Raw genomic sequence first — 57,671 nt, forward strand, 5'->3', positions numbered from 1 at the left:
CTTGACATTAAAAGACAAGTTTTCATGGTTTATTGTCAAGTCAACAAAATTCAATCTCGCATACGCTGTATGAAAATGATGGATTGCGTTCACTTGCATCCAAAGCAGATGACTGGTGATATACGAGGTAAGCGTATGATTGATGTTGAACAAAATGAATTTTTAGATATTTCCACATTACAGACCCTAGCTGAACAGGCGATGGCTCAATATCCTAAAAATTATCAGGGACAAATCAAACTGCTCTGCCAGTCTGAAAATGCAACTTTTGTGGTGCGCACTGAATATGCTCGCTATGCGCTGCGCCTGCATCGTCCTAACTATCACAATAAACAAAATATCGAAAGCGAATTGCAGTGGCTCGATGCACTGACGCAAAGTGGTATCGCTGTTCCACAAGCGATTTTGAGTGAACAAGGTGAACGTGTTCTCACCCTTCGTTTAACGGATGATACCACCCGCTATGCTGTTTTATTTAACTGGGTTGAAGGCGATATGCCAACCACAGACGTAAACCCAACAGCATTCCAACAGTTGGGACAAATTACTGCAAAATTACATCGTCATAGTAAAACATGGCAAATGCCACAGCATTTTGACCGTATTATCTGGAACTTTGAAACCATGCTAGGTGCAGATGGTCATTGGGGGGACTGGCGCAATGCTCCCCACCTGCATGCCAAAGATCATGGCATTGTTAAAGAAGCCATTCACTGTATCGGACAAAACCTTGCCAATTTTGGTAAAACACCTGACCGCTATGGTCTAATTCATGCCGACTTACGCCTCACCAACTTACTCCTACAAAATAACCAAATTGGTGTCATTGATTTTGATGACTGCGGTATGAGCTGGTTTATGCATGATTTGGCAGCAGCCATTAGCTTTAATGAACATTTGGCCCCTGCCCCACAATGGGTAGACAACTGGATTGAAGGTTATGAGCGTGAGGCACATATTAGCAATGAAGAATATGCACTGATCCCCACTTTTATCATGCAACGGCGTATTCAAATGATGGCGTGGGTTGGCTCACATGCACAAACTGAAATGGCACTCAGTTTAGGGACAGATTGGGCAAATCATACTGTTCGTCTTTGCAAAAAATATATGAATCATCAACAACTGCCTGTTGGTGCTGCATAACTATTGATTGGGCAAGACTTCTTTCATAAATCCTTTATTTTTATGGGAGAAAATAAAGGAGATACAAATAATGATGAAAGAAGCCTATTATAGATTCATATGAATTTAAATATTGGGATGGCTATCCATTTAATTACAAATTGCCATCCCTTAATCACCACGGACAGGTGATTTTCCTTTTAAGCAAATGTACCAATTTCTGCTACGCTTCTTCCGATTGGTACGCATTTTGCTTAATGTAATGAATATGTGATATATGGAGATTTCATATGATTCAAATGCGTCACATCGCGAGTTCTTCACAACTTTTTCAGTCAAATATGGGAAATCAAGGCGTGTTGTCGGCTGCGGCAGCGGGTCTGAGCGACTTTATTGTGCAAAAAGGTGCCGATGTAGACCGTGTTTTTGGTATCAGTGGAATCAATCCTGAACTGCTTGCAAGCCCGACATTAAGCTTGCAACTACCAAATTATTGTAAAGTTTTAGAACAAGCCGCCCAAATTTCTGGTTGCGACAACTTCGGCTTGCACTACGGACAACAGTTCCAACCCAAAGAACTGGGTTTAATTGGCTATATTGGCTTATGTTCTGCCACGTTAGAAACTGCACTACGCAATATGGTGAGTTATTTTCACCTGCATCAAAAAGATACCTTAACCCGCATGGTTGAACATCAAGATTGCTGGCGACTAGATTATCAAGTCCAACATGGTGCCATTTTAACGCGCCGCCAAGATGCTGAACTGACCATTGGCATGTTTATGAATGTGATCCGCGGCGTACTGGGCTCGCACTATTCACCACGTGAAATTCATTTTGAACATACCCGCCCTGAATACTGGCAAGAACACAGCAAGTTGTTTAATTCAGCCGTGTATTTTGATCAGCCATTTAACTCGATGGTGATTCCCAAAAAAGATTTAATGCGGGATATGCCAAGCAGCGACCCTCTGCTACTGACCATGATGCAAGATACTTTACAGCTATTAAACCAGTCTAATACGACACAAGGTTTAAGCGACCAAGTTCGCTCACAGATTCAACTGGCACTGAGCGAAGGTGAACCTAATTTAGAACACATTGCCGATGATTTGGGCATGTCGAGCTGCTCGCTGACCCGTCGCCTTAAATCTGAGAACATGACCTTTTCTTCACTGGTCGATGGTGTACGCTGTGAACTGGCGGAACATTATATGAAACAAAAAAATATCCCCATTTCCGAAATGGCATTTTTATTGGGTTACTCTGAAGTCAGTGCTTTTTCTCGTGCTTTTAAACGCTGGTTTGGAATTAACCCAAGGCAATGGCGTAATTAATAGACTTTGCAACAGCATGCACCGCAATTAAACGACCAAATGCACTACTGCTGCCCAGCCTGATTGAAAGCTAAAACCCTTCTAAAACAATTTTGCCTTTCACACCCCCTTGTTCAAGCAAGGCATGGACTTGTTTCAAATTTTCGGCATTAATCTTTCCAAAAACATCGGTCAATGTAGTACCAATTTTCCCTGCATCGACCAATGCCGCGATGTCATTAAGCAATTCAGATTGTTTAATCATATCCACAGTTTGGAAGGTCGAACGCGTAAACATCGACTCCCAATGAATCGACACCGATTTTCGTTTAAATGGCATGATATTCAAATGCTCAGGGTCATCAATTAGACCAAAACGTCCTTGTGGTGCAATCAATTCGGCAATCTGCGCCACATAATCATGACTATGCTGAATTGAAAACACAAAACTTGGCGCAGCCAATCCAAGTTGCTCAAGCTGTGGTTGTAATGGTTGATGATGGTTCAACACTACATCTGCACCCAACTGCTTAACCCATGCTTCGGTTTCAGGGCGTGAAGCCGTGGCAATAATGTGTAAATCAGCTCTGGCTTTGATTAATTGTAAAGTGACAGAACCCACACCACCTGCTGCACCAATAATTAAAATACTCGGTGCAGCACCTGCCACAGGTTCATGAATGCGCAAACGGTCAAACAACATTTCCCATGCAGTAATTGCGGTCAGTGGTAATGCTGCTGCCTCCGCGAAAGATAATGACTGTGGTTTGTGCCCGACAATCCTTTCATCAACCAAATGATACTCGGCATTGGTGCCTTGTCGAGTAATATCACCCGCGTACCAAACGTCATCGCCTACTTTAAAATTTTTAACTTTATCCCCAACTGCCACAACGGTTCCAACTGCATCCCACCCAAGGACTTTCCATTGTCCTGCCTCGACAGACATATTACGGCGTACTTTGGTATCGACAGGGTTGACCGAAATGGCCGCGACTTTTACTAATAAGTCATAACCGATAGCCTCAGGAACTGGAAGTTCGACATCCACTAAGGCATCAACACGATCAATTGCTCCCTGTTGCTGATATGCGACTGCTTTCATTTTGATCTCCACTTGCGAAAGACTACAGCATACCCTATGCTCGATTTTGGGTTATACAGACAAATTTCGCACCTAGTGTCAAAAAGGATACTGTCATGAGTAAAGTAAAACATTCACGTTTTAACTGTAGCCCGGGTTGCTCTGTCGAGGCTGCCATTGGCCTCATTGATGGTAAATGGAAATGTATTGTGCTGTGGCATTTGCTTAAACTTAAGGTCATGCGATTTAACGAAATTCGAAAAAGTATTCCGAATGTGACACAGCGTATGCTAACCAATCAATTACGCGAGCTTGAAGAAGATGGCTTAATTATTCGAACAGTTTATCCACAAGTGCCACCCAAAGTGGAATATCAACTTTCGGAACTGGGCAAAAGCCTTGAGCCAATTTTGATTGCCTTAAAACAATGGGGCGATGCACACATTGATTTGTATGGTAAACCGTATCAGCAGGATGTCATTGATAAAAATGTCGAATTAGAAACACTATAAATTTCTTTCGTCATGACAGTCTCCTCTTTGCATTGCTCTCATAGAAAGAAGCAAGAGGGATGAATAAGATCTTGAATGAACAACAAAATAAAAAAGCCCCATCTTTTTAGATCGAGCTTTTTTACAATTACATGATCAGCAAACCTAGCCTTTTAACTTTGCCAAAGACTGATCCAACGCTTCCACCAACCAGTCAATATCATGTTCTTGGAACGCAAGTGGCGGACGAAGTTTCAACACATTGCCATAAGGCCCAGCAACCGAAGTGAGTACACGGTGTGTATTACGCAACTCTTCAATCAAATCAAGTGCCAATTGTTTATCTGGTGTTTTACTGTCACGGTCTTTGACCAACTCAAAACCAATAAACAGGCCTGCCCCACGTACATCACCGACACATTCATGTTTGTCCATCAACTTGGCAAGTTCAGCCTGCAATAAACCACCTACTTTTTTACTGTGTGCTTGTAATTCTTCTTCCTGAATCACTTTCAGTACAGCTTGTGCAGCCGCCATCGAAACAGGGTTCCCACCAAAAGTATTAAAATATGGAATCTGGTCGCTAAAAGCAGCCAAAACATGGCTTTTTGCAAGTAAACCCGACACAGGAATACCATTACCCATCGGTTTACCTGTAGTGATTACATCAGGAACAACACCATGACGAGCAAAACCCCAGAACGCATCACCTGTACGGGCAAAACCAGGTTGTACTTCATCGGCAATAAAAATCCCACCATTGGCATGCACCACATCCACCGCTTTTTTCAAAAAACCCACAGGGTTTGGCATCACACCATCCGATGAGAAAATTGAGTCAGCAAGGAAACCTGCAAATTTAATGCCGTTAGCATTCATATCATCAATCTGTTGTTGAATTTGGGCAGCAAACCAATCGCCTAAATCTTCCGAATGAACACGGTAAGCATCTGGTGCAGGCACTAAACGTGTGGTCTTTGCCAAAGATTGCCCTGTACCCAACGCAGGTGAACAACCAGAGGTTAAATCACTCGTACCATGATAAGCCTCTTGCGACACGATAATACCCGTTCCACCACTGAACTCTCGTGCAATACGAATTGCTAAATCATTCGCTTCCGAACCTGTACACATATACATGGCACGGTCAATTTCGCTCGGTACAGTTTTGAGTAACTCTTCGGTGTAATCGAGAATATTTTCATGCAAATAGCGGGTATGTGTATTCAACATTTGCATTTGAGCATTAACAGCTTCAATCACCGCAGGGTGGCAATGTCCAATACTTGCCACATTGTTATATACATCTAAATATTTATTGCCTTCAGCATCCCACAAGTATTGCCCTTCACCTTTTACCAAATGCACAGGATTACGGTAAAACAAGCGATAAGATTCCCCTAAAATTTTACTGCGTTTATCGGTCAACTGACGGGTTTGGGCATCTAAGGCATCGGCATGTTCTGCGCGAAAACTGTTGGTATCCATAATCGTTGAACGTGTATTCATAGCTATTCTCCTAAAACATGCCTCTGCTGACCGAGGTTAATTTTTCTGCATGATTTGATCTTAAACCGCCCTTTTTTAAAATGCAATAAAATACACAAATACTTTTTTATACATATTTATAATTCGATTTTTTCTCAAAGAAGCAGTACTATGCTCATGAAAAGAAAATTTGAGAATTAAGATGCTGCAACAAGAGCGTTTACATCGTATTCAAGCTTTATTGAAAAAATTACAACGACTTAGTACAGAACGTGTAATGAACGAGCTGGATATTTCCAGAGAAACTGCACGGCGGGATATCATTGAACTTGAAGCTTTAGGTGTAGCAAAACGTGTACATGGCGGTATTGTTGCAGTCGATAGCGTGGCCGTTGAAGCCCCGCTACATATCCGAAATACACAATATGCCAAAGAAAAACGCGCCATTGCCCGTGCTGCAATACAGCATCTTCAGGCGGGTCAAACTATTTTTTTAGATGCAGGCAGCACCACTTCGATTTTAGCCGAAGAATTGCGCACCATTTCAGGTTTAACCATTTTAACCAATAGCTTACAGGCTGTTTTTAATTTAACGATGGCGAACAACGCCGAACAAATCAATCATGAAATTATCTTGCTCGGTGGTCGGGTTCAGCAACGTCCACAAACCCAAGGTGAATGGGTCATTCAGGAAATTTTTCGTTATCAGGCAGATGTAGCATTGCTGTCCCCTGTAGGCATTCACCCTGAATATGGCGCAAGTAGTTTTTACACCGAAGAGGCACAAATTGCTCAGGCAATGGTTAAACAAAGCCAACGTACCCTGATTTTGGCAGACCAGAGTAAATTAGGGGTAGTGAGTCGGATTAATTATGCCAAACCTTTAGACATTGACTGTGTGATTAGCAATGTAAATGAGAAATCAGAGATTGATATTGCTGCCTATCAAAACGCATTTCAAATGTTTGAACTGGTTTAAACGCACAAAAAAAAGACCACGCAGGTGCGTGGTCTATAAAATGGTGGCTATGACGAGACTTGAACTTGTGACCCCCGCATTATGAGTGCGGTGCTCTAACCAACTGAGCTACATAGCCGAAAAACTGTGTGCGCATTATCGTAACTTTATGTTACAGCGTCAAGCTTTTTTTCAAAAAAAATTTGGAGAAGTGAGCCTGTAAGCCGGGTTCTGTCGAGAACGATCATTCCTCTAGGCGTACAATCACTCATACGCTCAAGCGACCTACCCGAATCCAGTACGGGCCGTACCTATTGGATTCCTATTTGGTCTTGCTTCTGGTGGGGTTTACCATGCCGTGAACTGTTACCAGACACGCGGTGCGCTCTTACCGCACCCTTTCACCCTTACCTCACGAATGAGGCGGTCTACTCTCTGCTGCACTTTCCGTCGGCTTACACCGCCCAGGCGTTACCTGGCACCCTGCCCTTTGAAGCCCGGACTTTCCTCCCCTGCTTTAGTCACGAAGACCTCCACAGCAGCGACCGTCCAGCTCACTTCGGCGCGTATAGTATCAAATCTTATTCAGAATTGCTTGTGTTTTTTTGAGCAGTCAGTTGCTGATATTTCGCTAAAAGCTCATTTTGACTTTCCTGATGATCTGGATCATGCGGGATGCAGTCAACGGGACAAAATAACTGGCACTGTGGCTGATCAAAATGACCAACACATTCGGTACACAGATTGGGATCAATTTCGTAAATCAGCTCACCAAAATAGATTGCCTCATTAGGGCAAACAGGTTCACAGACATCGCAATTGATACATTCATCAGTAATATATAAAGACACCTGATCAACCTTGCTCTTGTTGATATTTACGTTTAAATGCTTCAACCACATGCTGAGGCACAAACTTGGAGACATCACCATGCAAACGTGCAATTTCACGCACCATCGTGGATGAGATAAAAGAATACTGCTCTGCGGGCGTTAAGAAAACCGTTTCAAAGTTAGGATCTAAGGTACGATTCATGTTGGCAAGCTGAAATTCATATTCAAAATCTGAAACAGCCCGTAATCCTCGTAACACGGCTGTCGCATTTTGCTCCTGAAAGAAATTGACCAATAAACCATCAAACCCGACAAATTCAACATTGTCTAAATGGCTCAGTGATTGTTTGGCTAAAGCGACACGCTCATCTAAAGAAAACAGTGGATTTTTATGGTGCCCTATCGCAATGGCAACCACCACTTCATCAAACATTTTTGAAGCACGTACCACCAAATCAACATGCCCTCTGGTGATTGGATCAAAAGTCCCAGGATAAATGACGCGTGTTTTAAACATCCAAATGTTCTCTAGTTTGACCTTGAATACGGTCATTTTAGCAAAAAGTTGTTTTTTAGCGAAGGAACTCCATGCGAACAATATGAAATTGCTTCACCTCAGGCGTAGTTTACGGCACAATAGACACAGATTTGGAATGATTTGATTATGGCGAAAGCAACTGTTGTAGTTAAAAAAAATAATGGCGGTACGATTGCTCAGAACAAACGTGCCCGTCACGATTATTTTATTGAAGAAAAATTTGAAGCTGGCCTGTCACTACAAGGCTGGGAAGTAAAGTCGTTACGTGCGGGGCGCATGAGCCTTGTCGAAAGCTATGTCCTTTTTAAAAATGGCGAAGCTTATTTGTTCGGTGCCCAGATTCAGCCGTTACTATCTGCCTCGACCCATGTTGTCCCAGAAGCGACTCGAACCCGTAAATTATTGTTGTCACGTCGTCAGCTTGAACAGCTTATGGGCGCAGTGAACCAAAAAGGTTACTCGTGTGTCCCACTTGCATGTTACTGGAAAGGTCGTCTGGCAAAGCTGGAAATTGCTTTGGTTAAAGGTAAGCAATTACATGACAAACGCGCCAGCGAGAAAGATCGTGACTGGCAACGTGATAAAGCAAGATTGTTTCATAAGTAATACATCATCAAAGCCAACTCTGTTGGCTTTTTTTGTGCCTGCTCACATGGTGAAGTTATATCTTTTTTCGAAATTCTTATTTGTTTTTCAGCTTTCATTCTTTTTTATCTAATTTTTAAAATTAATTTTTTATATTTATCAAAATCTTATATTTCTAATTTATTTTTTATCATCTCAAAAATTCCATTTTTATTTTTTTCATAACGATTCCTAAATTCCTCATTTCTATTGATAAACATTTTTGACTAAGGTTGACCTATTCATTTAAAGGGGTAAACCATGTCTATATCAATACACTCCAAAACGACACCCATACAAAACGATCAGGCCGCATTGAATGCAGCGTATCAAATTGCAGATCTTGCTTTAGAACAACGAAATTTACGGGATCAACAACGTATTTTACCGCATTACATTATTGCCCAACTGGCGGCAAAAGGTCTGGCTGCCATTCGTGTGCCGAAAAAATATGGGGGTGCATATGTTTCCAATAAGACTTTAAGCCAAATTTTTCGAATTTTGGCCAAAGCCGATGCCAATGTGGGACAAATCCCTCAAAATGGCTTTGGGGTGCAAAACACAATTCGGTTGGTCGGGACAGAACAACAAAAACAATTTGTCTTTGCTGAAATTTTAAGCGGAAAATTTCTTGCCAATGGTGGCCCAGAACGCAATACACATGACACCCAAACCATTTCAACTGTACTCGAAATTAAGGATGGTCATTACAGCGTAACAGGTGAAAAATTTTACTCAACGGGTAGTCAGTTTGCCGATTGGCTAGCCGTGAAAGCCCTGCATCCCGAAGGTCATGTGGTGTTGGTCTTGGTGGATCGCCATGCCCAAGGGGTTGAAGTGTTAGATGACTGGCATGGTTTTGGGCAACGCACCACATCTAGCGGCAGCGTCAAATTAGACCATGTACAAGTTAATCCGCTATTGGTTTTTGATGAACGTCCCTTGACACAACAGGTTTCAACCCGTGGCGCATATTCACAATTATTACAAGTTGCCATTGATGTCGGTATTGCCGAAGCCGCTTTCCAAGACACACTCAGCACCATTCGTAAAGCCCGCCCCATTGCCGATGCCAATGTCGAGCGTGCATCTCAGGAACCATACACCATTCAAGAAGTGGGCAAACTCGATGTCCTACTCTCTGCTGCCATTTTGTTGCTTGAAGATGCAGCAGCGTATTTAGATGAACTTGAAGCCTTGGCTCAAATTAATGAACAACAAGCCGCAGAAGCGTCTATTCGTGTTGCAGAAGCCAAAATCTATGCGCACCACGCAGCATTAACCATTTCTGAAAAATTGCTTGAACTGGGGGGTAGTCGTTCTTCATTACGCCAGTACAACCTCGATCAACACTGGCGCAACGCCCGTGTTCACACACTACATGATCCTGTGCGTTGGAAATATCACGCTTTGGGTAATTATTATTTAAATGGCGTCCATCCTGCTCGCCATGCTTGGATTTAAGGAGCAGTCATGACTTCATATCACGAATTTTGGACACAAGATCACGTTCAAGCCCCTTCTGCACATGTGATTCGTTCCGACCAAGAAGCATTAGATATTGCACATGAACTAAGTCAGCAATTTAGAAAAGATGCCGTTGCACGAGACCATGAACGTCGTTTGCCTTTTGATGAAATTCAGAAACTTAGCCAGTCTGGTCTATGGGCGATCACTGTTCCCCGACAATTTGGCGGTGCGGAGGTGTCTTACTATACCGTTGCACAGGTCATTGCCTTGTTAAGTGGTGCGGATGGTTCGCTCGGGCAAATTCCGCAAAACCATTATTATGCACTTGAGGTGCTTCGCAATACAGGTACGCCAGAACAACAACAGCATCTTTATCAAGAGGTGTTACACGGCGCACGTTTTGGCAATGCCTTAGCCGAGTTCAAAACCCGAAATGCTGCACAAAAACACAGTAAAATTCAGGCTGTAGATGATGGATATATCATTCAAGGTGAAAAGTTTTACTGTACTGGCAGTCTATTCGCACATCGCATCCCAACTTTGGTTAAAGATGAGCATGAGCGAGAGTTTTTGGCTTTTGTCCCCCGCCATAGTCAAGGGCTTGAAATTATTGATGACTGGACAGGGTTTGGACAGCGCACAACAGGCAGTGGCTCAGTAAAACTGGATCAGGTTTTTGTTCAGGCAATTGATGTCATTCCTTTTGATGAAGCCTTTTTACAGCCAACACTGGTGGGGCCATTTGCACAGCTTCTCCATGCTGCCATTGAGACAGGAATTGCTCGTGCGGCATTTGAAGAAACCAAACAGCGGATTCGACATGCCCGCCCGTGGATTGATGCAGGTGTCGACAGTGCAACACAAGACCCTTTAACCCTGTATGAACTGGGTCAAGTTGCTGTAGATGTAAAAGCTACCGAATTGCTACTCAAACAGGCAGCCAGCACAATTGATGCTGCGAAACCACAGCCAACAGCCGACAATATTGCAACGGCCTCAATTGAAGTTGCAAAAGTCCGTGCGCATAGTACAGAAACCGCATTAAAAGCCGCTTCAAAACTAATTGAGCTGGCAGGCAGCCGTGCCAGTCAACGCAGTGATGGACTCGATATTTACTGGCGTAATACACGTGTGCATACCCTGCATGACCCCTCACGCTGGAAATATTATTTTATTGGGAACTACGCTTTAAACCGTATTTTGCCACCACGGCGGGGGACATTGTAATGACACAATCAACCCAAAAACACATCTTACTCAATGCCTTTGACATGAACAGTGTTGGGCATATTAATCATGGACTATGGACACATCCACGAGATCAATCCTACCGTTTTCATGAACTCAGTTATTGGACAGAACTGGCGCAGACTCTCGAAAAAGGACTGTTTGATGGTCTGTTTATTGCCGACATTACGGGGGTTTACGATGTTTATCAACACAACCTCGATGTGACGCTCAGAGAATCGGTACAATTGCCAAGCCATGACCCTGCCACGCTCATTTCAGCAATGGCGCATGTAACACAACACTTGGGTTTTGGGCTTACTGTGAACTTAAGTTATGAACATCCCTATCAACTGGCACGACGTTTTGGCAGCCTAGATCATTTAACGCAAGGACGCATCGGTTGGAACATCGTTACAGGCTACCTTGACAGTGCCGAGCGTCTGATTGGGAAAAGTGGCTTAACCGATCACGACTTACGCTATGACCAAGCCGAAGAATTTTTAGAGCTTTGCTATAAATTCTGGCAAGACTCATGGGAAGACGATGCCGTCAAAGTAGATAAACAACAGCGTATTTTTACAGACTCAAGCAAAGTACATCAAATTCATCATCATGGTCGTTTTTTCCAGAGTGAAGGTGTTTTTCAGGTATCGCCTTCACCACAACGCACGCCAGTCCTGTTTCAAGCAGGAGCCTCACCTCGTGGAACAGCTTTTGCGACACGCCATGCCGAATGTGTTTTTATTGGGGGCGATCATCCTGAAAAAATCAAACAACACGTACAGCATTTGCGTGCACAAGCCAAACAACAAGGTCGTGATATCGACTCACTTAAAATTTTGGTGGGGATTACCGTTGTCACCGCAGCAACACATGCACAAGCACAGGAAAAATTCGCTGAATATCGTCAATATGCTAGCCCCGAAGCAGGATTGGCGCACTATTCCAGCTCAATTGGTTTCGATTTAGCACAATATGCGGATGACGAGGTCATTCCTTATCGCACCAGTAACAGTATTGTTTCAGTCAATCAAAAATTTAAAGAACAATCCATCACCACTGCCGATTTAAAAGCACAACATGTTTTAGGCGGACGCTATCCACTCTTTGTTGGGAGTGGTGCTGAAATTGCAGAACAGCTCATTGCATTAGTCGATGAAACTGGCATTGATGGCTTTAACCTGACCCGTACCGTTGCCCCAGAGTCACATCAAGATTTTATCCAATGGGTTATTCCCGAACTGCAACAACGGGGGCGCTATAAAACGGCCTATCAAACTGGAACTTTACGCAACAAAATTTTCCAGACAGGAGATCAATTACCACTGAATCATCCTGCACGACAACATCATCCATCCAAAACAACAAATAACACACATGATTACGCATTGACTTAGGAATTGAACATGGCTCAACAACATACTTTACGAAATCTATCTATTATTGGGGGCGTTGTCCTTATATTGGTCATTGCTTTATATTTTTGGAATAAGCAAAAACAAGATCAAAAAGAACTGGTGATCGGAATCACGCCCGCATTTGCAGCCACCTTGCAAGTCGCAGCGAGTGAGGCCAAAAAACAAGGTCTAAATGTCAAACTGGTTGAATTTTCAGATTGGAAAACCCCAAATGTAACCTTAGATCATGGCGATATTGATGCCAACTTTTTCCAACATCAACCCTTTTTAGACAATGCCATTAAAGAAGGTCATTATCAGTTAAAACCCTTTGCCGCAGGTTCTGCCTCTTTGGTCGGGCTTTATTCTAAAAAATATAAAAGCCTAGATGCGCTGCCACAAAAAGCCCGTGTCGCTGTACCCAATGACCCTGTCAATGAAGGTCGTGCATTGCTGTTATTACAACAAGCCAAGCTGATTGAACTAAAAGACCCCAATAATTATTTGTCAATGCTTCAAGACATCACCAGCAATCCAAAACAATTGCAATTTGTTGAAGTCGAAGGCCCACAAACTGCCCGCGCGGTCGATGATGTCGATCTGGCATTTACCTATCCACATTATTTGCATCTTGCAAAAACCATTGACCCCAAAGATGCGCTCCTCTTTAACAGTAAAGCAGATAAACGCTATGCCATTCTTTTTGTAGTACGCAAAGATTACAAAGATGAAGGTGGGCGTTTACAAAAATTTGTAGAGATCTACCAAAAATCACCTTTGGTGAAAGCCTCTTTAGACAAAGAGATTGGTGCAGGTCTTTGGTATCCCGGCTGGTAAATGAAAGGAGAATAACGATGGTTAGCTTTGGTTCACAAGTCGGGTTTCAAACCCCACATATTCGAATTCGCAATCTGAACAAATACTATTCAGGGCAAGATACAACACAGGTTCATGCCTTAAAAGAAATCAATCTGGATATTCCTGAAGGACATATTTTTGGCATTATCGGGCGTAGTGGCGCAGGAAAATCTTCACTCCTGCGTACCTTAAACGGTCTGGAGCAACCATCGTCGGGAACGATTCATATTCACCAACAAGAGTTGACCACCTTTAACCATGCACAGCTCATTCAAACCCGACAACATATTGGCATGATTTTTCAGCACTTTAATTTAATGTCTGCCAAAACCGTTTGGGAAAATGTTGCTTTGCCTTTAAAAATTGCAGGCGTGAAAAAAGCTGAAATCAATGCCCAAGTTGAACAGGTTCTGGCATTGGTTGGACTCAGCCATAAAGCACAGCAATACCCTGCCCAACTTTCAGGCGGACAAAAACAACGGGTCGGTATTGCACGAGCGTTGGTACATCAACCTGAAATTTTACTGTGTGATGAAGCAACATCAGCGCTTGACCCTGAAAGTACCGCAACAATTTTGGCATTGCTCAAAAAAATTAATCAGGAACTTGGCATTACCATTGTGTTGATTACCCATGAAATGCAGGTCATTCGGGATATTTGCGATGAAGTAGTGGTGATTGATCATGGTGAAATTGTCGAATCTGGTGCGGTTTGGTCAGTATTTTCGCAGCCACAACAAAAAATCACCCAAGAATTATTAAACGTTCAACAGCGTGATCTGCCCTTTGCACTATCAACGGCCCCAAATGCTGAAACCACACACCAAATCTTTAAACTCCGCTATGTTCATGATATTCAAAATCCATTTGATTTATCAGCATATTTCAACCAGTTTCAAGCACCAATTTATGTACTACATAGCCAAGTCGACCAAATTCAGCAACGTATTTTAGGGCAAGTCATCTTTGGCGTTCCAACCACAGAACTCGTGTCTCTAGATGCACTTTCATCCAACACACCAACAAGATCACTAGAGGTTTTAGGCTATGCAAGAACTCTTTGAACTACTCATCATAGGAACCATCGATACACTATTAATGGTGGGAGTATCTGCATTGGTTGCCTTATTGCTTGGGCTACCACTCGCAATTTTGTTAGTCATCACCTCTCCACAAGGAATCTATCCCTCTAGCAAAATCAATCAACCCATTGGCTGGTTGATTAATGTCACCCGTTCTGTGCCCTTCCTTATTTTAATGGTGGCACTCATTCCACTAACCCGCCTCATTGTCGGGACAAGTTATGGCGTGTGGGCCGCTATTGTGCCTTTATCACTTGCTGCAACGCCTTTTTTTGCTCGTATTGCAGAAGTCAGTTTACGGGAGGTCGATCATGGGCTAATTGAAGCTGCTCAGGCGATGGGCTGTAACCGCAAACAAATTATCTGGCATGTGTTATTGCCCGAAGCATTGCCGGGCATTGTGGCTGGGTTTACCGTGACCCTTGTCACCATGATTAATTCATCGGCAATTGCAGGCGCAATTGGTGCAGGTGGTTTGGGTGATGTCGCCTATCGCTATGGTTATCAACGCTTTGACACAGAAATTATGCTTGCAGTGATTGTGGTATTGGTGGTTCTGGTAATGTTTGTGCAAGCCATCGGTGATCAATTGGCACGGCAACTCGACAAACGGAAGATTTAAAAAAGCTTGGTTTTTTAAAATTTCACAAATGCTTGCAACGCACACCTTATAATGACGCATGATCTGCAAACGATGCTTGGCATGTTTTATAAAATTGAGTGATTCCAAACAATAAGGACATCACTCATTACAACAAATCCATGCAAGATATTGTTTTATTTAGTATTTACAAAAATTAATGCAGTCGATTCAACATCAAGGCAACATATTCACCAAACCAAAGTGCGGTGTCTAAATCGCCCTGTGGTGGGGTAATTTCAACAGGTGCATTATTTGACTGAGTCATTAAACCCAAATGGCTGGCTAAACGGTTTAAATCGGTTTCTTTTTGCCCTGTAGAAAGCAAAGGTAACCCCACCCACAACATGCCATGTTGCATGGCAAATAAATTAATTTGTTGTAAAACAGAAAGTTTATCGCCGCTTAATCCGCCCGAGTTGGTAAAGCCTGCGGCAAGTTTGCCTTGCCATGAACGGTTGATCCAGCGTTTAGAAGTTGAATCCATAAACACTTTAAATGCGCCTGTGACGCTGCCCATATAAGTTGGACTTCCCCAAATAATGCCATGTGCCTGATCAAGAGCATCCCAATCTATGTGTTCAATCGACATCAGATGAACACTGACTCCCATTTTCTCTGCGCCCTCTGCGATATATCGCGCCACTTTGGCGGTATGCCCATAGGGACTATGGTAAACAATGGCAAGTTTTTTTGGTTGCACAGACATAATTGGAGATCAATGGTCAAAAACCTGTGTATTTTATCATGTTTTATTGCATAAACACGAATGTCGCCATGCGCCCTGTTTTTGCATTACGTCGATACGAAAAATAGTCCTCATTTTGGGCAAAGGTACATTCATGCCCACCTAACACTACACTTACGCCATGTTGTCCCAATATATAACGGGCAATTGCATATAAGTCGGCATAATATTTTCCCACTTGCTTTCCTTCTTGGAAGGCAAAATCTAAAGGATACTTTTCACAAAATGCCTGTTTGACTTCTGCACCAATTTCAAAACTTGGCTGGCTAATACACGCTCCAAGCCACGCCCATGTTGGCGGCGTTTGCATGGTGGCAATGGTATTTTCAATAATACCGCCTGCCAGTCCACGCCAACCCGCATGTAAATTGGCAACTTCTGTTCCCGCAGCATTCCCCAAAACTACGGGCAAACAATCAGCAGTCATCATCAAAATTGCATGGGATTTCTGCTGTGTCACCAAGCCATCGCCAACCAAAGGCTCAAAATACACCTGTTGATTGACCGTATGGCAAATGGTGCTGTGAGTTTGTGTCATCCAGGTCAGTTTTTGCACACCGTAAGGTGCAAAATCTTGTAATAACTGCATACGATGCCGTTGCACACGTGCTGCATCATCCTGCACATGTAACGCCAAATTAAAGCCTGTTAAATCAGACTGGGAACTCGGCAAACATTGAGGATGCTGAACTCGTGTCTGTCCAACATATACCCCTTTTGGTAAGCCTTCTACAAATTGCATTTTCCCACTCCTTTTCACAAACAATTATTCAGCTTCGCTTATTTCATCCATACAATTGAAGGACGATTAACTATTTATGCTGTACAACTGCACAGATCATATAATGAATCGTCCACAACACTTAATATGCCTGATTTTCTTCACGCAACACTTGTACCAAGTTTGCAAAATCTTCAGGCCAGGGTGCTTCAAACAACATTTGTTCCTGAGTGCGTGGATGCATCAAGCCCAATTTTGCAGCGTGTAATGCCTGACGGCGAAAACCACGTAATGTTGTTGCCAGGCGTTCTGATGCGCCCGCAGGAACACGCACACGACTCATATAAACAGGGTCACCAACCAAGCCATAACCAATATAAGTAAAGTGCACACGAATCTGATGTGTACGTCCTGTTTCAAGCTGTGCCTGTACACGGGTAAAATGCTGAAAACGCTCTTTAACATTATAGTGCGTTACTGCATCGCGCCCGCCCGGAAGGACTGCCATTTTTACACGGTCAACAGGATGGCGCTTGATCGGTTCATCAATGGTTCCACCTGCAACGATGTTGCCATACACCACCAAGTCATACACTCGATAAACAGATTTATCGCCCAGTTGCTTGGTTAAAGAAAACTGTGCTTCCAAGTTTTTCGCAACGACTAACAGACCACTGGTGTCTTTATCAATACGATGTACCAACCCTGCACGAGATAGCTCAGCCGCTTTCGGAAAATGATAAAGCAAGGCATTGACCAATGTTCCCGAAGGATTGCCCGCACCCGGATGTACCACCATGCCGACAGGTTTATTGATCACAATAATATCGTCATCTTCATAAACAATATCGAGTGGAATATTTTCAGGCTGGCTGGTGGTTTGCACCTCAAGTTCAACATCAAGGGTCAATACTTCTTGTCCCTCGCAGCGATATTTTGGTTTAATTTTGTTACCGTTCACCAGTAAATAACCGTCTTTCATCCACTGTTTCAGTTTTTCACGGGAAAATTCCGACCAAACCGTTGCAGCGACTTGATCTATGCGTTGCCCGATATACGTATCATCCAACTGAAATTGCAACGATAAATGTGTTGCAGTTGCGGACGAATTATGATTATCTGCATCCTCAGCATCTTCAAGTAAATTGAAATCTGTTTCAGTGAAATTAGAATGAGAAGATTGTGTTGAAGTCATTTGGCTCATTAAGACAATAATGGTTTAATATTGCCATTGTAGCTCATTGCCCGTATTAACTGAGGAATTTTTATGTCGCTACCACGTTATAAAGTTACGATGCTTGCTATTTCTTTAGGCATTGCATGTACATTTGTGGGCTGTAGCAGTAATCCATCAAAAAAAGAAGTCACCGATCTTGGACCACGCGTATCTGAACAAGCCTATTTTGATTCAGCACAAAAAGCCTTAAATAAAGGTCAATATACCGAGGCGACAAAAAATCTCCAAGCGCTTGATACCTATTTCCCGACAGGATCACATGCTCAGCAAGCACAACTTGACTTAATCTATGTAAAATTCCAACAAAAAGATTATCCAGGTGTCGTAGCTGCTGCTGACCGTTTTATTCGTTTAAATCCAGATCACCCTCAAGTTGCTTATGCTTACTACGCACGTGGTGTGGCAAACATGGAACAAAACTATGACGGTATTATTCGCTATACCTCATTAAAACAGTCTCATCGAGATGTCAGCTATTTAAAAAATGCATATCAAAACTTTGTAGACTTGATTCGTCGTTTCCCGTCTAGCCAGTATTCTGTTGATGCCGCTTTGCGTATGAAATACATCAATCAGGAACTTGCAGAACACGAAATGGAAGCTGCTCGTTTCAACATTGAACGTAAAGCATGGGTTGCCGCAGCACAACGCGGTCAGTGGGTCGTTGAACATTACCCTCAAACGCCACAAATTCCAGAAGCACTTGCAACTGTTGCTTATAGCTATGGCAAACTTGGCGATAACGCGACAGCACAACAATATATTGATATTTTAAAACTGAACTACCCGCAACTGGTTAAATCAAACGGCTCAGTGAACTTGGCTGCTGCACGTCATGAAGGCAGTTGGGTCAATAAGCTCACTTTGGGTATTTTGGGTCGAAGCGATGAAAACGCAGTCCAAGCGAACGATGCCAATTCAACAGCGCCGAAACGCAGTTTAACCAACCGCCTTTCATTTGGTTTACTGGGCAAGTCTGACAGCGATGATGCAGCAGAAGCACCACAAGCAGCACCTGTCAGTCAGGCAGCACCACAAACTGAAGCTGAAAAACCAAAACGCAGTTTAACCAACCGCCTTTCATTTGGCTTACTGGGTAAATCTGACAGTGATGCAGCAGAAACACCACAAGCAGCACCTGTGAGTCAAACTGCACCGCAAACCGAAGTTGAAAAACCAAAACGTAGCTGGACAAATCGCCTAAGCTTTGGTTTGCTGGATAAACCAGAACATAACTAAATCAACTTTTGTTTGAAGTAAAGGCAAGTTCAAAACTTGCCTTTTTCTTTTGCCTCATCAATCCAAGCTCAGACTCGCATCTGCATGCTTGAGATGTGATAACATTGCTTTTTTATTTGGCTTCTTTTTAGTGCGGCTTACGTTTTATGGCGATTCCTCAACAGACCATTGATCAAATCTTAGATCGTACCGATTTGGTTGATCTTATCGGTCAACGTGTGAAACTTAAAAAAACAGGTCGAACATATTCAGGCTGTTGCCCTTTTCATCAAGAAAAATCCCCATCTTTCCACGTCTACCGTGATAAACAGTACTATCACTGCTTCGGTTGTCAGGCGAATGGTAACGCCATTAAATTTTTAATGGACATTGATAGCCGTAGTTTTATCGATGTGATGAAAGACTTAGCCAGTCAAACAGGTATCGAGCTACCTAAAGACAATCAGGACAGTAAAAAACTTACCTATAAAAAAACACTTCACACCGAAGCCACTGCACCATCTGCATCACAACCACATGTGGATGCACCTGAAGCCCCACAAACAAGTGAGATTTCTCCAGATTTCTATTTTGATCCATTCTTAGCAGATCCAACATTTAACTTTGAGCCACCACAAACACAAGAAGGCAACTTATACGACCTACTCGAAAATGTGGCTGTGTTCTACCAACAACAATTGCCCAAAAGTCAGAACGCTCAACGCTACTTTAAACAACGTGGCTTAAGCCAAGAAACCGTGCAAAACTGGCGACTTGGTTATGCACCCGAAGATTGGCAACATCTTGAGCATGCTTTTCCTTCTGATATTGATGGTTTAAAGCAACTCGGTTTAATTCGAACCAGTGACACAGGACGGGACTTTGATTTGTTGCGCGATCGGGTGATTTTCCCCATTCGTGACACCAAAGGGCGTGTGGTTGGTTTTGGTGGTCGTGCCTTAAATGACGAGATCAAACCTAAATACATTAACTCGCCAGATTCCGAAGTTTTTCATAAAAATCAGCTACTTTATGGTCTATATGAAGGCACAAAGAGCAAGGCTCAAGACTGGTTTCTAGTCGAAGGCTATATGGATGTTATTGCACTACAACAAGCGGGGATTTCGGGTGCAGTCGCAACTCTAGGTACAGCAAGTAATACTGAACATCTCAATTTACTCTTTAAGCGTAATCACCGAATTACCATTGCCTTTGATGGTGATGCAGCAGGACAAAAAGCGGCAAAACGCACCTTAGAAATTGCCCTACCGTTACTTAACGATGGTCGGGAACTCAAATTTTTTATTTTGCCAAATGAACATGACCCTGACTCCCTCATCCGTCAGGAAGGCATTGAAAAATTCCAGCAACTTTGGCAGCAAGCACCGCTACTTTCAGACTTTTTATTTGCGCTACTTTCGCAACAACATGACGTTTCGACACCCGAAGGTAAAAGTCAGGTGATGGGAGAATTACGCCAGCTCACGGCATTACTTCCACAACAAGGCTCTTATCGCTACCTGTTGACCCAGTCCTTTCGTGAAAAATTAGGTTTAGGCAAACGCTTCACTCCACAAGTCAGCAACGATGCATCACTGTCTTTTAACATTCGTACTCGGGATGAAGATTTTGCGGTTGCATTATTAATTTGCCACCCGTTTTTGTATCCACAATTTGAACAGTTACGGGCTTATATTCAGCAAGAAGAACTACTGGCCGAAGTGCTTGCAACACTCAATCAAATTTTTGAAAAACTTCCAGAAGATCAAGAACGTGCGATTTATTATACACTGGGGGCTTGCTATGCCTTTAGAGAAGACCTGGCCGATGTTTTACAGCGAACCAACATGCTGAATTTAATTGAAACACCAGAGCAGGCATTTAACTTTGCAACGGACAATGCACTTGCATTACAAGAAAAATATTTAAAACTGAAAATGAAACGCCCGCAATCCTTACAGGAAACATTTAATTTACGTCTACAATTAAATGAGCTAACCAAAAAAATTAGTTTAAGGCTGATTTCCTAAGCCATAAAAAAGGGTGAAACCAAAATTCACCCTTTTATCATCATCATTTTTTCATCATAACTTAATGGAAAAAAATACGCTGATAGGCAGGAATCAATAATTTATGCACACCATGACGACGTAAATATTGACGCTGCGTTTTGGCATCTTCAAATTCACCATCAAACACACCCACAGAAATACCTTTCATATCAATTTTAAGCTGCTCAGGTAAATAATCTAAAACATGCTCGGTGGTATGGTTCATGTGATTCATCACTTTATTCAACACACGTTGTTGATAATCGCGACCACGATGAACAAAAGGAGAAGCTTGTGCCAGTAAATGACTAAAATCGTGGGGAGTTTTCATAATAATCTCCTCGAACTCAATGATATGGATGATATACAACCTAAGATATGAAAACTTAAAATCAGCCAATATCCCTTTCGGAGATTTTAGGTATTACCCGATTTATTATACTCAAGCAAAATAAATAACCAATAACGCTAGTCCGCTTCAAAACCCGAGTGAACTTTATTCTATTTTTTATTTTTACAAATCAATATGATAAATTAGAAAAACGTTTCCTAATTAAATGACCAGGCAGTCACTTTTTTTTAAACAGCTTTATTTCTTATGTTTTGGCTGTCGCTGTACTTTTAAAATATCCTGTAAGTGTTCTTGCATCCATTCAAATTGTTCAGGGTCTTCTGCCTGTGCGGCTTCTCTCAACAAAATAGACGTTGGATGTAAAAGTTTTTGAGTTAAACGATGTGAAAATGCCTGTAAAACTTGCGCTGCATCCTGACCATCATTTAAACACTGAAGCGCATGTTCAAGTTCTGCTTGTTGTGCTGCCTCACCTGCCATACGGTAGTGTTGAATAATTCCTGATGCACCCTGGATTTTTTCTTGCGTCAACATTTGTGTCGCAAGCTGATTCACCATCACTTCGGCTTCAACTGCCGCCTGACGACGCTGTGCTAAGTTTTCATCAATCACGGTTTGTAAATCATCTACACCATATAAGTAGACACCATCCAAACCTTCAACTTTAGGGTCTATATCCCTCGGAACGGCCAAATCGACCATCAACATTTGTTGATAACGACGCTTCTTTAATGCCGTTTTAACATCCTGATAAGAAATAACCTGATGCAAACTTCCTGTGCAGCTTGAAATAACATCAGCACGATACAAATTATCCGCCAAAGCATCAAAAGGAATAATTTCGACATCTACAAATGGGGTAATTTCCTGTGCTAACTTTTCTGCACGTTCACGGCCACGGTTACAAATAAGAATCTTTGCGACCCCAATGTCCGCCATATGTTTTGCAACCAGCGTATTCATTTCCCCAGCAGCAACCATCATGACCACAAGTTTTTCAGGGTGGCTAAACACCTGCGATGCCAACTGTGCAACGGCATAACCCATTGAAACGGCATGACTTCCGACTGCTGTTTCAGAGCGAACACGCTTTGCGGCATAAAATGCATATTCAAAAATACGGTTCAGGTTACTCGATACAGTCCCTGCTGTTTTCGCCAAAGACAATGCAGATTTGACTTGTCCTAAAATTTGCGGTTCTCCGAGCATCAGAGAATCAAGGCCACTCGCAACACGCATTAAGTGCGTGACCGCCTGAATATTGTCATAACGGTATACATGATTAAACAATTGATTAACATCAATGTCATTGGTTTGGGCTAGCCAATTCAATAAGATGTCTGCATGTTCAGTCATGGCATAAATCTCTGTACGATTACAGGTAGATACCACGACCAAATCATTCAATTGACTTTGGCTGTCCTGTTCAGACAATAAAGAACTCAAGCGTTCTGCATTAAAAGCAATACGCTCGCGCAACTCGACTGAGGCTGTTTGATGGTTGACACCTATGGCATAAAACGTCATGTCAGATCATCATTTCACTAAAATTATGCAAGTGCTATTGTGCGTCATCGGTGTCATAATAAGCATAAAGATTTGGATAAAGAAATTTTGCAACAAACAATTTGGCAACATTCCGCTCTGTTTATTCGACAATATTCTAGCACAATCTTCATGCTAGGTAGCATAGTGTTATGTGCTTATCCCAATAGTTATGCTCAAAATACAACAACACACTATAACCCTGAGCCACTCAAGCAAGCGATGATTGCGGAATTTGCCTTACAATATCAACAACCCGCAACCGCATTACACAACTATACCGTCCTTGCAATTCACACCAATTCAACTGTAGCAAAGCAACGAGCGCTCGATATTGCGCTGGATGAAAATGACTTATATGCAGCACTCGATATTGCATCACAGTGGGTAACACAAGACCCAAAGGACGTACCTGCACTCTTTTATTTGGCGCATATTACGCTAAAAACGCATAAATATGAGATGACCGCCTCTACACTCGATAAAATTTTGAATATTGATCCAGATGCAGATTTAGCCGAAATTTTAGCCGGAATTGCACCAGACTCACCGACAGATCGAAATATTCTTTTAAACACTCTACGCAAAAGTAAAGCGCGTAACAACCCATCCATTTTGGTATTTATTGCCAGTCTCGAAGCACAAAATGGTGAACTAGAATCTGCCCTCAAAAATATTCAAAAGGCTTTAAGAAAACGCCCGAATGTCACCAGTTTTATTTTACTCAAAGCGAATTTGCTCGAAGCATCTGGCAACCAACAGGCGACTCTTGACTGGTATGCAAAATCCAGTAAAAAACATCGTTATAACCTCGAAGTCCATCTGGCCGAAGCAAAATATCTGATTAAAATTGAACAGCCAGAACTCGCACTAAAGAAGTTTGAATATATTATTCGCACATGGCCAAGTGCAGACGAAGCCATCTTTATTGCGGGCTTAACCAGTATTGACTTAAAGCGTTATGATCAGGCTGAGCAATTCCTGTTACAGCTCAAAGATTCCTCTCAATATCAAAATGATGCTTACTATTATTTGGCGGTGAATGCCGAACGAAAACAACATTATGAAACAGCAAAAACTTACTATCGGCTTGTAGATGGCAGTTTATATACCGTTTCAAGACGCAATCTGGTGAGTATTTACGATAAAGAAGACAAACTCAGCGATGCTTTGCGCTTTTTAACCCAAGAACGGGTTAACTATCCACAACATGCCAGCTTTCTCTATCAATTACAGGCAGATATCTTAAAAAAGACGCATCATAAACAAGCTGCAATTGAATTATTAGACGAAGCCATCCACAACTTACCGGATGATCCTGATTTGTTATATACACAAGTACTCTTTCTCGACCCTTATCAGGATCAGGAACGCTTAGAAAAAGATCTAAATAAGCTCCTATCCATTGAACCCAACAGCCCAACTTATCTCAATGCCTATGCCTATACACTGGCACTTCAAAACCGCCGTTTAGAGGATGCCCGACGCTATGTCGAACATGCTTTAGACTATGCGCCAGATCAGGCATCTATTTTGGATACTTTTGGATTTATCGCATTTTTACAAAACGATTTTAAATCTGCGATTCCTGCATTAGAGAAAGCCTATGAGCTTAACAATAATGCCAGTACAGGCATTCGTTTAGCGAAATCGCTTTATTTGCAAGGTGACGTACAGCGTTTTAATACATTGTTACAACAACTACAACAAAGTTTCCCAGATAACCCACAAGTTATACAGCTCCATAGCTTACTTTTGCCTTCACAACATAAAACGAGTCTGTCCCATCATGCAGCAATTCACTAAATTTTGTCTTGGTTTATTTACCAGTAGTAGCCTCTTTTTAACAGGTTGCCAACACTATCAAAAAGTTACAACGTCAACATCACAAATACCACAATCATCCGATGCACTAAACCCAACGAACCAGTTTGAACTTGAAGGCAAAATTGGTGTACGCACCCCGCAACAATCAGGAAGTGCATTTTTTACATGGCAACAACAACAAGATCATTTTGAAATTGACCTCACGGGCGCACTCGGTATCGGGAAAACCCATATCGAAGGACAACCAGGTCAAGTGAGTCTCACCAGTTCAAAAACTGGAACTATTACCGCAACAACCGCAGAAGAGCTATTAGCACAAGCGACAGGTTGGCAAGCTCCGATTACTTATCTTGTTCAATGGGTACAGGCTAAACCAGCGACACAAAATGCAAAAATTCAATATGATACAGAACAACGACCAACACAGTTTATTGAGGATGGATGGCAAGCCAACCTCAGCTATAACAATCAACTCAAATTACCCAATAAACTTGTTTTGAAGCAACTTCTCGAAAATGGACAAGAAAATCGTATTACAATGGTGATTCAGAATCGTTAAATTTTTTTATTTATGATCCGTGTCCCATCTCCTGCCAAACTCAACCTGTTCTTACATATTACAGGTCAACGTGCCAATGGTTACCATGAATTACAGACCATTTTTCAGCTCATTGACCTGTATGACTGGTTAGAATTCACACCTTTAAGCACAGATAATATCTCATTAGAGGGTCTTTCTTCGGTTGAAGTTGAAAATAATCTGATCTACAAAGCAGCTCAATGTATCAAGCCTCATGCAACGCATTATTGTGGATTAAATATCCGATTAGAAAAAAATATTCCTATGGGAGCAGGTTTGGGAGGTGGGTCATCCAATGCCGCCACGACCTTGATTGTCCTCAACCAACTTTGGCAATGTGGATTAAATAACAATCAACTGGCTGCGCTTGCTGTTCAGCTTGGGGCAGATGTGCCAATTTTTGTTCATGGAAAAAATGCATGGGCTGAAGGCATTGGCGAACACCTAACTTTCATCAATCTGCCTAAAAAACAGTTCATTGTGCTTAAACCTGATTGTTTTATCAGCACTCAACTGCTTTTTTCACAAAAAACATTGACAAGAGATTCCAAGCAAACTAAATTTTGCGCCTATCAGCAAACGCCATCGATTTTTGGAAATAACTTTGAGCCACTTGCAAGAAGTTTATACCCAGAAGTAAATGAAGCGATGCAGTATCTCGACCAGTTCGGAACTGCAAAACTTACAGGTACAGGTGCTTGTGTTTTTGTTGAAGTAACTGCAAATATGGATGTTGAGTCCGTTTTAAATCATTCGCCTTGTAAATCTTACTTGGTCAATAGTTTAGATCAGTCTCTACTAAACCAATTTAGCATTACAAGTTAGGGGCGTCGCCAAGTGGTAAGGCAGCGGGTTTTGATCTCGCCATCCGTTGGTTCGAATCCAGCCGCCCCTGCCATCATCTGTTGATTTTTGCATATTAGGGGCGTCGCCAAGTGGTAAGGCAGCGGGTTTTGATCTCGCCATCCGTTGGTTCGAATCCAGCCGCCCCTGCCATTGCAAGAATCTAAATTTAGGGGCGTCGCCAAGTGGTAAGGCAGCGGGTTTTGATCTCGCCATCCGTTGGTTCGAATCCAGCCGCCCCTGCCAGTTATTCAAAAGACAGAACAAGCAAAGATTTTCTTGAAGTTGTCATTTTTCCTTGACAAAACAAGATAAAAACTTTAAAGTTCTGCCACATATTAGGGGCGTCGCCAAGTGGTAAGGCAGCGGGTTTTGATCTCGCCATCCGTTGGTTCGAATCCAGCCGCCCCTGCCATATTCTTCTAAACACATACCAACCGCCAAGGGTGCTTCATGCCCAATCTTGTCGTTTTTAGTGGAAATGCTCATCCACAATTCGCTCAAAAAGTCGTAAGTCACTTACACATTCCTTTAGGCTCTGCTGCTGTTTCACGTTTTTCTGATGGTGAAATTGCTGTAGAAATTACAGAAAATGTTCGTGGTAAAGACGTTTTTATTGTTCAGCCGACTTGCGCACCAACCAATGATAACCTGATGGAAATTCTGGTTATGGCTGATGCTTTACGCCGTGCAAGTGCTGGCCGTATTACAGCTGTTATTCCTTACTTTGGTTACGCTCGTCAAGACCGTCGTCCTCGTTCTGCTCGTGTACCAATCACTGCTAAAGTGGTTGCGGATATGCTTACTACTGTAGGTATTGACCGAGTTGTGATGATCGACCTTCACGCCGACCAGATCCAAGGTTTCTTCGACATTCCTGTCGATAACATCTATGGTACACCTGCACTACTTGCTGATCTTCGTCAACAACAACATGACAACCTGATGGTTGTTTCACCTGACGTAGGTGGGGTTGTTCGTGCTCGCGCAGTTGCAAAACAAATGGGCGATATCGATTTAGCAATTATTGACAAACGTCGTCAAAAAGCGAACGAATCTCAAGTGATGCACCTTATTGGTGACGTAAGAGATCGTGATTGCGTTATCGTCGATGACATGGTTGATACTGCTGGTACGCTTTGTAAAGCAGCTGATGCACTAAAACAATTTGGTGCTCGTCGTGTTGTTGCTTATGCAACTCACCCTGTGCTTTCAGGTAAAGCAATTGACAATTTACGCAATTCTGTCATTGATGAGTTAGTGGTAACAGACACAATTCCTCTTTCTGACGAAGCAATTGCATTAGGTAAAATCCGCCAAGTTTCTGTTGCAAGCATGGTTGCTGAAACAATTCGTCGTATTAACAACGAAGAATCAATCAGTGCAATGTTTGACAGCTATTTATAAAACTTAGCGCTTTTTCCCAAAAGCCCTGCTATAATGCGGGGCTTTCTATCACTAGATTGGTCGCAAATCTAGTTTTACCGTAACTTAATGAGGATATCTCATGGCTAATTTCGTATTAAACGCTCAAGCACGTGCTGAAGAGAAACAAGGGAAAGGTGCGAGCCGCCGCCTTCGCCGCGAAGCACTTGTTCCTGCTATCATCTATGGTGGTAATGCTGAGCCTGTAACTGTAACTTTAGAACTTCGTGAACTTGTAAAAGCATTAGAAAACAATGCTTTCTTTGAAGAAGTTGTAGAAATCAAAGTAGGCGACAAAGTTGAAAACGTTAAAATCCAAGCGTTACAACGTCACCCTGCTAAAAACACACCTATGCACGCTGACTTCAAACGTGCTTAATTGTGTTTGAGAGCGTAGTTTCGTGAATAAAATTTCGCTCATTGTTGGTTTGGGCAACCCTGGAAAGGAGTATGCCCAAACTCGACATAATGCTGGCTTTTGGTTTGTTGAACAACTCGCTGACCGCTATGGCATTACACTCAAGTCTGATCCAAAATTTTATGGAATCAGCGGGCGCGGAAATATAGAAGGTCACGATGTCCGTCTATTACTTCCAACGACATTTATGAACCGTTCTGGTCAAAGTGTTGTCCCCTTTTCCAAATTCTATCAAATCAATCCTGAAGCAATTCTCATTGCTCATGATGAACTCGACATGAACCCAGGTGTTATCCGCCTCAAAACAGGTGGTGGTCACGGTGGTCATAACGGTTTACGTGATATTGTTCCTCATATTGGTGCAAACTTTCACCGTTTACGTATTGGGATCGGGCATCCCGGTGCAAAAGATCGAGTTTCTGGTCATGTTTTAGGTAAAGCACCTAAAAGTGAGCAAGACTTAATTGATGCTGCTCTTGATCATGCGCTTTCTAAAGTCAGTCTCTTGGTTGATGGACAGGTTTCCCAAGCCATGAATCAGATCAACGCATACAAATCCACTTAAATTTTCTTGATCCCCTCTTGTCTTATGTTGTTTAACTTTAAACAGCATGATCATGCATTTTGCTTAAAGAGAAGATCAACACATCGTTTAGATGTGTCCGTTAGGAGACGCTTTCATGCTATCGCGTTTATTAAAATGTAAAATTCATCGTGCCATTGTCACCCATGCAGAATTACACTACGAAGGCTCTTGTGCTATTGATGGTGTACTCATGGATTTGGCAGGCATTCGTGAATATGAAGAAATTCATGTTTGGAATGTGACCAATGGCAAGCGTTTTACAACTTATGCGATTCGTGGTGAAGACAATTCTGGCATTATTTCTGTCAATGGTGGCGCTGCACATCAGGCAGAAGTGGGCGATATTGTCATTATTGCAACATTTGGTGACTTTACCGAACAAGAGGCCGATGCACACAAGCCACGTTTGGTTTATGCCAACCCAGATAATACAGTCAACCACACTGCAAACTGTATTCCAGTTCAGGTGGCTTAAAAAATTCCCGCACACTTTGATGCGGGATTTTTTATTCAAATTTCGCTCCACTTTTATGCAATTTTTTACAACTATTTTTATATAAAAATACATCTTTTCATTCAAAAACATGACTATAATAAAACCACATCGCTTCAGGGCGGGGTGTAATTCCCCACCGGCGGTAAGCTTTTCAAAAGCAAGCCCGCGAGCTTTTTAATGTATTTTTTTCAATAAAAAGCAGATTTGGTGAAAATCCAAAGCCGACGGTATAGTCCGGATGGAAGAAGACGACGTTTAACAATAGAGTAATCTACTCTATAGCTACGCCCCCATTTCTCATCAGTCCTGAAATGTTCAACCGTATTTACGAGAGCGTTTCAAATGCCTAGTTTAATTCAACCTGAAATTTTCTTTTCTACCCTTCCTGCTGCCGAAATTCGTATTCAACAGGCATTACAAGATATTCGTGATGGCAAACCTGTATTGGTCATGGATGATTTTGATCGTGAAAACGAAGCAGACTTAATTATTGCAGCCGAAACACTCAATGTTGAAACCATGGCACGTATGATTCGTGATGGCTCAGGCATTGTCTGCTTTTGTCTGACTGAAGAACTTGCAGATCATCTTGAACTTCCACCGATGGTTCAGCATAACTCAAGCCAATTTGGGACAGCTTTTACTGTAACCATCGAAGCAGCCCAAGGCGTTACCACTGGCGTTTCAGCCAAAGATCGTGTAACAACCATTCAGGCAGCAATCAAAGATGGTGCTGTAGCAAGTGATTTAAATCGCCCTGGACATGTGTTTCCACTGCGCGCCCGTGATGGTGGCGTTCTAAGCCGCCGAGGTCATACAGAAGCAACCATTGACTTGGCTCGTTTAGCGGGGCTTAAAGCCAGTGGCGTACTCTGTGAACTGACCAATCCAGATGGCACAATGGCATCAGGCATGCAGGTTTTTACTTATGCACAAACCCATCAATTGACCATTATCACCATCGAAGAACTAGTTCAATATCGTTTGCAACATCAGCTTTAATTACATGATCATATTGATAAGTCCCAGCATTTAACCTGCTGGGATTTTTTATTACAAAGATTTTGTTTCAGTTATAGCCAGAGCATAACTTGGCCATTTTTGCTTGTTTTGAATATTATTGACAAACCGAGCAATCAAAACCAATAACACTACCCCAACAAGCACAGGAAAAATTAAGAATGACCAGTCATAATGAATAGTATTGGCGGTCAATAAAATAACCAAAGGATTTGCACCAGCAGGTGGGTGAATGCAACGTGTCGATTGCATTACAGCAATTGCTGCCCCGACAGATAATGCAACTGTCCATAGATGTACCCCAACAAAATAAACAATTGCTATTTAAATTAATTCAACTGTTGCAAGTTTAAGGTTGATTCAGAGTTCGTCCATCTTTGGCAATCTGGGTTTTTAGCTGACATTACCAAGAAATCACAATCCATTTTAGTCTTCTAAAATCATCTGCACTAAACTGTGATGAATGCCGTCTGCACGCAACCAAGCCAGTTCATAACTGGCCTTTGCCAATGCCAAAATACGTCGTTCAAATTCATCCCATAACGGTTTGACCTGTTTTTGTGGAATGCCAAGTCCACTTTCTTCAGCAAACTGACGGTGTTTTTCACAAATTTTTAAAGCATGGTATAATTTTCGACCAATCGAGGCGTCTTGCATTAAGCGGACACGTTTAGACAACACAAATCCTTCAACATGGCGTGCATCCGCATTTGGAAGCATTGGAATCAAGATTTGGTCTAACTGGATGTCTAATCTTTTCCATACAGCATGTTGCTGCGCTGGTGTATACGTATTCCACTGAATCACTTCATGGTCAAAACGTCGACAACCACGACAGACATGATCACCAAAAACCGTAGAACAACGTCCCGCACATGGCGTTAATGCAGGTATTCGACGATCATTACTCAAAATAAGCTCCTTTAAGCTTGCAAGAAAAGGGTTCTCGCTTAATATGCAATTTCAGGCTAGAATATGCGCCTTCATTTTTCCACTAGATTTATACATTTTGGAGTTTTTCCATGAACGCTACTGTAGAACAGCTTGCACCTGTAGAACAGCACGTGACCTCTGATTGGGTTGTTGCCGCACTATACCAATTTAAAGAAGTGACTAATCCTTCTGACTTACAACAACGCCTATTAGATCTTGTCAAAAGTATTCATCTTTGTGGAACGCTCATTGTAGCAAATGAAGGAATTAATGGCACTGTTGCTGGTAATCGCGCCGCGATTGATACTATGCATCAGTTCTTACTGAACGAAGGTTTTACTGCTATGGAATATAAAGAATCACATAGCTCGGAAAAACCATTCCGTAAAATGAAAATTAAACTTAAAAAAGAAATTGTCACTTTAGGTGTTGAAGTTAAACCGCGTGATTTGGTCGGTCATTACTTAAACCCTCAAGAATGGAATGAACTGATTGCACGTGATGACGTTATCTTAATCGATACACGTAATGATTACGAATATAAAGCAGGCACATTCAAAGGTGCACTTGATCCAAAAACAGAGACATTCCGTGAATTTCCTGAATATGTCAAAAAAGAGCTTGAACAACACAAAGACAAAAAAATTGCCATGTTCTGTACAGGTGGTATTCGTTGTGAAAAATCCACATCTTTGCTTTTACAAGAAGGTTTTAATGAAGTCTATCACCTTAAAGGCGGTATTTTAAAATACCTAGAAGAAACACCTGCGGATGAAAGCATGTGGGAAGGCGAATGCTTTGTATTTGACGGACGTACCGCAGTTAAGCATGGTATGGAAGAAGGTGAAAATATTAAGTGTCATGCTTGCGGCTGGCCTTTAACACCAGAAGAATCAGCACTACCAAGCTATGAACATGGTGTGTCTTGTGTTTACTGTATTGAAAAAACTTCTGAGAAACAAAAAGAAGGTTTCCGTATGCGTCAATCACAAATTGCTGCTGCAAAACGCAAACGTCTGTAATGACAAATATTTAGCATCAAGCCCCAAAAAGCGATGAAACCCTCATCGCTTTTTTATTTTTGATGTTGTCATAAGAAAAATAGATCTCATGACCTTTCAAGTGTTTAAGTGAACAAGGCTGCCCCTTCTATTTCACTCAAAAATCTGATATTTAAAATCACAAAATCTAGATACAATTGTTTAAGGCATAATAACAAATAGGCAAATCATGGAACACGAATTTTGGCATCAGCGCTGGCAGGAAAATCGTATTGGGTTTCATCAATTACAACCCAGCCCTTTTCTTATTCAACATTTCCACACCTTAAAATTAGCCTCCAATGCTCGTATTTTTGTCCCTTTAAGTGGAAAAACACTGGATATCAGTTGGCTGATACAGCAAGGTTATCGTGTTGTAGCGATTGAACTTAGTCAAATTGCAGTCGTTGCACTTATTGAACAATTATTTGAAGATTTTAAGCTTGATTTTGAAATTTCTGAAAAAAATAATCTGATTCACTATGCCCATCCACAAATTGACATTTTCGTTGGTGATTTTTTTGACTTAACATATAAACAACTTGGACATGTTGATGCTGTTTATGACCGAGCAGCGCTAGTCGCCTTACCTGCCGATATGCGTAAACATTACACACAACACTTAATGCATATCACGCATACTGCGCCACAGTTTTTAGTCAGTTATGAATACAATCAGGCCCAGTTTTCAGGCCCTCCTTTTTCGGTAGATTCAGAAGAAATTCAACAGCTTTATGGAGATTCTTATCATCTTCAACTGCTTGCACATTTAGCGCATTCTGAACAGTTTAAAAGAACGCATGCACAAGATAAAATCTGGTATTTACAACCAAAAACCAAAGCATAAAAAAACGCCCTGACGGGCGTTCTTCCAATCTATCCAGTTGTTTCTGGTTCATATTTGCATCACAACATGATACAAATATCTACAGATACAATCTTAATTCGGTGTGTGATACATCAAATACAATTCATTCAAATTTTCAGGAATTTCCTCAGCGAGTTCATCCATCAACTGACCATTTCGACGGAATGATTCCATTTGTGGATCTTCTTCATCGATACCACTAAACACCATCATCGGCAAAGTTAAATCAACCAGTTGTTCTTCAAATTCAGGGGTAAACCATGCATCTTCATTTAGGAACATAGCATCGACAAAACCAACACACCAGTCACCTAAACTTGATTCAACTTCAGCTTCTTCAATTTCAAATGGAAACTCAATTCCCTCTTCATTGGCTAGGCACTGACGTAAATAATCTAACCATAACTTAATTTGGGTAATGATTTCACTTGGTACTTTTTTAGGGTTCCCGTCAAATAAAGCATCTAACCAATTATCAAATTTAGGTCCAACAGCAATTGCACTTAAAAAACCATGTGTTGCTGCGAAATCTAAACCATATTCGTTTTGGTCACCGTCCAAATAATCACTCAATTGATCTAAATTTAATGCACTCATGGCAATCCCATTATTAATTAGCTGTACATGAGCATAACACCGAATCAAACAACTTTCTAAGTGCTTTTACTCGTCGTCATCCTCAAAATCATCATCATCGTCCAAATCGTAGTCAAAATCTTTTAACTCACGCTCTAAACGACGCTGTGCAAGCAAATCATCAATTAAGCGACGCTTTTCCAATGATTCCTTGGCGCTGATTTTATTTGATGCTTCGTCGAAACTCACATCATCATCGTAGTTATCATCTAGTTCAAAATCTGTAGAAGACACTCAAACTACCTCAACATAAAAATATAAATGTTTTACGCGCTATTTATCGTGGTTACAGTTTTTTGTCAAGCTTTTTATATTTTTATATTTTTTAATGATCAAATAAAGCCCTCTTTTTTTATCCGCTTTTTTTGTGTATTTATATGCAAAGAGGACATTTTGAGACAGAATAATTATGTCATTTCCCCTTGAAAAAATCCTAAATAGCATTATATCCATAAGACTTTACCCAGTCATCATTTCAAAACCTATGGATAACACATGATAACTGAAAAAAACCAAGTAAAGTGTGCTATCATGCACGGTTTTTCACTGCCACAGATTCAACTGAGAGTAAGCAAAAGATGAGCGATATGAATTCCCCTACTTCTCAAGTAGCGGCTCTGATTAGCCGAGGCAAAGAGCAAGGTTATTTAACTTACGCTGAGGTTAACGATCATCTCCCAGACTCGATCACAGAAAGCGAACAGATTGAAGACATTATTCAAATGCTTCAAGACGTCGGGATTCCTGTGCATGAACGTGCGCCCGAAACTGACGACACAATGTTCGGTGAATCTACTGAATCTGGTGATGAAGTTGCTGAAGAAGAAGCTGCTGCGGTACTGGCTTCTGTTGAGAGTGAACCTGGTCGTACCACAGACCCTGTCCGTATGTATATGCGTGAAATGGGGACTGTTGAACTTTTAACACGCGAAGGTGAAATTAGCATTGCAAAACGTATCGAAGAAGGTATTCGAGACGTCTTAAATGCCATTGCTTACTGGCCAAATGCAGTAGAAGTTGTTCTAAAAGAATACGAAGATTTTAATAACGGTGAACGCCGTTTAGCAGATATTTTATCAGGCTATCTAGATCCTGAGTCAGATGAAGACATCCCTGAAGTACTTGAAGAAACTGAAATCGAAGAGGAAGTGGAAGATACGTCTAAACCAACCAAAGACGTAAAACTTGACGATGACGATGAAGAAGAAGAATCTGAAAGTGATGATGACTCTGAAGGCGATTCAGGCCCAGACCCTGAAATTGCAAAAGTACGTTTTACTGAGTTAGAACAGGCGTGGAACCATACAAAAGCGACATGCGAGAAATATGGTCGTAACTCGCCTGAAGCAAATGAAGCATTAAGCTCGCTTGCAACAGTATTCATGATGTTCAAATTTACACCACGTTTATTTGATATTATTTCTGAAATGATTCGTGGTACCCATGACCAAATCCGTACTGCTGAACGTGAAATTATGCGTTATGCCGTTCGTCGTGGTCGTATGGACCGTACACAGTTCCGTACCTCTTTCCCAGGTCAAGAATCAAACCCAGCATGGTTAGATGAGCAATTAGCGAAAACACCTGCGGAAACACGTGGACATTTGGAAAAAGTACGTCCTGACGTATTGGCTTTCCAACAAAAAATTGCCGATATTGAACAAGATCTTGATTTAAAAGTTAAAGAGATTAAAGATATTTCTAAACGTATGGCAATTGGTGAAGCCAAAGCTCGTCGTGCGAAAAAAGAAATGGTTGAAGCAAACTTACGTTTGGTTATTTCGATTGCGAAAAAATACACCAACCGTGGCTTACAGTTCCTTGATCTTATTCAAGAAGGGAACATTGGTTTGATGAAAGCGGTTGATAAATTTGAATATCGCCGTGGTTATAAATTCTCAACCTATGCAACTTGGTGGATTCGTCAGGCCATTACTCGTTCAATTGCGGATCAGGCACGTACCATTCGTATTCCTGTTCATATGATTGAAACGATTAATAAAATTAACCGCGTATCTCGTCAGCTTTTACAAGAAATGGGGCGTGAACCAACACCTGAAGAACTAGGCGAACGTCTAGAAATGGACGAAGTGAAAGTTCGTAAAGTCCTTAAAATTGCCAAAGAGCCAATCTCCATGGAAACACCAATTGGTGATGATGAAGATTCGCATCTTGGAGATTTTATTGAAGATCAAAACATCACCTCTCCTGTCGATGCAGCGACTTCTGAAGGCTTAAAAGAAGCGACACGTGAAGTTTTAGAAAACTTGACTGAACGTGAAGCAAAAGTATTGAAAATGCGTTTTGGTATTGATATGCCAACCGACCATACGTTGGAAGAAGTCGGCAAACAGTTTGATGTGACACGTGAACGTATCCGTCAGATTGAAGCAAAAGCTTTACGCAAATTACGTCATCCATCACGTTCAGAACACTTACGTTCTTTCCTTGAAAATGACTAATATTTGAAGAGGAATCTTGTGCAGGCAAAGTCATCCTTTGCACCTGTTCAAGACTTGAAATTCTTTCAGTCCTCCCCATTATATAAGTTATTAACAGAATGCCTGCGCTGATTGCAGGCATTCTTCATTTAAAATGAGGCTACTATGTTAGAAGACCGCACACCTTCTCGTGAACTTCGTGAAGACCTTTGGGTATTTCCTATGGATTATCCAATCAAACTCATCGGCAATGCAGGTGAAGAACTTCGTGTTGCGGTAGTTGAAATTTTAGTGAAACATTTTCCTGAATTTGATGAAGCAACACTGGTGACTACACCATCTCGCACAGGAAAGTATCACTCTTTGACTGCGCAATTACGATTTGAAGAATTAGAACAAGTTCATGCTTTATATGCAGACTTGGCTGCTTGCGCACTCATTAAAACAGCACTTTAATTCAAAACACGCTCTAGGGCGTGTTTTTTTATCTCAAAGTAAATACGTTTATCCAACCATAAGTGTTTTATAATAGGGACATTTGATCCCGTTCAAGGCATATGACTGTGACCGATTCAGTTATAAAACCCACACTTCTCATTCGTCATTATTCTACGCTTACCCCCTATCTAGATCGTTTTCAGGAAATGAAAAACTTTACTGAACAACGTGATGAACATGCATCTGACCAACTCTGGATTTTGCAGCACCCTGCGGTATTAACCCAAGGTCAATCGGGCAAACCTGAACATATTCTTATTCCAAGCGACCTCCCTGTCGTTCAAACTGACCGTGGTGGACAAGTTACATGGCATGGTCCGGGGCAAATGGTCATTTACTTTATGCTCGACTTAAACCGCCTGAAATGGAATGTTCGTACACTGGTGTCTTTTGCTGAACAGTTAATGATTGATTTACTCAAAAAATACGGTATTGACGGTTATGCAAAACCAGATGCGCCCGGTGTGTATGTTGAAGGTCGAAAATTTGGCTCTCTAGGGTTTAAAATTCGCAGAGGACGTAGCTATCATGGCTTGGCATTAAATATTGATTGCGACTTATCGGGTTTTCATACCATTAATCCGTGTGGTTATGCAGGGTTGGAAATGGTGCGGTTAAATGATTTGCTTGAAAACTATCCTAACTTTAATCAAGTTAGCCTAGACATCATTGATTATTTTAAAAACACAGATTACTTTAGTGAAATACAGGTCATTTCTGAATGACCGATTCAGATGCACCCAATGAATACAAATACGATTTAAATACAATGATAAATGTGAAAAAAGGATAATGACGTGACCTTAAATGCACCCGCAAAATCCAACTGGCAACGGACCTACGTCAAACTGATGATGGATGTGATTGGTCGTGGTCTAGTCATGGCAAGTCAGGTCGATCAGGAAGTACAAGCCGAATTTGCTAAGTTTCCAGATGACTTTATTTTTTCAATGAATGTTTTTCCTCATGGGCCTGCGTTCATTGCGCAAGTTACGCCAGACAAACAAGTCAAATTACTGGCTCAAAGCCCTAAAAAACCTGATTTGACCATTACATTTAAACATCTGGCACACGCATATCTGGTTTTTTCTTTTCAGGAAAGCACTGCACAGGCATTTGCCAATGACCGTATGATTGCAGATGGTGATCTTTCATACGCCATCCGCCTAGTACGCTGTTTAAATAAAATGGAAGCACTTATTTTACCTAAATTTATGGCTTCTATGGCTGTAAAAGAATATCCAACCGAACTGACTTTAAAAGAAAAAGTCGGTGAAGCTGCCAGCATCTACCTTAAAATTGCACAATCTTATTTCAAACGGAGCATTTGAACATGGCAAAACCTTATTATGAATTTTTTTGTCCTGTCAAAATTATTGCGGGTCATGCTGCACTAGAACATATTCCGTTTGAACTAGCCACCTTAGGTGCAAAACGCCCACTGATCATTACCGATAAAGGTGTACGTACCAATGGTCTACTCGCGCCCATTGAAGCTGCTTTTATTACAGCAGAAGTTGAAATTGGCGCAATCTTTGATGAAGTCCCACCTGACTCTAGTTTAGACACTGTTCGCTTGGCGGCAGCACTGTATCGAGAGCATCAATGTGATGCCTTGATTGCAGTTGGTGGTGGTTCAGTTATCGATACAGCCAAAGCAACCAATATTTTAGTCACCGAAGGTGGTGATGATCTGCTCAAATATTCAGGTGCGCACAATCTCCCAAAACCGCTTAAACCTTTTTTCGTGATTCCTACAACGTCAGGAACAGGTTCAGAGGTCACTATGGTTGCTGTGGTGTCCGACCCTGAAAAAAGCGTTAAAATAGCTTTTGCATCTTATTATTTGATGCCACATGCGGCTATTTTAGACCCACGCATGACCATGACATTGCCCCCACATTTGACTGCAATGACTGCAATGGATGCCATGACACATGCCATTGAAGCCTATACTTGCATGGCAGCCAATCCTTTAAGTGATGCTTATGCTACGGCTGCCATTAAAAAAGTCAGTCAAAATTTATTTAAAGTTTTAGATAACCCTAAAGATCATGAAGCACGTCTGGAACTGGCTCAGGCATCGACAATGGCAGGCATTGCCTTTTCCAACTCAATGGTCGGTCTCGTACACTCTCTTGGTCATGCTTTAGGTGCTGTTGCACATCTGCCACACGGGTTATGCATGAACTTATTCTTGCCTTATGTGCTGGAATATAACCAAGAAATCAATGGTCAAAAAATTGCAGATTTACTCCTTCCACTTGCAGGCAGTGAAATTTACGCACAAACCCCTGCATCTGAACGGGCAGAAAAAACCATTGATACCTTATATAAGATTCGCAATCAGCTTTATGCACGTACCAAGTTGCCTCGTACTTTAAGCGAAACAGGAAAAGTACAAGAAACTCAGTTTGATGAAATTGCAGAAAAAGCACTCAATGATGGTTCTATTATTTACAACCCGAAAGAAGCATCTTTAGAACAATTAAAGAAAATTTTGCAAAAAGCTTGGTAAGTTGTTTTGACCTCTCAATAAAAAATGCGTAATGTCATTTGAACATTGCGCATTTTTTGTTATATAAGAAACTGTTGTAATCATGATGTTCTGAACTGGCAGATTTTTTGCTAATTGAATAATTAATTGCTGTAAAGTTATATCAAATTGATATAAAGTTGCGCTCTTCGTTTTACATAGTAGGGGGGATCGTTCGTCCTAAACGATCCTAAAAATTCAGCTGATCCTTGATCAACGATTATGAGGATAACGCCGTTGACACATTCTTCTGGGACTCAACCGGCAGCTTCACTGCAAAAAACACTTCTTCTTGGCCATATTATTATTATTGGATTGGCCTACATCCAACCTATGACCCTATTTGATACCTTCGGTATGGTATCTAATGCAAGTGTCCAACATGTTCCCACTTCTTACTTCTTTGCTTTACTGGCCGTTTTATTTACAGCCTTAAGCTATGGAAATATGATTCGACGCTATCCATCATCTGGCTCTGCTTATACGTATGTACAGCGTTCAGTCCATCCCAATGCAGGCTTTATGGTCGGCTGGTCATCATTACTGGACTATATTTTAAGTCCGATGGTGAATATTCTACTGGCTGTTATTTATTTAACAGACATGTTCCCGGGCGTGAACCACTGGGTTTGGGTCATTGGACTAACCGTATTTATGACATGGGTTAACCTGCGCGGAATTAAGTTTGTCGCAAACTTCAATGGCTTAATCGTATTCTTCCAGATTTTAGTCATTCTGATATTTGTTATCTTAATTATCAAACAATTAGCAATTGGTAACACTGCACTTAACACATTAGGTTTATCTACAAACCACGATGCAACCCTGTGGTCAACAACACCATTCTTTAGCGATCAGGCAAAAGTTGGAGCGTTAATTACAGGTGCGACTATTCTATGTTTCTCATTTACAGGATTTGATGCGCTCAGTTCTTTAGCTGAAGAAACCCATGAAACAGATAAAGTATTACCACGGGCGATCTTCTTAACAGCGTTGATCTCTGGGATTATTTTTATTGCTGCAACCTACTTCATGCAACTGTTCTTCCCAGGCAATCCAAGCCAATACTTCCATGATGTCAATGCAACCCAACCTGACATTTTACGTATTGTCGGTGGAGAAATGTTTAAGTCAGTGATTTTGGCTTTTGCAATCGTCACTGTCATGGCGTCTGGTATTTCTGCACATGCAGGGGTTTCTCGACTCATGTATGTTATGGGACGTGATGGCGTATTTAACAAAAAATACTTTGGTAGTTTAAGCAGTAAAACGCACTCACCTGCATTCAACATTATTTTGGTGGGTGTCATTGCTTTATCAGCAGGTTTTACCGATCTGGATCATGTGGTGTCATTGATTAGTTTTGGTGCATTAACGGCTTTTAGTTTTGTTAATTTATGCGTCATTTCTCAATATGCATTGCGTGAAGGACGTACTAAAACGCCAAAAGACATTTTTAATTATGTGGTTATCCCGTTATTAGGATTTATCGCTGTTGGTGCATTATGGCTTCAAATTGACCATGTTGCACTAAAATGGGGAATTATTTGGGCTGTTGTGGGTGTTTTATTCCTTGGTTATAAAACCAAAGGATTCAAGATTCCACCGCCTCAATACAAACACGACTAATCAACTGTCATCTCCATAAAAAAACCAGCAACTCAAATTGAGCTGCTGGTTTTTTCTTTGCAACCTTTGAATTAGCCTGCAAGTTTTTCAGCGACAGCCAATACACGTTTTGCATATACTTTTGCTGTGTCTAAATCACCTGATGGAATTTCATCAACGCTTGCGTCAGATGGGCTTTGTACCAATAAACCAACTGAACCGCCCAAGTTATTTACATCTTGGCGTGTTGCCGCTTTGCTGTTTGCAGGAAGTAATCCTAAGCTTACCCAAATTCCGCCATGTTGAGATGCCAAAGTTTGAAGTTGAATTAAAGTAACTTGCTTGTCACCATTTAAGCTTGCACTGTTCGTGAAACCTGCAAAAACTTTATCCATCCAACCTTGAGTAAACCAGATTTTAGAAGTTGCATCAGCAAATTTCTTAAATTGCCACGGCGATGAACCCATGTATGTTGGCGCACCAAATACAATCGCATCTGCCTGATTTAATGTTTCCCATTCAGCTTCTTGGATATCACCTTGTTGATCGATTGCAATCAATGTTGCATCAATTTCTTTTGCGAATGTTTCTGCAATTACTTTAGTGTGTCCATAACCAGAAAAATATACAACTGCGACTTTAGCCATATTAGAACCTGTTTTTTCATTTTAGAAAGGAATTGCTATATGATATATTTTAGAAACTAACTGTCAATTAGTTACCATGAGGTAACTACTGGCAATACACCCAAATTAGCACGGAATGTATAAAATTAATATGACAGCTTTATCGAGTTACAACATTTATAGTATGCATTGCCCTGCACGGCTTTTTTTTGAAACACTTGCCAATAAATGGGTACTTCTGATCATGAATGCACTCGAGTATTCTCCTCAACATTTCAATCTATTAAAAAAGAACATTGAAGGAATTTCTCCAAAAGTACTCTCAAAAACACTGAAAAATCTAGAACGTGATGGTTTTGTAAAAAGAACCGTCATTGACACCAGCCCTGTCCGAGTCGAATATTCTCTGACCACGCTTGGAACAGATTTTTCCAAAACTGCATATCAATTAAAAGAATGGGCAGAACAAAATATCAATCGAGTTTTACATGCACAACAAACCTATGATGCAAACAACAAAACCGAACTGAGCAGCACCTAAGGTCTGCTCATCCATTGCGGTTTATACAATGCAGATTTTTAAAATAGCACAAGACATATCGTTGAATATTTAAGTATGTCGGCTCTGATGTTTTTATCTTAAAATATTAAAAATTTTGTACTGCAATAACGACATATCATGTAAATATCTGTGGAATAACCCAAAATAAAAAAGTGCCAGTCAAATGCTGGCACTCCAATCAATTTTATACAAAATTACAACGGCTTGAACCCCTGCTGACGCCAAGCTTCATACACAATCACAGCCGTCGCATTCGATAAATTTAAACTGCGTGAGTTTTCTGTCATTGGCAGGCGAATCCATTGTTGTTCTGGAAACAATAACCGAACAGCTTCAGGCAGACCACGTGTTTCTGGCCCCATAAGCAGCGCAACAGGTCGATTTAAATCGACCGTATGCGGAGTTGCTGAACCTTTAGTGGTTAATGGAAAAATATGCTCAACGCCTTGCGATTTCAAATCTGCCAGACATTGCTCAATATTGTCCCAAATTTTCATACGGGCATACTCATGATAGTCTAAGCCTGCACGTCTTAACTTTTTATCATCTAATTCAAACCCCAATGGCTTGATTAAATGTAACTGTGCGCCAGTATTGGCACATAGCCGAATAATATTTCCTGTATTACTTGGAATTTCAGGCTCAAATAAAACTACATGAATCACTTCATTACTCACTTGTAAGCATTTATTAATCAACTCAGGCAGACATTGCCTTGCGTTTAGACAGGTTTGCTACTGACTTTCTTCCATACAAGTACAGTTTTCCCAAGAGACTTTAAATCCCAAACGAACTGCATCTGATCATCCGGTTCACTCACCCCATTGCAGTTGTTCGCGCAATGTGACTACTTCACCAATAATGGTAAGCGTTGGCGCATGAATTTGATGCTCTGCAACCTTTGATGCAATATCTTGCAAAGTTCCGACAACAACTTTCTGTTCAGGTGTTGTACCTTTAGAAATTAATGCCACAGGCATATTGGGGCGTTGACCATGTGCGATCAATTGTTTACAAATTCGGTCTAATCCGACTAAACCCATATACAGAACCAGCGTCTGGTTTTCGTAGACCAGTTCCTGCCAAGGCAATTCAGGAGACCCCTCTTTCAAATGCCCCGTTAAGAACCGAACACTTTGTGCATAATCCCGATGAGTCAAAGGAATTCCTGCATACGCAGAACAGCCAGATGCCGCAGTAATCCCCGGCACAACCTGAAATGCCACACCTGCGGCAAACAGTTCCTGAATTTCCTCACCGCCACGCCCAAAAATAAATGGGTCACCGCCTTTCAGACGACACACTCGTTTACCCTGCTGTGCATATTGCACAAGGAGCGCATTAATCCCGTCTTGAGGCACACTATGATTTGAACGGGCTTTTCCTACATAGATTTTAACTGCATCACGACGGCATAATTCTAAAATAGGTGCAGACACCAAACGGTCATAGATCACCACATCAGCCTGTTGCATCAAACGTAATGCTTTTAGGGTCAATAGTTCTGGGTCACCAGGTCCTGCCCCCACCAAATACACCTCTCCTTTCGGAATTGACCATGTATCAAGTGCTTGCCGCATCATGTCATGAGCTGTGTCGAGATTTCCTGTAAAGACCTGTTCTTTGATGGCACTTGCATAAACATCTTCCCAGAACACTCGGCGCTGGTCAGGATTGGAAATTTTTTCCTTCACCTGTTTACGCCACTGCCCTGAAAATTCAGCCAGTTTCCCCATCCCTTGTGGAACCAAAGTTTCAATTTTGGTACGAAGTTGGCGAGAAAGAACGGGCGATGTGCCATTTGAAGCCACCGAAATAACCAAAGGTGAACGATCAATAATGGCAGGCATCATAAAACGACAGTGAGGAATGTCATCCACACTGTTCACCAGTAAATTACGCTGTTCACACAAGGCAAAGACCTGATGATTCACCTCGGCAACATTGGTCGCGGCAATTACCAGTCGATAAGGAAATGCTAGATCTTTTTCGGAAAAAGTATGCTGCAAAAATGTCCCTGTCGATTTTTTTACAATCTCAAGTAAATTTGCATCAATTTCAGGTGCAACCACATCAAGGATTGCCCCTGCTTTTTGTAACAAAATCGCTTTACGATAGGCAATATGCCCACCGCCAACGATCAAACAACGCTGCTGCTGCAACTTGAGTGAGATTGGAAAAATTTCCACAACAAACCTCTAACTTTTCAATTTGATCGTTTTAAGCAAAAATCATGCACAAAATTAATCGATATATGCCAAACCGCCCATATACGGACGTAATGCCTCTGGAATCTCGATTGAACCATCAGCACGTTGGTAGTTTTCCATCACCGCAAGTAAGGTACGACCTACGGCCAAACCAGAACCATTCAATGTATGTACCAGTTCAGTTTTCTTTTGGTCTACACGGTAACGTGCCTTCATACGGCGTGCCTGAAAGTCGCCCATATTCGAAATACTTGAAATCTCACGATAGGTATTTTGACTTGGAACCCAAACTTCTAAATCATAAGTTTTAGTTGAACCAAAGCCCATGTCGCCTCCGCAAAGTAAAATTTTACGATATGGCAAGCCTAAAGTTTGCAAAATTCCTTCGGCATGTGCAGTCATTTCTTCCAAAACTTGCATTGAACCTTCAGGTTTTACAATCTGTACCATCTCAACTTTGTCAAACTGGTGCTGACGAATCAAGCCACGTGTGTCACGACCATAAGAACCCGCTTCACTACGGAAACATGGGGTATGCGCTGTATATTTGAGTGGTAAACGATCTGCATCAATAATTTCATCACGCACAAAGTTAGTTACAGGCACTTCGGCTGTTGGAATCAGGTAATATTCTTTTTCACCTTGCAATTTAAACAAATCTTCTTCAAATTTAGGAAGTTGACCTGTCCCACGAAGTGAATCTGCATTCACCAAATAAGGCACATAAGCTTCGGTATAACCATTTTTAAGCGTATGCGTATCCAACATAAACTGGGTTAATGCACGGTGTAAACGAGCCAAAGGTCCTTTCATGACACTAAAACGCGAACCTGTCAGTTTGGTTGCAGTTTCAAACTCTAAACCGCCCATAAACTCGCCCAAGTCGGTATGATCTTTAATGTCAAAATCAAACTGACGTGGTGTTCCCCACTTTAAGATTTCAACATTATCACTTTCATCTTTTCCTTCAGGGACAGACGCATCTGGCAAGTTTGGAATAGACAATGATTTTTGTTCAATCTCATCTTGTAATTCGGTAAGCGCGACTTCTGCGGCTTTGATTTCATCACCAATGGCTTGCATACGCGCCATGATCTCAGAAGCATCACCGCCTGATTTTTTGATTTGTCCGACCTGTTTAGCACCAGCATTACGCTCTGCCTGCAAATTTTCTGTTTTCGACTGCAGTTCTTTACGACGTGCTTCTAATGTTGCCCATTCTTCAACATTTAAGTGCACACCACGTTTTGCCAATGCCTGATTTACTGCTTCAATATTCGTTCTAAGTAATTTCGGGTCGATCATAACCAGTCAAATTGCATAAAAAAGATTGTCTAATAGTGTAAGCGGTTCACTATAAAAAATATAGTCACCCGTGACTTACTTATCCAAAATTGAGAACCTATTCAGGCAAATATTGTGGCTGAATCAAACCCTGTGCATCACGATACGGTAAAGTTAATTCCGTCATTCCTTCTGCATAAGATGCCAATTCATAAAGCGGATAAACAAAGACAATCCCATGAACGCCATAGTAAAAGTTATCACTCAGTTGCAGTTTTTCTTTACTAATCTGGTGCGCGTCAAGCCACTGCCGATTTGCCTCATATAATGCAGCTAAAACCTGCTGTTGCTTACCCTGCTTCATTAACTGGTCTACCATTACACGGCGCTTATTTTGCAAATCTAAAATTACATAATCTTCATGGTACATACCATGTGCCGCGCCCGCATTATAGGTCGAAGAATCAAAAACAAAACTCGCTAAATTTTTATTTTGCCCCACATAACGGACAGAATATTGATTTTGACCCACTTGCTCTGGAGCAACAGACGATGCGGGTTTAGATGATGGTTTAAATGCCAAAGGTACATCTTTTTTTAACCGATCCATAAAATACGCATTGATCCACGGTACATTACTTTGAACACTCGCCAATTGATAATTGGTACATTCATCCGTTTCACAGACAACCGTTTGCGTTAATTTTACAGGAACCGTTTTTGCTTGAATAAGCGGAATGGATTGCGCTTTGACTTCGGAAGCCGCTTGATGATTTGAACTTTCAGTTTGCGATGTTGAAGACGATGGCTGACACCCTGCCAAAAAACCACCAACCAGTAAACTCACCACAAGTGTTTTAGAATAATGATTTTGCCACTGCCACATCATGAAAATTTCCTGATCCTTATTTCCATTCACTATACAAAATTTATAGTTCATTAAAAAATAAGAGAAATGTATCCCAAGGCAAACATCCTCAAACAAAGTCATTTTTACGATTCAAAATGCGATGGATAGGGCTCAAAAATTTCGATGAATAGCGTTTCCTGACATTTCATTTACAACCATTGTCATTAACTGAAATTCTACTAACCAACATAAAATAGAAGTGAAAGCAACGTCATATTAAGTTTCAAAAAGAATTTTTATATAGACCTTCGGAATGAAAATATTTTTAAAATTGTTTCGTGAATAATAAACTAAGAGTGGCTGAACTTTATCATTCTTATTTCAAAGGCTTAAGAACCTTACATCTTTTCATGCAAATCGTGAACATAAACAACTTATAAATCAATACAAAAGATTCGTTATTATAAGAAGATATATACAACCGCATTGGACTGCAATATCAAAAAATATTATCAGTCCAATAACGATTGGCGACTTACAACATTAGCATGACCACATAATGTTGCGATTGATCAGCACTTATTGATCAATAATATCGGTGCCTTTTGGCGGAGTGAAATTAAAAGTTGATGCAGGAATTTTTGCATTTTTATTCACTTGGCTAAAGCTGACAGTTGTGGTTTGCCCTAAAGAGTCATTTAAGATCATCAATGATGGTACACCATTTGCACCAAAACTAATGGTTAAGTTTTGGAATGCACTGTCTTTTGCCTTCGGTTTTAAGGTGTAATAAGTTTTGCTACGGTCTGGCTGAGTCACATGATACGACTGCATAATCTGAGCTGTATTTCCTGACAGCAATAATGCAGGCGTATTGGCAACCTGATCACTTAAACTTTGACGAACAGCTTGCTGTAAATCGGGATCATAAATCCAAACGGTTTTACCCGAAGTTACAATGGTCTGTTTAGATGGAGAAGTGGTTTCCCAGAAAAATTTCCCTGGGCGCTCAACCTTCATCACTCCTTGGAATGTTTGATTGAGGTGTTGAGAGGTCAACCCTTTTTTCTGAACAGTCTTTTTACCATTTGATTTTGTAGTTTGAGTAAAATTTGCAGAGAAACTATGTAAGCCCGTAAGTTGTTTGACCAGATTTTGAGTGGCTTGCTGTTCTGAGGCAGCAACAGGCGCTGCAAGGGCATGCATACTGACAACAGGTGTTGCAATAAACGCAACACTCAAAACAGCCGTACTCATTTTTTTACCAAGCATTTTCATGGTTTAAACCTTCTTTTATCTTTTAAATACACCCTATAGGATGTCTTTCATACTAAGCCACACAGCCACATGCAAGAATAGAAAAATTGAGAAATTTTGTACACTTATATCTTCGATTTGTGACAATCATTTAAAATTTGAATAAAGTATGAACGGTCAAAAAAATTTAACCATAAAAAAAGCCTGCATAAGCAGGCTTTTTTGTCACAGTCTAATACTTATTCAGCATCAACTGTTACGTAGCGACGGCCAAATTGACCTTTCACTTCGAATTTTACTACACCGTCAGCAGTAGCAAATAAAGTATGGTCACGGCCCATACCTACGTTTGCACCAGCGTGGAATTCTGTACCACGTTGACGAATGATGATGTTACCAGCAGTTACAGTTTGACCACCGTAAACTTTAACGCCTAACATTTTAGGATTCGAATCACGACCGTTTTTTGTCGATCCACCGGCTTTTTTAGATGCCATGTCTACTTCTCCTCGTGATTAGCCTGAAATACCAGTAATTTTCAACTCGGTAAACCATTGACGGTGACCTTGTTGTTTACGGTAATGTTTACGACGACGCATTTTTACAATGCGAATTTTGTCATGACGACCATGACCAACCACTTCTGCAGTTACTTGAGCGCCAGCAACAACTGGAGCACCGATTTGAATGTTTTCACCGTTTACAAGCATTAATACATCGTCAAATGTAATTGTTGTACCAGTTTCAGCTTTCAATAATTCTACTTTAAGGGTTTCACCCTCAACAACACGGTGCTGTTTACCACCGCTTTGGATTACTGCGTACATATTGTACTCCACACTGCCCGTGTCGTCGTGCCGATAAAGGGAATATCGATCTTAAAACGAGCGCCACTGGGGAATTGTTCAAAGGCGGTTATTTTATGCAAAAAATCGCCAAATCTCAAGTGAAGTTTCCGTTTTTTTATTTTTATGGCACCACTTCTCTTATAGTTTCGATAATTCCTATGAAATCATGTGCTATGTTCAAGAAAATTTGAGGAATTTGTGGTATAAAACAGGCTTTCCAATGTAACACGATCATTGGATTATCAAGCATTACGATAAGTTTGCTCGTAAAACGACATATAACATTTAATGGATCTAAGGTTTTTATTTGTATGGCCATTGATTTTAAGCAAGATATTCTCGCTCCTGTTGCCTCTGATTTTGCAGCTATGGATAAATTCATTAATGAAGGAATTAGCTCTAAAGTCGCATTGGTCATGTCAGTGAGTAAACATGTGGTTGAAGCAGGCGGTAAACGCATGCGCCCGATTATGTGCTTACTCGCAGCGCAAGCCTGTGGTGAAACAGATTTATATCGGACACAACGACTCGCAGCCGTCATTGAAATGCTCCATACTGCAACATTGGTTCATGATGATGTCGTAGATGAATCAAACTTACGACGTGGGCGTCCGACAGCAAATGCAACATGGAACAATCAAACTGCCGTTTTGGTTGGAGATTTTCTGATTGCACGTGCCTTTGATTTATTGGTCGATTTAAATGACATGGTTCTGTTAAAAGATTTTTCAACAGGAACCTGTGAAATCGCTGAAGGTGAAGTACTACAGCTACAGGCACAGCATCAACCTGACACCACCGAGCAAACCTATCTCGATATTATTCACGGTAAAACCTCTCGTCTATTTGAACTCGCAACCGAGGGCGCTGCGATTTTAGCTGGCAAGCCTGAGTACCGTACTGCGCTCAGACAATATGCGGGACACTTTGGTAATGCATTCCAAATTATTGACGATATTTTAGACTACACTTCTGATGCAGAAACATTAGGTAAAAATATTGGTGATGATTTAATGGAAGGTAAACCAACTTTACCGTTAATCTCTGCATTAAAGAACACATCGGGCGAAGAACATGACGTAATTCGTAAGAGTATCGCAACAGGTGGCTTAACCGAACTTGATCGTGTCATTCATATTGTTCAAAACAGTGGCGCTTTAGATTACTGCCGTGAACGTGCAAAACAAGAAACTCAAGCTGCGATTACTGCATTACACATCCTCCCTGAAAGTTCCGCTCGCCAAGCCTTATATAATTTAGCCATGCTAGCATTAGACAGGATTCAATGATTAATCATCAAAACGCAACACAACTTCTTCAGCAAATTAAATTCTCAATCCAACAACAGCTTGAAAATGATCAAGCCGTTGTTGGCGAACAAGCACTGATTGATTTTGTTCGCATATTACGCCCTAAAAATGCAAAAGATTCACAAGAAATCCATCAAAATATTCAAAATGTTATTCAAGTCGTTTTACAAACGCCTGATTTTTCAAATGTCCTTAGACGCTATATTCTTCGGTTAATCACACAATATAAGCAAACCAGACTGTATTCAGACAGCGGCATTCTTTCTTTAGATGGTTTTTGGGACCAGCTTGGGCAACGTATCGTTTCACATATTCTCCCGCCATTAAATGACGACACCCAATTACAAGATCTTGTCGCTAAAGTTTTTTATCTCCCAAGCGATCATTATTGGTTAGAACGCATTGAACAGAGCGACTGGATACTTTTCTTTGGATTATTTGATAACAGCACCTCAGATCAAATCGCAAAAAACAATATTCGGCAAAGCCTGATTAAAGCGATTAATGTTTTGAGTTACCGAATTAGCGGGATTGGTTTATTCCCAGAGCTAATTTACGCTGAACCCAAATTAATTGAATATGAATCTCCTTTTATTGCACAAAATAGAGAGATTATTCATTTCGTACAGCAATTTAATACGCCAATACAACAACACAATGAAGTCAGTGTTTTCCCTCCACCAGATACCGCTCAGGCTTTTGTCATGATTGAACAATGTCTGGATATTGTTGCCAATATTCGTCGGGCGACTAAACGTATTGGTGTGAGTTTAAATCTGACCTATTTATTGACCGTGTTGGAGCAAAGCCTTGATCGTTTAGAAATCCTGTTACAACTGGTCGATTACCAATCCAAAACACATGCTGTTGCAGCAAAAGAGTTGCTTTATAACTTAATTAAAGCAACCCATAATGAAAAAAGTGTCGGTGCTTTACTCTCTGCAAATAGTGAGTTATTGGCATTACAGGTCACAGAAAATGCCAGTAAAACGGGCGAGCACTATGTAAGCACAGACAAAAAAGGCTTTTTTGACATGTACCGTGCAGCCGCTGGTGCAGGTTGTATTATTGCCGTGATGGCAACCATTAAAATTTTGTTGTCACGACTGGTACTCTCACCGTTTATGCATGCGTTTAGTTATAGCATGAACTATGCATTTGGCTTTGTGTTTATTCATATTCTCCATTTTACTGTCGCTACAAAACAACCTGCCATGACGGCTGCCGCACTTGCATCGACCGTGCAACAAAGAAAAGGAACAAGAACAGCGCAGCTAGCCGAACTTGCCGAATTGATTGTGAATATTATTCGGACTCAATTTATTGCAATTTTAGGCAATATTACCCTTGCAATGCCGATTGCAGCGCTGATTACTTTTCTTTGGCAAAAAGGCTGGAATGAGCCCTTACTCAGCAACACCAAAGCCGCGTATACATTACATTCATTAGACCCTTTTACCTCATTGGCTGTGCCGCATGCAGCGATTGCTGGTGTCTGTCTGTTTCTTTCGGGACTAATTGCAGGCTATTTTGACAATATGGCCATTTACCGAAAAATTGGCCCACGTATAAAAGCGCACCAGCGTTTACGAAAGTTACTCGGTGAGCAACGTCAAAATAAATTTGCAGATTATATCGAGCGTAATTTAGGTGCGCTGGCAGGTAATTTTTTATTTGGCATTATGCTAGGTAGTATGGGAACCATTGGTTTTATTTTGGGGCTACCCCTTGATATTCGCCATATTGCCTTTGCATCAGCCAATTTAATTCAAGGCTTAATGTGTATCCAAAGCCCAGATCTTGGCCTGATTTTAATTTCGACCTTCGGTGTGATTTTAATCGGCCTAACCAACCTTTTTGTGAGCTTTTCACTCACCATCCTTGTTGCTCTCCGTGCCCGTCGTGTTCGTTTTGAACAGTGGAAGCCTTTGGTCAAATTAGTGCTAACCCATTTTTTCACACGACCAAGCGATTTCTTTTGGCCATCTCGCTCAGAGCAATCAGACAACCATTCTGAACATCCACATAAATAATATGATTCTCACCTTGCTGTCACAAACATACAGTAAGGTAAAAACATCTTGCCAAGATTATTGTGTCCACGCGCTTAAGTGCATTATTTTATTTCGAATCTGATCACATTTATCATCAAAAATTACAAATGATCTCCCTCAAATATTTCAAATTGTTTTTCTTTGGTAAACAAGTTCTGCTTTTCTGTTGCAAGATGAGATAAGCTTCTCCAAAGTGATCTAATTTTCACCTTGAAATAAAGTGTACTGACGAGTACACTTGCAACCTGACCAGAGTCTTCAACTTATCAATACAAGGGATGCTCTATGCCCAACCTTTATCTGTATATAGGTGGCATTTTTTTCGGAATCAGTGTAATCACATTGCACTGGGGTTTTACAAATCCATTCGATAGTGTTGTCGTCGAGTTTCTCAGTGAGCATCGCTTTGCCTCACTCAATGTTGTAACACAATGCCTCTCATTGATTGGTGGCATGCCTTTTGTATTACTATTTACTGCACTCTGGTGCTTATATTTCATTGTAAAAAAGCAATATCGACCTGCAATATTTATTATTGTAGGAATAATAGGCAGTATAGTTCTAGGTTGGTCACTCAAATGGGCTTTTGTTCGACCTAGACCAGATCTTGTCTATGCAATTGTGAAAAGTTACGGCCCATCATTTCCAAGTGCCCATAGCTTATATGCCGCAACCCTAGCGAGTATAGGTATATGTCTTTATCGGCAGCAACGAAGTTTTTATGTTGTTGTTTTAATAACAATATGGTGGCTGGTCATGGGTCTTTCAAGGGTCTATGCGGGTGTACATTTTCCAACAGATGTTTTGGCTGGATGGGGGCTTGGTTTCATATGGATCTCTCTATTATGGCGACTGCTTCTACGGATAAATCAGAAAAATTCTGGGTCTATTTTTTAAAATTTATAAAGAGGTGGAACAATGATGTCAGCTAAGCTTTGGGCCCCTGCCCTTACTGCTTGCACATTAGCAATAAGCATAGCGCTTGTTGGCTGTAACAATAAAAAGGATGCACAGCAAGCTGCCGCATCCCAACAGGCTCCAATGGCTGAAGTTGGAGTTCTTGTTGCACAGCCGCAAAATGTCGAAAAAACCGTGGAACTTGCGGGAAGGACTTCTCCTTATGAAGTATCAGAAGTCCGACCTCAAACCAGCGGTGTGATTTTAAAACGTCTTTTTGCCGAAGGAAGCTATGTTAAAGCAGGTCAAGCGCTTTACCAACTCGATCCTCGTACCAATACTGCATCTGTCGACAATGCAAATGCAGCTTTACTACAGCAACGTGCCAATTTGGCTTCATTGAAGACCAAAGCGAATCGTTATCAACAATTGATTGGAATCAATGCTGTTTCCAAACAAGATTATGATGATTTGATGGGACAGATTCATGTCTCAGAAGCTCAAATCGAAGCTGCTCAAGCCGAACTTAAAAATGCCAAAATCAATCTTGGCTATTCAACCATTCGTGCCCCAATTTCAGGTCAAACCAACCGTTCGACTGTCACAACAGGCGCATTGGTTACAGCAAACCAAACAAATGCTTTAGTGACCATTCAACGTCTAGATCCAATCTATGTTGATATCAATCAATCAAGCAGTGATTTATTACGTTTACGCCAAGAGCTTAAACAAGGCAGCTTGGACAATAGCAACAATGCCAAAGTGAAATTAAAACTTGAGGATGGCAGCATTTACCCAATTGAAGGGACGTTGGCATTCTCTGATGCAAGTGTAGATACCAGCACTGGCAGTGTGACCATTCGCGCTATTTTCCAAAACCCAAATCATTTATTGCTTCCGGGTATGTATGCCACTGCACAGATTGTTGAAGGCGTATTACCAAATGTGTATCTGGTTCCTCAAATTGCGGTTACACGTACCCCAACAGGTCAAGCAACCTTATTTGTTGTAAATCAAAAAGGCAACATTGAAGTGCGTAATGTCGAAACTTCAGGTACACAAGGTTCAAACTGGATCGTGACCAAAGGTTTAGTCGCTGGCGATAAAGTCGTGGTTGACGGCGTTGCAAAAGTGAAAGAAGGTCAACAGGTGAAAACTACACCTTATAAACCACAACCTGATGCTGCAACGACTCCAACAGCAAAACCAACGACAGCTCAAGCGCCTACATCATCCACTGAACAAAAAGCAAAACAACATGCTTAAAAGGGGTAGATTGAATGGCTAAGTTTTTTATTCATCGCCCAATTTTTGCTTGGGTGATTGCATTGGTCATTATGCTGGCGGGGATTATCACGCTAACAAAAATGCCGATTGCACAATATCCTACAGTTGCACCGCCCAGTATTAGTATTTCTGCAACTTATCCTGGTGCTTCTGCTGAAACTTTAGAAAACACAGTCACCCAAGTCATTGAACAACAAATGAATGGTTTGGATGGGCTACGTTATATCAGTTCTCAGAGTACATCGAACGGAACTGTGTCTATCAGTGTCAACTTTAAACAAGGTGTTGATGCAAACATTGCACAGGTACAGGTACAAAATAAACTGCAAACTGCAACAGCATCTTTACCTGAAGCTGTGCAACGTCAGGGGATTACCGTTAAAAAGTCTGGTGCAAGTTTCTTGCAAGTCCTTGCTTTTTATTCTCCAGACAACGCTTTATCTGATGCCTACATTAAAGATTACGTCAACTCTAACATCAAAGATCCGCTTAGCCGTGTTCAAGGTGTGGGTGAAGTGCAAGTCTTTGGTGGTCAATATGCAATGCGTATTTGGCTAGATCCAGACAAACTAACCAACTACCAACTTACGCCAACTGATGTCAGTAGTGCTATTACTGCTCAAAATGCACAAGTTGCTGTAGGTCAATTAGGTGGTGCCCCTGCGGTAGATGGACAGGTGCTCAATGCAACTGTAAATGCACAAAGTATGTTGCAAACACCTGAACAGTTTGGAAATATCATCCTTAAAAACACCACTTCTGGCGCACAAGTACACCTAAAAGATGTTGCTCGTATTGAACTTGGTGCAGAAAACTATCAGTTCCAATCTAAGTTTAATGGTAAGCCTGCGGCTGGTATTGCAGTTCGTTTATCCACTGGCGCAAATGCTTTAGATACAGCAAAAAATGTTGAAGCTACATTAGCAAAATTACGCCCTACTTACCCAGCTGGTTTAAAAGATGATATTGCCTTTGATACCACACCATTTATTCAGCTTTCAATTGAAAACGTAGTTCATACGCTCGTTGAAGCGATTGTTCTGGTTTTCATTGTCATGTTCTTGTTCTTACAGAACTGGCGCGCAACCATTATTCCAACGCTGGCTGTACCCGTTGTTGTTTTAGGTACGTTTACAGTTATTAACCTGTTTGGCTTCTCAATCAATACCCTTTCGATGTTTGCCATGGTGCTTGCAATTGGTCTATTGGTCGATGATGCGATCGTGGTGGTCGAGAACGTCGAACGTATTATGCAAGAAGAACATCTTGATCCTGTCAGTGCGACTGAAAAGTCAATGAGTCAGATCACAGGTGCACTGATCGGGATTACCAGTGTATTAACTGCGGTATTCGTTCCGATGGCATTCTTTGGTGGGACGACAGGGGTTATTTATCGTCAATTTTCTTTGACCCTTGTGACAGCAATGGTACTTTCATTGACAATTGCCCTTACCTTCACCCCTGCTCTTTGTGCCACAATTTTAAAACAGCATGATCCAAATAAAGCACCAAGCAATAATATTGTTGCGCGTTTCTTTAGAGGATTTAATAACGGGTTTGAGAGACTTTCTGAACGTTATCAGAAAGGTGTAAACCGCATGACCCATCATAAGGTCTTCTCTGCGGTTCTGTATTTAGTTGTGTTTGGTATTTTTGGTTTCGTCTTTAAAGCATTACCAACGTCATTCTTACCTGATGAAGATCAGGGCGTTATCATGACCTTAGTTCAGCTACCAAATAATGCAACTCTTGAACGTACCACAAAGACCCTTGATACCATTACTCAGCATTTCCTTAATCAGGAAAAATCAAGTGTGGCTTCGGTGTTTAGTGTTGCTGGCTTCTCATTTACAGGTCAGGGACAAAACCAAGGTTTGGCATTCGTTAAGTTAAAAGACTGGAGCGAACGTAAAACCCCTGATACACAAGTTTCTGCACTTGTTGGACGCTCAATGGCGCTCAATGGCATGATCAATGATGCTGCGTTGATTTACCCATTACAATTACCTGCAATGCCTGAACTTGGTGTGAGCCAAGGCTTTGACTTCATGTTGAAAGACATCAATGGTCAAGGACATGACAAACTTCTGGCTGCGCGTAATGCAATTTTAGGTTTAGCTGCACAAGATAAACGCTTGATGGCAGTACGTCCTAACGGGATGAATGATACGCCTCAATATAAAATTGATATTGATCAAGCAAAAGCTGGCTCTATGGGTGTAAGTATCTCTGATATTAACAGCACGATGGGCATTGCTTGGGGTGGTAGTTATATCAATGACTTTATTGACCATGGCCGTATCAAAAAAGTTTATCTACAAGGTCAAGCGGACAGCCGCATGATGCCAGATGACTTAAACAAATGGTACATCCGTAACTCTGCGGGAAGCATGGTTCCATTCTCAAGCTTCACCACAGGTCATTGGACATATGGTTCTCCACGTCTTGAGCGTTATAACGGCGTGTCTTCCATGAACATCCAGGGTTCCGCGGCAGCAGGCGTAAGTTCTGGTCAGGCCATGCAAGCGATGCAGGAAATCATGCAAAAGCTTCCGTCTATGGGCTTATCTGGCTTTGACTATGAGTGGACAGGGTTATCTTTAGAAGAGCAAGACTCTGGTAAACAAGGCCCTGCTTTATATGCACTTTCATTGCTCATTGTATTCTTGTGCCTTGCAGCATTGTATGAAAGTTGGTCTGTACCGTTCTCTGTATTGCTGGTTGTACCTTTAGGTTTGGTCGGTGCGGTATCGTTGACGTTCCTTGGGTTATCCATCTTGCACAACCCGAACCTGTCCAATAACATTTACTTTCAGGTTGCCCTGATTGCGGTGATTGGTTTGTCTGCGAAAAATGCAATTTTGATTGTAGAATTTGCAAAAGAACTACAGGAAAAAGGCGAAGATCTATTTGAAGCAACCATGCATGCCGCTAAATTACGTCTACGTCCAATTATTATGACAACCTTAGCATTTGGTTTTGGTGTTTTACCACTTGCCATTTCGACAGGTGCAGGTGCAGGTAGCCAGCACTCTGTAGGTTATGGTGTAATCGGTGGTGTACTAACCTCAACATTCTTAGGTATTTTCTTTATCCCAGTATTCTTTGTATGGATTCGTAGTATCTTTAAATACAAACCGAAGAATACAAATCATCAGGAGCATACATCGTGATGCAACAGGCAAAATCAATTTTTGCACGTGGCTTTGCGGTTTCTACACTTGCGCTTGCTTTGACTGCATGTCAAAGCATGCGTGGTCCAGAACCAGTCGCTAAAGCAGATATTCCAAATAGCTATTCTTACAAAGGAGCAGATGGAACGTCGATTGCCGCTCAAGGGTATAAAGACTTTTTCTCTGATGCCCGTTTAGTACAAGTGATTGATCTTGCACTGCAAAATAACCGTGATTTGCGTACTGCTGCTTTGAATATTCAAAAAGTTCAGCAACAATACCAAATTACTAAAAATGATCAGTTACCTACAATTGGTAGTTCAGCCAGCTTTACTCGTGCTGCATCTACATCAACCAACTACAAGCCCGTTAGTGTTTATCAGGTTGGCCTAGGTGTCACCTCTTATGAGCTTGATTTCTGGGGACGTGTTCGTAGTTTAAAAGATGCTGCTTTAGATAATTATCTGGCAACGCAAAGTGCACATGACTCGACTCAAATTAGCTTAATCAGTCAGGTGGCACAGGCATGGTTAAGTTATTCTTATGCCAATG

General features: G+C 41.3%; 56 protein-coding genes, 5 tRNA genes, 1 other RNA gene, 1 pseudogene and 1 riboswitch (1 of these 64 cut by a window edge). Of the genes and pseudogenes, 40 read left to right on the forward strand and 23 right to left on the reverse strand.

Features of this window, described 5'->3' with window-relative positions:
* Window positions 1–138 precede the first annotated feature (138 nt).
* Entirely contained in the window at window positions 139–1,146 is a 1,008-nt protein-coding gene (locus ABDV70_RS02545) for a phosphotransferase (protein ID WP_343595477.1), read from the forward strand.
* 278 nt (window positions 1,147–1,424) lie between these two features.
* The gene (locus tag ABDV70_RS02550; RefSeq protein ID WP_343595478.1) at window positions 1,425–2,462 is read left to right on the forward strand and encodes an AraC family transcriptional regulator; all 1,038 of its coding nucleotides are present in this window, start codon (window positions 1,425–1,427) and stop codon (window positions 2,460–2,462) included.
* A gap of 70 nt (window positions 2,463–2,532) precedes the next feature.
* Here ABDV70_RS02550 and ABDV70_RS02555 read toward each other — a convergent pair whose 3' ends face one another.
* Entirely contained in the window at window positions 2,533–3,546 is a 1,014-nt protein-coding gene (locus tag ABDV70_RS02555; protein ID WP_343595159.1) for a zinc-binding alcohol dehydrogenase family protein, read from the reverse strand.
* Between the two features lie 95 nt (window positions 3,547–3,641).
* Between ABDV70_RS02555 and ABDV70_RS02560 the strand changes: the two genes are divergently transcribed.
* On the forward strand, window positions 3,642–4,037 hold the full coding sequence (locus ABDV70_RS02560) for a helix-turn-helix domain-containing protein (protein WP_343595161.1): 396 nt from the start codon (window positions 3,642–3,644) through the stop codon (window positions 4,035–4,037).
* A gap of 144 nt (window positions 4,038–4,181) precedes the next feature.
* On the opposite strand, the gene ABDV70_RS02565 is transcribed toward ABDV70_RS02560, so the two are convergent.
* Complete coding sequence (locus ABDV70_RS02565) at window positions 4,182–5,525, reverse strand: aspartate aminotransferase family protein (RefSeq protein ID WP_343595163.1); 1,344 nt, start codon at window positions 5,523–5,525, stop codon at window positions 4,182–4,184.
* A gap of 181 nt (window positions 5,526–5,706) precedes the next feature.
* Here ABDV70_RS02565 and ABDV70_RS02570 point away from each other — a divergent pair, with 181 nt between their 5' ends.
* Window positions 5,707–6,483 (forward strand): DeoR/GlpR family DNA-binding transcription regulator, encoded by a 777-nt coding sequence (locus tag ABDV70_RS02570; RefSeq protein ID WP_343595165.1) that lies wholly within the window; start codon window positions 5,707–5,709, stop codon window positions 6,481–6,483.
* Between the two features lie 41 nt (window positions 6,484–6,524).
* Here ABDV70_RS02570 and ABDV70_RS02575 read toward each other — a convergent pair.
* From ABDV70_RS02575 to coaD, 4 genes are all read right to left on the reverse strand, one after another.
* Window positions 6,525–6,601, reverse strand: a tRNA-Met gene (locus ABDV70_RS02575).
* Between the two features lie 65 nt (window positions 6,602–6,666).
* Window positions 6,667–7,023, reverse strand: an RNA gene (gene rnpB / locus ABDV70_RS02580) — RNase P RNA component class A.
* Window positions 7,024–7,043: 20 nt separating this feature from the next.
* Window positions 7,044–7,313, reverse strand: coding sequence for a YfhL family 4Fe-4S dicluster ferredoxin (locus tag ABDV70_RS02585; RefSeq protein ID WP_343595167.1), 270 nt, complete (start codon window positions 7,311–7,313; stop codon window positions 7,044–7,046).
* A 4-nt stretch (window positions 7,314–7,317) separates the two neighbouring features.
* Window positions 7,318–7,812 carry a pantetheine-phosphate adenylyltransferase gene (gene coaD, locus ABDV70_RS02590; protein WP_343595169.1) on the reverse strand — a complete coding sequence of 165 codons (495 nt, stop codon included), beginning with the start codon at window positions 7,810–7,812 and terminating at the stop codon, window positions 7,318–7,320.
* 147 nt (window positions 7,813–7,959) lie between these two features.
* On the opposite strand from coaD, the gene smpB reads away from it, so the two are divergent.
* The 7 genes from smpB to ABDV70_RS02625 all read left to right on the forward strand — a co-directional run bounded on the left by smpB (window position 7,960) and on the right by ABDV70_RS02625 (window position 15,116).
* The gene (gene smpB / locus ABDV70_RS02595) at window positions 7,960–8,439 is read left to right on the forward strand and encodes an SsrA-binding protein SmpB (protein ID WP_343595171.1); all 480 of its coding nucleotides are present in this window, start codon (window positions 7,960–7,962) and stop codon (window positions 8,437–8,439) included.
* A gap of 279 nt (window positions 8,440–8,718) precedes the next feature.
* Window positions 8,719–9,921, forward strand: a complete 1,203-nt coding sequence (locus ABDV70_RS02600; protein ID WP_343595173.1) for an SfnB family sulfur acquisition oxidoreductase — start codon at window positions 8,719–8,721, stop codon at window positions 9,919–9,921.
* A gap of 9 nt (window positions 9,922–9,930) precedes the next feature.
* Window positions 9,931–11,154 carry an SfnB family sulfur acquisition oxidoreductase gene (locus tag ABDV70_RS02605; RefSeq protein WP_343595175.1) on the forward strand — a complete coding sequence of 408 codons (1,224 nt, stop codon included), beginning with the start codon at window positions 9,931–9,933 and terminating at the stop codon, window positions 11,152–11,154.
* A complete protein-coding gene (locus ABDV70_RS02610) occupies window positions 11,154–12,554 on the forward strand; it encodes an LLM class flavin-dependent oxidoreductase (RefSeq protein ID WP_343595177.1) in 1,401 nt (466 codons plus the stop codon). Before ABDV70_RS02605 ends, ABDV70_RS02610 begins: the two co-directional genes overlap by 1 nt.
* 9 nt (window positions 12,555–12,563) lie before the next feature.
* Window positions 12,564–13,391, forward strand: a complete 828-nt coding sequence (locus tag ABDV70_RS02615; protein ID WP_343595178.1) for a MetQ/NlpA family ABC transporter substrate-binding protein — start codon at window positions 12,564–12,566, stop codon at window positions 13,389–13,391.
* A 17-nt stretch (window positions 13,392–13,408) separates the two neighbouring features.
* On the forward strand, window positions 13,409–14,476 hold the full coding sequence (locus tag ABDV70_RS02620; RefSeq protein WP_343595180.1) for an ATP-binding cassette domain-containing protein: 1,068 nt from the start codon (window positions 13,409–13,411) through the stop codon (window positions 14,474–14,476).
* Window positions 14,460–15,116, forward strand: a complete 657-nt coding sequence (locus tag ABDV70_RS02625) for a methionine ABC transporter permease (protein ID WP_343595182.1) — start codon at window positions 14,460–14,462, stop codon at window positions 15,114–15,116. Before ABDV70_RS02620 ends, ABDV70_RS02625 begins: the two co-directional genes overlap by 17 nt.
* A 175-nt stretch (window positions 15,117–15,291) precedes the next feature.
* Here the strand turns inward: ABDV70_RS02625 and ABDV70_RS02630 are convergent, their stop codons facing one another.
* The 3 genes from ABDV70_RS02630 to rluD form a co-directional block, all read right to left on the reverse strand.
* Window positions 15,292–15,843 carry a flavodoxin family protein gene (locus ABDV70_RS02630; RefSeq protein WP_343595184.1) on the reverse strand — a complete coding sequence of 184 codons (552 nt, stop codon included), beginning with the start codon at window positions 15,841–15,843 and terminating at the stop codon, window positions 15,292–15,294.
* A 43-nt stretch (window positions 15,844–15,886) separates the two neighbouring features.
* Window positions 15,887–16,624, reverse strand: a complete 738-nt coding sequence (gene pgeF / locus ABDV70_RS02635; protein ID WP_343595185.1) for a peptidoglycan editing factor PgeF — start codon at window positions 16,622–16,624, stop codon at window positions 15,887–15,889.
* 121 nt (window positions 16,625–16,745) lie between these two features.
* The gene (gene rluD / locus ABDV70_RS02640) at window positions 16,746–17,798 is read right to left on the reverse strand and encodes a 23S rRNA pseudouridine(1911/1915/1917) synthase RluD (protein WP_343595186.1); all 1,053 of its coding nucleotides are present in this window, start codon (window positions 17,796–17,798) and stop codon (window positions 16,746–16,748) included.
* A 72-nt stretch (window positions 17,799–17,870) separates the two neighbouring features.
* On the opposite strand from rluD, the gene ABDV70_RS02645 reads away from it, so the two are divergent.
* Both ABDV70_RS02645 and ABDV70_RS02650 read left to right on the forward strand, forming a co-directional pair.
* Entirely contained in the window at window positions 17,871–19,079 is a 1,209-nt protein-coding gene (locus ABDV70_RS02645; RefSeq protein WP_343595187.1) for an outer membrane protein assembly factor BamD, read from the forward strand.
* Window positions 19,080–19,225: 146 nt separating this feature from the next.
* Window positions 19,226–21,088 (forward strand): DNA primase, encoded by a 1,863-nt coding sequence (locus ABDV70_RS02650; protein WP_343595189.1) that lies wholly within the window; start codon window positions 19,226–19,228, stop codon window positions 21,086–21,088.
* A 61-nt stretch (window positions 21,089–21,149) separates the two neighbouring features.
* Here ABDV70_RS02650 and ABDV70_RS02655 read toward each other — a convergent pair whose 3' ends face one another.
* Together ABDV70_RS02655 and hemA are read right to left on the reverse strand one after the other, a co-directional pair.
* The gene (locus ABDV70_RS02655; protein ID WP_343595190.1) at window positions 21,150–21,440 is read right to left on the reverse strand and encodes a hypothetical protein; all 291 of its coding nucleotides are present in this window, start codon (window positions 21,438–21,440) and stop codon (window positions 21,150–21,152) included.
* Window positions 21,441–21,698: 258 nt separating this feature from the next.
* Window positions 21,699–22,988: a glutamyl-tRNA reductase gene (gene hemA / locus ABDV70_RS02660; RefSeq protein ID WP_343595191.1), complete on the reverse strand. Its 1,290-nt coding sequence runs from the start codon at window positions 22,986–22,988 to the stop codon at window positions 21,699–21,701.
* Window positions 22,989–23,138: 150 nt separating this feature from the next.
* On the opposite strand from hemA, the gene ABDV70_RS02665 reads away from it, so the two are divergent.
* The 12 genes from ABDV70_RS02665 to ribB all read left to right on the forward strand — a co-directional run bounded on the left by ABDV70_RS02665 (window position 23,139) and on the right by ribB (window position 30,183).
* Window positions 23,139–24,812: a tetratricopeptide repeat protein gene (locus ABDV70_RS02665; protein ID WP_343595192.1), complete on the forward strand. Its 1,674-nt coding sequence runs from the start codon at window positions 23,139–23,141 to the stop codon at window positions 24,810–24,812.
* On the forward strand, window positions 24,796–25,392 hold the full coding sequence (gene lolB, locus ABDV70_RS02670) for a lipoprotein insertase outer membrane protein LolB (RefSeq protein WP_343595194.1): 597 nt from the start codon (window positions 24,796–24,798) through the stop codon (window positions 25,390–25,392). The genes ABDV70_RS02665 and lolB overlap by 17 nt, the downstream gene beginning before the upstream one ends.
* Before the next feature lie 12 nt (window positions 25,393–25,404).
* Window positions 25,405–26,238 (forward strand): 4-(cytidine 5'-diphospho)-2-C-methyl-D-erythritol kinase, encoded by an 834-nt coding sequence (ispE, locus tag ABDV70_RS02675; protein ID WP_343595196.1) that lies wholly within the window; start codon window positions 25,405–25,407, stop codon window positions 26,236–26,238.
* Window positions 26,237–26,311, forward strand: a tRNA-Gln gene (locus tag ABDV70_RS02680). Before ispE ends, ABDV70_RS02680 begins: the two co-directional genes overlap by 2 nt.
* Before the next feature lie 23 nt (window positions 26,312–26,334).
* Window positions 26,335–26,409 (forward strand) — tRNA-Gln (locus ABDV70_RS02685).
* Between the two features lie 18 nt (window positions 26,410–26,427).
* Window positions 26,428–26,502 (forward strand) — tRNA-Gln (locus ABDV70_RS02690).
* A gap of 94 nt (window positions 26,503–26,596) precedes the next feature.
* Window positions 26,597–26,671, forward strand: a tRNA-Gln gene (locus ABDV70_RS02695).
* Window positions 26,672–26,709: 38 nt separating this feature from the next.
* Window positions 26,710–27,663 carry a ribose-phosphate pyrophosphokinase gene (locus ABDV70_RS02700; RefSeq protein WP_343595198.1) on the forward strand — a complete coding sequence of 318 codons (954 nt, stop codon included), beginning with the start codon at window positions 26,710–26,712 and terminating at the stop codon, window positions 27,661–27,663.
* Between the two features lie 100 nt (window positions 27,664–27,763).
* Complete coding sequence (rplY, locus tag ABDV70_RS02705) at window positions 27,764–28,060, forward strand: 50S ribosomal protein L25 (protein WP_343595200.1); 297 nt, start codon at window positions 27,764–27,766, stop codon at window positions 28,058–28,060.
* Window positions 28,061–28,082: 22 nt separating this feature from the next.
* Entirely contained in the window at window positions 28,083–28,664 is a 582-nt protein-coding gene (gene pth / locus ABDV70_RS02710) for an aminoacyl-tRNA hydrolase (protein WP_343595202.1), read from the forward strand.
* A gap of 115 nt (window positions 28,665–28,779) precedes the next feature.
* Window positions 28,780–29,160: an aspartate 1-decarboxylase gene (gene panD / locus ABDV70_RS02715; protein WP_343595203.1), complete on the forward strand. Its 381-nt coding sequence runs from the start codon at window positions 28,780–28,782 to the stop codon at window positions 29,158–29,160.
* 127 nt (window positions 29,161–29,287) lie between these two features.
* Window positions 29,288–29,435, forward strand: a riboswitch (FMN riboswitch).
* Between the two features lie 88 nt (window positions 29,436–29,523).
* The gene (gene ribB, locus ABDV70_RS02720; RefSeq protein ID WP_343595205.1) at window positions 29,524–30,183 is read left to right on the forward strand and encodes a 3,4-dihydroxy-2-butanone-4-phosphate synthase; all 660 of its coding nucleotides are present in this window, start codon (window positions 29,524–29,526) and stop codon (window positions 30,181–30,183) included.
* A gap of 51 nt (window positions 30,184–30,234) precedes the next feature.
* Here the strand turns inward: ribB and ABDV70_RS02725 are convergent.
* Together ABDV70_RS02725 and ABDV70_RS02730 are read right to left on the reverse strand one after the other, a co-directional pair.
* Window positions 30,235–30,510, reverse strand: a pseudogene (locus tag ABDV70_RS02725) (HPP family protein); the annotation flags it as partial.
* Between the two features lie 117 nt (window positions 30,511–30,627).
* Entirely contained in the window at window positions 30,628–31,113 is a 486-nt protein-coding gene (locus ABDV70_RS02730) for a DUF1289 domain-containing protein (RefSeq protein ID WP_343595206.1), read from the reverse strand.
* Between the two features lie 110 nt (window positions 31,114–31,223).
* On the opposite strand from ABDV70_RS02730, the gene ABDV70_RS02735 reads away from it, so the two are divergent.
* Window positions 31,224–32,156 (forward strand): rhodanese-related sulfurtransferase, encoded by a 933-nt coding sequence (locus ABDV70_RS02735; protein WP_343595208.1) that lies wholly within the window; start codon window positions 31,224–31,226, stop codon window positions 32,154–32,156.
* 208 nt (window positions 32,157–32,364) lie between these two features.
* Window positions 32,365–33,021 (forward strand): thiopurine S-methyltransferase, encoded by a 657-nt coding sequence (gene tmpT, locus ABDV70_RS02740; RefSeq protein ID WP_343595210.1) that lies wholly within the window; start codon window positions 32,365–32,367, stop codon window positions 33,019–33,021.
* A 93-nt stretch (window positions 33,022–33,114) separates the two neighbouring features.
* Here tmpT and ABDV70_RS02745 read toward each other — a convergent pair whose 3' ends face one another.
* Window positions 33,115–33,639, reverse strand: a complete 525-nt coding sequence (locus ABDV70_RS02745) for a YecA family protein (protein WP_343595212.1) — start codon at window positions 33,637–33,639, stop codon at window positions 33,115–33,117.
* Window positions 33,640–33,705: 66 nt separating this feature from the next.
* Window positions 33,706–33,912 carry a hypothetical protein gene (locus ABDV70_RS02750; RefSeq protein ID WP_343595214.1) on the reverse strand — a complete coding sequence of 69 codons (207 nt, stop codon included), beginning with the start codon at window positions 33,910–33,912 and terminating at the stop codon, window positions 33,706–33,708.
* Window positions 33,913–34,199: 287 nt separating this feature from the next.
* Between ABDV70_RS02750 and rpoD the strand changes: the two genes are divergently transcribed.
* From rpoD to ABDV70_RS02780, 6 genes are all read left to right on the forward strand, one after another.
* Window positions 34,200–36,140 (forward strand): RNA polymerase sigma factor RpoD, encoded by a 1,941-nt coding sequence (gene rpoD / locus ABDV70_RS02755; protein ID WP_343595216.1) that lies wholly within the window; start codon window positions 34,200–34,202, stop codon window positions 36,138–36,140.
* A gap of 144 nt (window positions 36,141–36,284) precedes the next feature.
* Window positions 36,285–36,575, forward strand: coding sequence for a DUF493 domain-containing protein (locus ABDV70_RS02760; protein ID WP_343595218.1), 291 nt, complete (start codon window positions 36,285–36,287; stop codon window positions 36,573–36,575).
* Window positions 36,576–36,682: 107 nt separating this feature from the next.
* Window positions 36,683–37,342, forward strand: a complete 660-nt coding sequence (lipB, locus tag ABDV70_RS02765; protein ID WP_343595220.1) for a lipoyl(octanoyl) transferase LipB — start codon at window positions 36,683–36,685, stop codon at window positions 37,340–37,342.
* A 126-nt stretch (window positions 37,343–37,468) separates the two neighbouring features.
* Window positions 37,469–37,948 (forward strand): hypothetical protein, encoded by a 480-nt coding sequence (locus ABDV70_RS02770; RefSeq protein ID WP_343595479.1) that lies wholly within the window; start codon window positions 37,469–37,471, stop codon window positions 37,946–37,948.
* Window positions 37,949–37,950: 2 nt separating this feature from the next.
* Complete coding sequence (locus ABDV70_RS02775; protein WP_343595222.1) at window positions 37,951–39,135, forward strand: iron-containing alcohol dehydrogenase; 1,185 nt, start codon at window positions 37,951–37,953, stop codon at window positions 39,133–39,135.
* A gap of 240 nt (window positions 39,136–39,375) precedes the next feature.
* Window positions 39,376–40,782, forward strand: coding sequence for an APC family permease (locus ABDV70_RS02780; RefSeq protein ID WP_343595223.1), 1,407 nt, complete (start codon window positions 39,376–39,378; stop codon window positions 40,780–40,782).
* A gap of 71 nt (window positions 40,783–40,853) precedes the next feature.
* Here the strand turns inward: ABDV70_RS02780 and ABDV70_RS02785 are convergent, their stop codons facing one another.
* Window positions 40,854–41,408: a flavodoxin family protein gene (locus ABDV70_RS02785; RefSeq protein ID WP_343595226.1), complete on the reverse strand. Its 555-nt coding sequence runs from the start codon at window positions 41,406–41,408 to the stop codon at window positions 40,854–40,856.
* Window positions 41,409–41,538: 130 nt separating this feature from the next.
* Here ABDV70_RS02785 and ABDV70_RS02790 point away from each other — a divergent pair, with 130 nt between their 5' ends.
* Window positions 41,539–41,928: a helix-turn-helix domain-containing protein gene (locus ABDV70_RS02790; protein ID WP_343595480.1), complete on the forward strand. Its 390-nt coding sequence runs from the start codon at window positions 41,539–41,541 to the stop codon at window positions 41,926–41,928.
* A 215-nt stretch (window positions 41,929–42,143) separates the two neighbouring features.
* Here ABDV70_RS02790 and ABDV70_RS02795 read toward each other — a convergent pair whose 3' ends face one another.
* The 7 genes from ABDV70_RS02795 to rplU form a co-directional block, all read right to left on the reverse strand.
* Window positions 42,144–42,614: a tRNA (cytidine(34)-2'-O)-methyltransferase gene (locus ABDV70_RS02795; RefSeq protein ID WP_343595228.1), complete on the reverse strand. Its 471-nt coding sequence runs from the start codon at window positions 42,612–42,614 to the stop codon at window positions 42,144–42,146.
* A 147-nt stretch (window positions 42,615–42,761) separates the two neighbouring features.
* The gene (gene cysG, locus ABDV70_RS02800; protein WP_343595230.1) at window positions 42,762–44,138 is read right to left on the reverse strand and encodes a siroheme synthase CysG; all 1,377 of its coding nucleotides are present in this window, start codon (window positions 44,136–44,138) and stop codon (window positions 42,762–42,764) included.
* Window positions 44,139–44,192: 54 nt separating this feature from the next.
* A complete protein-coding gene (serS, locus tag ABDV70_RS02805; RefSeq protein ID WP_343595232.1) occupies window positions 44,193–45,464 on the reverse strand; it encodes a serine--tRNA ligase in 1,272 nt (423 codons plus the stop codon).
* 97 nt (window positions 45,465–45,561) lie between these two features.
* A complete protein-coding gene (locus ABDV70_RS02810) occupies window positions 45,562–46,332 on the reverse strand; it encodes an RsiV family protein (protein WP_343595234.1) in 771 nt (256 codons plus the stop codon).
* A gap of 540 nt (window positions 46,333–46,872) precedes the next feature.
* Window positions 46,873–47,571 (reverse strand): outer membrane lipoprotein chaperone LolA, encoded by a 699-nt coding sequence (gene lolA / locus ABDV70_RS02815; RefSeq protein WP_343595236.1) that lies wholly within the window; start codon window positions 47,569–47,571, stop codon window positions 46,873–46,875.
* A 218-nt stretch (window positions 47,572–47,789) separates the two neighbouring features.
* On the reverse strand, window positions 47,790–48,047 hold the full coding sequence (gene rpmA, locus ABDV70_RS02820; RefSeq protein ID WP_343595237.1) for a 50S ribosomal protein L27: 258 nt from the start codon (window positions 48,045–48,047) through the stop codon (window positions 47,790–47,792).
* Between the two features lie 18 nt (window positions 48,048–48,065).
* On the reverse strand, window positions 48,066–48,377 hold the full coding sequence (rplU, locus tag ABDV70_RS02825; protein ID WP_343595239.1) for a 50S ribosomal protein L21: 312 nt from the start codon (window positions 48,375–48,377) through the stop codon (window positions 48,066–48,068).
* Window positions 48,378–48,709: 332 nt separating this feature from the next.
* Here rplU and sdsA point away from each other — a divergent pair, with 332 nt between their 5' ends.
* The 6 genes from sdsA to adeC form a co-directional block, all read left to right on the forward strand.
* On the forward strand, window positions 48,710–49,687 hold the full coding sequence (gene sdsA / locus ABDV70_RS02830; RefSeq protein WP_343595241.1) for an All-trans-nonaprenyl-diphosphate synthase: 978 nt from the start codon (window positions 48,710–48,712) through the stop codon (window positions 49,685–49,687).
* Complete coding sequence (locus tag ABDV70_RS02835; protein ID WP_343595242.1) at window positions 49,684–51,741, forward strand: site-specific recombinase; 2,058 nt, start codon at window positions 49,684–49,686, stop codon at window positions 51,739–51,741. The genes sdsA and ABDV70_RS02835 overlap by 4 nt, the downstream gene beginning before the upstream one ends.
* Window positions 51,742–52,047: 306 nt before the next feature.
* The gene (locus tag ABDV70_RS02840; RefSeq protein ID WP_343595244.1) at window positions 52,048–52,659 is read left to right on the forward strand and encodes a phosphatase PAP2 family protein; all 612 of its coding nucleotides are present in this window, start codon (window positions 52,048–52,050) and stop codon (window positions 52,657–52,659) included.
* A 21-nt stretch (window positions 52,660–52,680) separates the two neighbouring features.
* A complete protein-coding gene (locus tag ABDV70_RS02845) occupies window positions 52,681–53,925 on the forward strand; it encodes an efflux RND transporter periplasmic adaptor subunit (protein ID WP_343595245.1) in 1,245 nt (414 codons plus the stop codon).
* Window positions 53,926–53,939: 14 nt separating this feature from the next.
* The gene (locus ABDV70_RS02850) at window positions 53,940–57,119 is read left to right on the forward strand and encodes an efflux RND transporter permease subunit (RefSeq protein ID WP_343595246.1); all 3,180 of its coding nucleotides are present in this window, start codon (window positions 53,940–53,942) and stop codon (window positions 57,117–57,119) included.
* Window positions 57,119–57,671: the 5' end (the start) of an AdeC/AdeK/OprM family multidrug efflux complex outer membrane factor gene (gene adeC, locus ABDV70_RS02855; RefSeq protein WP_343595482.1), read on the forward strand. The gene runs 899 nt beyond the window's last position; the window shows 553 of its 1,452 coding nt (coding positions 1–553); it begins with the start codon at window positions 57,119–57,121; its stop codon lies beyond the right edge, outside the window. Before ABDV70_RS02850 ends, adeC begins: the two co-directional genes overlap by 1 nt.

Source organism: Acinetobacter sp., from assembly GCF_039596015.1.
Lineage (GTDB): Bacteria > Pseudomonadota > Gammaproteobacteria > Pseudomonadales > Moraxellaceae > Acinetobacter.

Excerpts from the sequence above, each read along its gene's own strand:
- ispE (WP_343595196.1), top strand. The coding sequence starts at position 25,405 with ATGATCCGTGTCCCATCTCCTGCCAAACTCAACCTGTTCTTACATATT.
- ABDV70_RS02835 (WP_343595242.1), top strand. The coding sequence starts at position 49,684 with ATGATTAATCATCAAAACGCAACACAACTTCTTCAGCAAATTAAATTC.
- ABDV70_RS02605 (WP_343595175.1), top strand. The coding sequence starts at position 9,931 with ATGACTTCATATCACGAATTTTGGACACAAGATCACGTTCAAGCCCCT.
- ABDV70_RS02780 (WP_343595223.1), top strand. The coding sequence starts at position 39,376 with ATGAGGATAACGCCGTTGACACATTCTTCTGGGACTCAACCGGCAGCT.
- ABDV70_RS02615 (WP_343595178.1), top strand. The coding sequence starts at position 12,564 with ATGGCTCAACAACATACTTTACGAAATCTATCTATTATTGGGGGCGTT.
- ABDV70_RS02700 (WP_343595198.1), top strand. The coding sequence starts at position 26,710 with ATGCCCAATCTTGTCGTTTTTAGTGGAAATGCTCATCCACAATTCGCT.
- rplY (WP_343595200.1), top strand. The coding sequence starts at position 27,764 with ATGGCTAATTTCGTATTAAACGCTCAAGCACGTGCTGAAGAGAAACAA.
- hemA (WP_343595191.1), bottom strand. The coding sequence starts at position 22,988 with ATGACGTTTTATGCCATAGGTGTCAACCATCAAACAGCCTCAGTCGAG.
- rpmA (WP_343595237.1), bottom strand. The coding sequence starts at position 48,047 with ATGGCATCTAAAAAAGCCGGTGGATCGACAAAAAACGGTCGTGATTCG.
- tmpT (WP_343595210.1), top strand. The coding sequence starts at position 32,365 with ATGGAACACGAATTTTGGCATCAGCGCTGGCAGGAAAATCGTATTGGG.
- ABDV70_RS02665 (WP_343595192.1), top strand. The coding sequence starts at position 23,139 with ATGCTAGGTAGCATAGTGTTATGTGCTTATCCCAATAGTTATGCTCAA.
- ABDV70_RS02570 (WP_343595165.1), top strand. The coding sequence starts at position 5,707 with ATGCTGCAACAAGAGCGTTTACATCGTATTCAAGCTTTATTGAAAAAA.
- ABDV70_RS02745 (WP_343595212.1), bottom strand. The coding sequence starts at position 33,639 with ATGAGTGCATTAAATTTAGATCAATTGAGTGATTATTTGGACGGTGAC.
- ABDV70_RS02760 (WP_343595218.1), top strand. The coding sequence starts at position 36,285 with ATGTTAGAAGACCGCACACCTTCTCGTGAACTTCGTGAAGACCTTTGG.
- ABDV70_RS02565 (WP_343595163.1), bottom strand. The coding sequence starts at position 5,525 with ATGAATACACGTTCAACGATTATGGATACCAACAGTTTTCGCGCAGAA.
- ABDV70_RS02630 (WP_343595184.1), bottom strand. The coding sequence starts at position 15,843 with ATGTCTGTGCAACCAAAAAAACTTGCCATTGTTTACCATAGTCCCTAT.
- ABDV70_RS02555 (WP_343595159.1), bottom strand. The coding sequence starts at position 3,546 with ATGAAAGCAGTCGCATATCAGCAACAGGGAGCAATTGATCGTGTTGAT.
- smpB (WP_343595171.1), top strand. The coding sequence starts at position 7,960 with ATGGCGAAAGCAACTGTTGTAGTTAAAAAAAATAATGGCGGTACGATT.
- rluD (WP_343595186.1), bottom strand. The coding sequence starts at position 17,798 with ATGACTTCAACACAATCTTCTCATTCTAATTTCACTGAAACAGATTTC.
- rplU (WP_343595239.1), bottom strand. The coding sequence starts at position 48,377 with ATGTACGCAGTAATCCAAAGCGGTGGTAAACAGCACCGTGTTGTTGAG.
- ABDV70_RS02735 (WP_343595208.1), top strand. The coding sequence starts at position 31,224 with ATGAACGCTACTGTAGAACAGCTTGCACCTGTAGAACAGCACGTGACC.
- ABDV70_RS02550 (WP_343595478.1), top strand. The coding sequence starts at position 1,425 with ATGCGTCACATCGCGAGTTCTTCACAACTTTTTCAGTCAAATATGGGA.
- ABDV70_RS02620 (WP_343595180.1), top strand. The coding sequence starts at position 13,409 with ATGGTTAGCTTTGGTTCACAAGTCGGGTTTCAAACCCCACATATTCGA.
- ABDV70_RS02645 (WP_343595187.1), top strand. The coding sequence starts at position 17,871 with ATGTCGCTACCACGTTATAAAGTTACGATGCTTGCTATTTCTTTAGGC.
- panD (WP_343595203.1), top strand. The coding sequence starts at position 28,780 with ATGCTATCGCGTTTATTAAAATGTAAAATTCATCGTGCCATTGTCACC.
- ABDV70_RS02560 (WP_343595161.1), top strand. The coding sequence starts at position 3,642 with ATGAGTAAAGTAAAACATTCACGTTTTAACTGTAGCCCGGGTTGCTCT.
- ABDV70_RS02845 (WP_343595245.1), top strand. The coding sequence starts at position 52,681 with ATGATGTCAGCTAAGCTTTGGGCCCCTGCCCTTACTGCTTGCACATTA.
- ABDV70_RS02840 (WP_343595244.1), top strand. The coding sequence starts at position 52,048 with ATGCCCAACCTTTATCTGTATATAGGTGGCATTTTTTTCGGAATCAGT.
- ABDV70_RS02790 (WP_343595480.1), top strand. The coding sequence starts at position 41,539 with ATGACAGCTTTATCGAGTTACAACATTTATAGTATGCATTGCCCTGCA.
- ribB (WP_343595205.1), top strand. The coding sequence starts at position 29,524 with ATGCCTAGTTTAATTCAACCTGAAATTTTCTTTTCTACCCTTCCTGCT.
- coaD (WP_343595169.1), bottom strand. The coding sequence starts at position 7,812 with ATGTTTAAAACACGCGTCATTTATCCTGGGACTTTTGATCCAATCACC.
- sdsA (WP_343595241.1), top strand. The coding sequence starts at position 48,710 with ATGGCCATTGATTTTAAGCAAGATATTCTCGCTCCTGTTGCCTCTGAT.
- ABDV70_RS02625 (WP_343595182.1), top strand. The coding sequence starts at position 14,460 with ATGCAAGAACTCTTTGAACTACTCATCATAGGAACCATCGATACACTA.
- lolA (WP_343595236.1), bottom strand. The coding sequence starts at position 47,571 with ATGAAAATGCTTGGTAAAAAAATGAGTACGGCTGTTTTGAGTGTTGCG.
- ABDV70_RS02610 (WP_343595177.1), top strand. The coding sequence starts at position 11,154 with ATGACACAATCAACCCAAAAACACATCTTACTCAATGCCTTTGACATG.
- ABDV70_RS02850 (WP_343595246.1), top strand. The coding sequence starts at position 53,940 with ATGGCTAAGTTTTTTATTCATCGCCCAATTTTTGCTTGGGTGATTGCA.
- ABDV70_RS02600 (WP_343595173.1), top strand. The coding sequence starts at position 8,719 with ATGTCTATATCAATACACTCCAAAACGACACCCATACAAAACGATCAG.
- serS (WP_343595232.1), bottom strand. The coding sequence starts at position 45,464 with ATGATCGACCCGAAATTACTTAGAACGAATATTGAAGCAGTAAATCAG.
- pgeF (WP_343595185.1), bottom strand. The coding sequence starts at position 16,624 with ATGCAATTTGTAGAAGGCTTACCAAAAGGGGTATATGTTGGACAGACA.
- ABDV70_RS02650 (WP_343595189.1), top strand. The coding sequence starts at position 19,226 with ATGGCGATTCCTCAACAGACCATTGATCAAATCTTAGATCGTACCGAT.
- ABDV70_RS02775 (WP_343595222.1), top strand. The coding sequence starts at position 37,951 with ATGGCAAAACCTTATTATGAATTTTTTTGTCCTGTCAAAATTATTGCG.
- ABDV70_RS02810 (WP_343595234.1), bottom strand. The coding sequence starts at position 46,332 with ATGATGTGGCAGTGGCAAAATCATTATTCTAAAACACTTGTGGTGAGT.
- ABDV70_RS02655 (WP_343595190.1), bottom strand. The coding sequence starts at position 21,440 with ATGAAAACTCCCCACGATTTTAGTCATTTACTGGCACAAGCTTCTCCT.
- ABDV70_RS02770 (WP_343595479.1), top strand. The coding sequence starts at position 37,469 with ATGATGGATGTGATTGGTCGTGGTCTAGTCATGGCAAGTCAGGTCGAT.
- lolB (WP_343595194.1), top strand. The coding sequence starts at position 24,796 with ATGCAGCAATTCACTAAATTTTGTCTTGGTTTATTTACCAGTAGTAGC.
- ABDV70_RS02785 (WP_343595226.1), bottom strand. The coding sequence starts at position 41,408 with ATGGCTAAAGTCGCAGTTGTATATTTTTCTGGTTATGGACACACTAAA.